This window comes from Verrucomicrobiia bacterium (genome assembly GCA_036405135.1).
In the GTDB taxonomy this organism is placed as follows: domain Bacteria; phylum Verrucomicrobiota; class Verrucomicrobiia; order Limisphaerales; family JAEYXS01; genus JAEYXS01.
Map to the genome: position 1 here is coordinate 1 of DASWYF010000004.1, position 46,354 is coordinate 46,354.

A 46,354-nucleotide genomic window follows, 5' to 3' on the forward strand; every position below is an offset into this window, starting at 1 on the left:
TACCCCCGCATTCGATGTTCGATGTTCGATGTTCGATGTTCGATGTTCGATGTTCGATGTTCGATGTTCGATGTTCGATGTTCGATGTTCGATGTTCGATGTTCGATGTTCGATGTTCGATGTTCGATGTTCGATGTTCGATGTTCGATGTTTCTCCACCGCTACGCAATGATCTCCTTCACCACATGTCCATGCACATCCGTGAGCCGGAAGTTCCGCCCATCATAACGGTACGTCAGCTTCTCATGATCGAGACCTAGCAGATGCAAGATCGTCGCGTGCAGATCGTGCATGTGCACCTTGTCCTGCACCGCGAAATGGCCGAACTCATCCGTCTCACCGTAGCTGAAGCCCGGCTTCACACCGCCACCTGCGAGCCAAACGGTGAACCCGTTCGCATTGTGATCGCGACCCGTGCCGTTCTTCTCCGCATACGGCGTACGACCAAACTCCGCGCCCCACCACACGATCGTATCTTCCAAGAGCCCGCGCTGCTTCAAATCCGCCAGCAAGCCCGCGATCGGCTTATCCACCGCGCGCGCGTGCTGCTCATGCTTCGGCAAATTCGAGTGCTGATCCCACGCCGGGTTCGCCGTGTTATCACCGTAAGTCACCTGGATGTAGCGCACGCCGGATTCCGCCATGCGCCGCGCCAACAGGCATTGCCGCCCGAAATTATCCGTATCCTTCTCACCGATGCCGTACAGCGCCAGCGTCGCCGGAGATTCATTCGCGATGTCGATCACGCCCGGTGCCGCACCCTGCATGCGCCACGCGAGTTCGTATGAGTTGATCACCGCTTCCAGCTCGCTGTTGCCCGGATGCTGCTTCAACTGCTCTGCATTCATCGCTTGCAACAAGTCAAACTGCCGCCGTTGCGACGCCATGTCGAACCCGCCATTCTTAAGATTCCGGATAGTAGCCTCAGCCGCAGGCGCACCCGCCTTGCCCAAGGCCGTGCCCTGATAAACCGGCGGCAGGAACGCCGTGCCAAAATTCCTCGGCCCACCATTGCCGCTCGACGGACTGATCGTCACAAAGCCCGGCATGTTATCATTCTCCGTGCCGAGACCATACGTGATCCATGACCCCATCGAAGGCCGGATGAAATTCGTTGCCCCCGTGTGCAAGAACAACGTCGCCGGACCATGCGCGATGCCTTCCGTCTGCATGGACTTGATGAAGCACAGATCATCCGAGTGCTTCGCCGTTTCCGGGAACAAGTCAGACGCCCAACGCCCGCACTGTCCGTATTGCTTGAAATTCCACAACGGCTTCTGGATGCGTTGGGACGATGCCGCCTTGGTGCCCGAGTTCGCGATCTTCCGCGAATCCATGAAATCCCGCATCTCGCCATCGCGCTCCGTGAGGATCGGCTTGTAATCGAACGTATCGACATGGCTCGGCCCGCCCTGCATGAAGATGAAGATGACGCGCTTGGCCTTCGGCTTGAAATGCGGCGTCTTCGCCGCGAGCGGACTCTGCGCCAGCGCGGCCCCCGCCTTGTTCGCCATGCCCGCAAGCGCGAGGTAACCGAACCCGCACGCGACTTTCTTCAGCGCGTTCCGCCGGGACTGCATGTAAGGCATCAGCATATTTCGTCCTTCTCTCGATCAATTCAAATACCGGAAATCCAAGCTCGCGAACAACACCTGGTAGAACTGCCCCCAGGCTTCCAACGCTTGCTTGCCATCACCCGCTTCCGTCACAAATTTCAACGCCACTTCGCGCTCGCCGGAAGTGGGTGAGCGCCCCAGCGCACTGCGATACGCCCGCTCGATCTTCGCGCGATCGTCGCCACCTTCCGTCAGCAGCTTCTTCGCCGCCAGTTGCGCCTGCTCCACCACGAACGGATGGTTCATCAGATAGAGCGCCTGCGGTGCCACCGTGCTCGTATTGCGCTTGCCCACCACCACGCTCGGGTCCGCGAAATCGAACACCTCGAAAATATCCGGCAACGAATTGCGCAATACCGGCATGTAAATGCTGCGCCGCGTCTCCTCGTGCTTGTAATTATAATCCGCGTTCGTGTTCGGCTTCATCGTCGGACCACCCTTCGCTTCCAAGTTCAACTGACCGCTCAAGCTGATGATCGTATCACGGATCTGCTCCGCTTCCAACCGGCGACGGTTCGCATGGCTCAGCAACTTGTTCTCCGGGTCCGCTTGCTTCGCCGCCTCGCTTGCCACCGAGGACATCTGGTAAGCACGTGACAACATCAGCTCCCGCACCAGCTTCTTCGTGGACCAACCCTCCTCCATGAATTTCACCGCCAGATGATCGAGCAGTTCCGGATGTGTCGGAACATCGCCCGTGGTGCCGAAATTATCGACCGAGCGCACCAGACCTTCACCGAAGAGCCAGTGCCAGGCGCGGTTCACATACACGCGAGCTGTGAGAGGGTTGTTATTGCTGGAGAGCCACTCACCGAATTCCAAACGCCCGCTCTGCTTCTCCGGGATCACCGGAGCCGGCCCATGCATCGCCACCTGCATGAAGCCGCGTGGCACCTTCTCGCCCAGCGTATGCACACTGCCACGGATATGGACAAACGTATCACCCGGCTCCTTCTCTTCTTCCACCGACATCACCTTGGGCCTTACCTCTGCGGATTCTGTCAGCCGCTTCATCTCCGCCTCCATGCGCTTCACTTCCGCGTTCATCGCCGCCAGCTCCGCATCCTTCTTCTTATCTTTCTCGCTGCCCGAACCCGTCGGGGCCGTCACGATGTTCGCGTTCGCCAAGTCCTCCACCGGGATGAACTGCACCGCATCCGCACCCACCACACCATCTGTGCCCTCATTCGATACCAGCACAAAACCCGCGCCGCTCTTCTCGAAGCGATGCCGCCCCAGCGAGACAAACCGTCCCATGATCGGCGGCACTTCTTTCTGGTTCACTTGCAAATAGACTTCGCCATCCGCCGTGAGAATCGTCACCGGTACGCTCGCCGAACGATTCACCGCATGCACATAAGCCAGGCGCACCTCGTAGTTGCCGTTCTTGCGGATGTCCGGCACGAAGGTCAGCGTCTTCTTGCCCTTGTCACTGTCGCCATCATGCAGATAACCGCTGCCCACGAACGATTTCGTATACACCGAATGAGTCCACTCACCCACTTTCTTCGCCTGCTCATCATCCACCACGATGCCCGGCAGATCTCCCGGCGCTAAAATCTTCGGCGTCTTCTCCGAACCCTTGTCGATATTCGCCGCCACCATTTTGTTCTGTTTCGCCTTCAGGTCCTTCAATTCCTTCTCCAGCGCCGCCACCGCCTTCTCATGCGCAACCGCTTTTGCCTCCAAATCCGCTGGCAAGGGCGCACCCACCTCCACCCAGCGCGAGACATTCGCCGTCTCCAGCGAACGCGTGCTGCGCAGGATGCCCGCCATCGCGTAATAATCTTTCGTCGGGATGGGATCGAACTTGTGGTCATGGCACCGCGCGCAACCAAGCGCCTGCCCCATAAACGCCTTGCCGATTGTATCCAATTGCTCATCCACCACATCCATCGCGAGCTGCTTCTTGTCCTGCTCCTCCAGCGTCGTATTGCCCATCGCCAGAAACGCCGTGCCCAAAATCTGACGCTGCCGCTGCTCGATGCTGCCCGTCATCAAGTCACCCGCCACATGCTCCTGCACGAGCTGATTGAACGGCACATCCAGATTGAACGAATCGATCACGTAATCCCGATACTTCCACGCTTCCTTGTAAACCAATCCGCGCAAGGTAACCGACTCCGCATAACGCACCACATCCAGCCAATGCCGCCCCCAACGCTCACCAAAGTGCGGCGACGCCAGCAACCCATCCACCAGCTTCTCATAGGCATTCGCGGATTTGTCATTCACGAACGCATCGATCTGCTCCGGCGTCGGCGGCAATCCGATGAGATCAAAGTAAACGCGCCGCACCAAAGTCTCCTTATTCGCATCCGCACTCGGCTTGAGATTCTTCGATTCCAACTTCGCGAGCAGAAACTTATCCACGTCCCCACGTGACCACGCCGCATCCTTCACTGATGGAACTGTTCCTTTTTGCGGCAGCTTGTAAGCCCAGAAATTTCTACCTTCCTCCACCGTCATCCCGCTCTTCGCCAGCGTCACCTTATGCGTGCGCGGGTCCGGCGCGCCCATCTTCACCCACTGCTCCAGCGCCGCGATCTCCGCTTGCGGCAGCTTGTTCTTCGGCGGCATCTGGAAGTCCGTGTCGTGATACTGCACCGCCTTGATCACCAAAGATTTTTCCAGGTCTCCCGGAATGATCGCCGGTCCCGTATCGCCACCCTTCTTCCACCCCTCCGCCGTATCCAGCAGCAAACCGCCCTTCACCTTTTTATCCGCCGCGTGACATTCATAACAACGCTCTGCCAAAATCGGACGGATTTTCTTTTCGAAAAAGTCCACGCCCGCAGCATCTTGCGCAGCCGCGTCCGAAACGGACAGCGCCGTAAGGCTTAGGCCAACGAGGGAAAATAGAACACGAAGCCGGTCAGAGAGACCGACAGCAGACCTAGGACTTTGGTCACACTGCAGGGGCATTTCACGAGTATAAGTCCTTGCGCTGGAAAAATGGACAAAAATTTTCAGGAAAGAGAACCGATGGGCTAGGCAGGTTCATTCCTTCCCCATGATATACTCACTCGGCGACATCCCCTCCAACTGCCGGAACGTCCGCGAGAACAACGCCAGACTGCTGAACCCGCACTGCGCCGCGATCGCCGTCAATGAGAGATTCGTATGCCGTAACAGATCCTTCGCGCGATTGATCTTCAACCGCCGCTGATACTCGCGCGGCGTCATCCCCTTCTGCTGTTTGAAGAGCCGCCCCAAATGCACCGGATGATACCCCGTCTTCTCCGTGAGTTCCTTTGAGCGCATCCGTTTCACCCGGTCTTCCGCCAATGAAATCTCCATGAACCGCACCGCCTCTGCCGCATCCGATTGCGGCGGATGCTGCGTGCCCTCCAGCAGATTTGCCAGCAGTTGCAGCAACAGTCCCGAAGACTCCAACCGCGAATAAACCGACTGTTGTTCAAACAACTCGATGATCCTCAATAACTGCTGCTTCGCCTCCCCAAACACTTTCGGATGCAACCGCCCCTTCAACGAAAAGCCCGCCTCCGCAAACACATCCCGCTGGATCCCCGGATGCCTGGCATCCAAGAATCCCGCTGGTGCCATCGGCAGATCCGCATAACGCGCATGGAACACCGCATCGAAATGCACATACGGCACCCGCATCTGCGGCGGCGCGAACCCCTCCAGCACATGCGGCACTCGCGGCGGCACACAATACCATCCACCAGCCTCCAACGGAACCGTCACTTCATCAAAGACCAGTTCACCGCGTCCGCTCTCCACCTGGAACAAAAGAAAATCTCGCAACACCCGCCGCTCCACCCGCCAGGCATCCCGCACCGGATTCGCCGCAAAGCGAACGAACGGACTTAACCCCTGAAGCAATTGCGCACGCGAAATCATTATATTTAAGCCACAGATTTACACAGAAGAAACACAGATAAGGGATTAAAGAAACAGCGTTTCGAAACAGCATTCTTTTTGTGCCTTCTGTGCCTTTTTGTGGCCAATCTCTATCCGTGTATATTCTGTGCTCAATCCGTGGTTAAGAAACCTCCTTCGCCGGAGGTATCGGCTGCTTCAAATACTCCAACTGACAAGGCCGACACAGATCATACTTCAACTCCACGTGCACATCCCGCATCGCCTCTGCTTCAGTCTGCTCAGAGGCCGCAGCCAGTGCTTCCCGCACTGCGGCCTGAGCATCCTCCCGCAACTCCTCCTCCGTGATCTCCAAAGGATCAGCCGCCGCCGTCACTTGGATGTTCACCACATAACGCGGCGACCCTTTCGGCAGCGGACGATAACACCGGTCACAGATATGCGTGATCATATTGGTCAGTTCCGCCTCGTCATCCCGCAAGCGGGACGGCTACGATTCAATAATCCAGCTCGATCGCCACCGGGCAATGATCCGAGCCCATGATGTGCGGCTTGATCCAAGCTTTTTTCAAACGCTTGCGCAGCTTTTGCGAGAGGCAGAAGTAGTCGATACGCCACCCGATGTTACGCTCGCGAATGCCCGGGCGATAGCTCCACCAGGAGTAATGACTCGGCCCTTTCTCGAATTCGCGGAAGGTATCCACATAACCGAGCGCGAGCGTTTCGTCGAAGCTGTTGCGCTCCTCGATGGTGAAGCCCGCATTGCGCACATTGGTCTTCGGATTCTTCAGATCAATCTCCTTATGCGCCACATTCAAGTCGCCGCAGAAAATGACCGGCTTGCTGAGTTCGAGTTTCTTGAGGTGATTGCGAAATGATTTGTCCCAGATGTTCGTGCGGTAATCGAGCCGTTCCAGTTCGCGCTGGGAATTCGGCGTGTAAACGCAGACGAGATGAAAATCCTTAAACTCGGCGTTCACGATGCGCCCCTCGGTATCCACCTCTTTCTGACCCATGCCGTAAGTGACGTTCTGCGGCTTTTCCTTCGTGAAGATGGCGGTGCCGGAATAACCCTTCTTCTCCGCCGAGTTCCAGAATTGGTGATAATCCTTCGGCCAAAGCATATCGACGACCTGACTTTGCTCCGCCTTCGTCTCTTGCAGGCACAGGATCTCCGGCTTCGAGCTGCCCATGAAATCCAGCAGACCTTTGCCGAGCGCCGAGCGCACACCGTTGACGTTCCAAGAGACGAGTTTCATGCGAAGGAAAATGCCAAGAGGCGCGGGCTTAAAGAAGAAGTTTTTTCAGACACAGATGGAACACGGAAAGACACGGATGAGAAACTGTCAATTAGCTTTCTCGCGCATGACAGCTGGCGCAAGATTTTATGGCTGCACGTCAGTCGCATACTTGCTCCACACCTGTTGAGATCGCTGGTAATCTTCGGTCAAAACCTGCTCCGCCGGGTCATAGCGGATGATGTTCTGTGCATAGCATTCATTCAGACCCGCCAAAAAATTTCGGAAGGATGTAAAATAGATGTAATGGCTGTCTTCCGCCATGTGATAGAAGAAATGCCCCGGCTTGGCCGTTTTGGCGGTATCCAGAAAATAGCCATCAGACGCACCATCTCCAAATATCGGCAGCCAACCGCGTTGATGGCCGAGGATGAATTCATCCAAAACACCTCTGGGCTGGGTCATTTTATTGATCATCACGGCGTCTTCCAAAGACTGAAAGTAATGTCCTGGGATGATCTCGTTGGTGCTGCCAGATGGCTGGCCATTTCGCCACTGATACAGTGCGCGGATATCAGGCGGCAGGGTTAAGCCATGCTTCCGTTCGATTTCCAGAATGGCTTCAGGTGAAAGACCAGGCTTCAGTTCCGCCAACCCTTGCGGGGCTTTGGTTTGGAGTTCTAATTCAAGTTGAGCCAACAGATTGGTGACATCAGTCTGTATCTCAGGCGGCAATGCGGGGGGAGAGGGGTAAAACATCATCCGCCCCGCCAGTCCCGGCCCAAATCGAAACACTGCCAGGAGCAACGCGAAGCCGAGCACAGATGTGATGCTTAATAATAGCAATACTCGACGTTTGGTTATGAATGAATCTGGCGACATACCCTTTGCTTTGCGTCACCAATTTAGCGATTGGTTTGTGAGATGCCAAGCAGGCAGAAATCATAAAATACCCAGTGCTGCGTCTTGCGTGAATAAGCGGTCATCTCTACGCTTCCAATCTCAGCCAAGTTCGTTATGAATACGCGCCCAATCGCCTGTTGGTTGCTCTCTATTCTAGCCCTGCCGCTGGCAGTTTGCGCGGCAGAGATCAAGCGCTCTCCTGCTATCGATACCAACTATCGCGCTGCTGCCATTCAAGTGCCTGAAGGTTACGTAGCGGAGTTGGTAGCAGGGCCGCCTTTGGTGCGGCATCCGATGATGGCGGGGTTTGATGATCGGGGGCGGCTCTTCATCTCCGAATCTGCCGGGCTGAATCTGAATAACAAGGAACTCGACGCGCAGACGCCGAATTACATCTCCATGCTGGAGGATACGGATGGCGATGGCTTCTTCGATAAATCCACGGTGTTCGCGGATAAGATGACGTTCCCGCAAGGCGCGCTCTGGTATCGGAATGCACTCTACGTCTGCTCGCCACCGGGACTGTGGAAGCTGGAGGATCTGGACAATGACGGGAAGGCGGAGAAGCGCACGTTGATTGTGGGTGGTTTTGAATACACGGGTAATGCGGCGGATGTGCATGGGCCGTTCCTTGGACCGACGGGGCGCCTCTATTGGTGTCACGGGCGCAAGGGGCATGAGGTCTACAACAAAGACGGCACGCTCGTCTCGAAGGGCAAAGGTGCGCGCATCTGGTCGTGCCTGCCGGATGGGAGCGATGTGCAGGTCTTCGCCGGTGGTGGCATGGATAACCCGGTGGAGCTCGTCTTCACCGAGGCGGGCGACATGCTCGGCACCGTGAATCTTTTCCACGGACGTCCGCGTGGCGATGTGCTGGTGCATTGGCAATACGGCGGCGTCTATCCACGCGATGACATCGGCGGTGTGCTAGATGAATTCGTGCGCACGGGCGATCTGCTGCCGGAGGTGCATAACTTCGGTCACATCGCCATCTCCGGTTTCAATCGCTATCGCTCGGAAGGTTTTGGGAAGAATTTTAAGGACAACCTCTTCGTCACCTTCTTCAACACGCACAAGGTGAAGCGCGTGGTGCTGGAGCGCAGCGGCTCCACTTACAAAGCCAGTGAGCACGATTTCCTCAGCTCCGACAGCCTCGATTTTCATCCCACGGATGTTTTGGAGGATGCCGATGGCAGCCTGTTGGTCATCGATACCGGCGGCTGGTTTCGCAATGGCTGTCCGACTTCCCAGATCGCCAAGCCCGATGTGCGCGGTGGCATCTATCGCATTCGCAAAGTGGATCAAGCCAAGGTGGCGGATGCGCGCGGGCAGAAGATTGATTGGAAGCAACAGACGTCCAAGCAATTGGTGAAGTTGTTGGATGATGCGCGGTTTGAGGTGCGAGATAAGGCGGTGGATGAGTTGGCGATGAAGTTGAAATCCGGCAATGAAGAAGATTTTACGGCTCTTTATCGTGGGTCCGAAGAGTCCGAAATGCGGTTGCTTGTGGGAACAGAACGTCAACAGATGAATATCGTGTGGGCGCTCAGCCGCAATCGCTTGTCGGAAGAATGGAAAGAGCTGTCACAGTGGTGGGTGCCGGGAGGTCCGGTTGGAAAACAGGCTTGGTACCATGCCTTGCGCGAAACGAGCACCAAGCCAACGGTTGATTGGCAGATATTAAAGGAGGAACCACCTTATGTGCGGCGCGAGGCATTCAGCGCTTTCGCCAAGAGCAGATCGTATCCGGTCAATTTCGTGTCAAACCCGGCACTGCCTGAGGTTTCAGGTCTGGCAACGGCGACTGGATCGACGGGATTCCTGTATGCTGACCGCTTGGAGGAGCATGCGGGCTTGTATGCACTCTATCGTGCCCGGCCCGTGGATGGCTTGAGTCGCCTTCTTTCCGATACTGCTTTAATCAAGAGGTTGCCGCAGATGCATCGTCGCGCCATGTTCATGCTCGATCAGATGGACACGAACGCCATCAGCGCAGAGTTGGTGATCAAGGCATTTGATTCCGATGATAATGACGTAGTTAAAACCGCCACGCAGATCGCTACGCGTCATCCCGAGTGGGCACCGATCTTTGCTGCGAAGTTGGAAGAATGGCTGGCCATTCCTCGCATCACGGATCGTCAGCTTCTGCCTTTGTTTGAGCTGACGCCGCGTTATTTGAAGAATGAGGCCATGGCTGTTGCATTGGGCAAGTTGTTGCAGGATGACAATCAGGCGACGCCTTTGCTCATCACGAAGGCGACGGGGGTGAAGTTGCATCCTTCATGGAAAGAGCCTTTGGCGCGGCGGTTGGGCAACACGAACAACAGCGTGGCGGAGAATGCCTTGGCGGCGATAGCAGCGGTCGGTGGGGCGGCGGAGTTCAAGCCGCAGCTCGAAGCCACGGCGACGAATGAGGCGATGCCGGTGGTGGTGCGATTGAAAGCGCTCTCGCTCTCCGCTCCGAAAGGCGCGGCGGTGAGCGATTCTGTTTTCACGCTGTTGAGCGGGCAGTTGCAGCCTGCGAAGCCTGCCGCCGTGCGGACAGAGGCGACGAAGCTGCTGGCTGGTGCTGCATTGAGCCAAGCGCAGTTGCTTGCGCTCGCGAAGCTGCTGCCGCAGTGCGGGCCGGTGGAGTTGCCTGTTCTCATCACCGCTTTTGCGCGGAGTCAGGATGTGGCGGTGGGACAAGGTTTGGTGGCGGGCTTACGTGATGCGAATGGGTTGAACAATGTGAAGCTGGCGGATCTGAACAAAGTATTGCGGGCGTATCCGGAGCCGGTCTTGAGTGAGGCGAACAAGTTGCTGGCTGATCTGGAAGCGCAGGCCAAGGAGCAGGCTGGACGGCTGGCGGAACTGGAGAAAACCATCAGTGGTGGCGATGCCGTGCGGGGGCAGGCGGTGTTCTATTCTGAGAAGGCTATGTGCGCTGTGTGTCATCGGGTGCAGCTCTACGGCGGACAGGTGGGGCCGGATCTCTCGCAGATCGGGCGCATCCGCACGGAGCGGGATTTGCTGGAGGCCATCTTGTATCCAAGCGCGAGCCTGGCGCGGGATTTTGAATCTTACACGGTGGCGATGAAGGATGGGGAGAGTGTTTCGGGTGTCATCCAGAAGGAGACTCCGGAGATGATTCAACTCGCAGGCACGACCGGTCAACCGACGATGATCCCACGCAATACGGTGGCGAGCGTGACGCCGAGTGCGCTCTCCATCATGCCGCAAGGGTTGGAGCAGGCGTTATCCGCGCAGGAGTTGAAGGATTTGGTGGCGTATCTGCGGAGTTTGAAGTGAGGGGGAGTTTGACGCGAATTTCGCTAATTATCGCGAATCAAAAATTAATCTGAACTATCATAGTCCATTTAGTTAAACGGCAGCGGTGTAGTCAGAAACCACCACAAGCAATACCAAACCCAATACCCGACGAATAGCAACCCGCAATTGCAGGCACGATTCCACGAGGGTTTCTGTGAAGTAAACAACCAACGGAAAACGAGCCAAAGTCCGATCACAAAACCGGCAACCATACTGACGGCTTTCGCTTGGGTTGGAATCGGATATTTCAATGCGACGGCAATCACGGGCCATACAGACAATCCGAGGATAAAGTATGAACTCGGCGAAAGCCCTGCTAGTTTGGCATTCACTTGGTTCATGATTAACATGTTGAACCACACTTTCTGTTAATCGGAAAGCTTAAAGCTACCAAAGCAATTCGCGCTAATTCGCGGAATTCGCGTCACCATCTCCTTCTCATTTCACTTGGCAGAGTGGCGCTTATCAGCGAAACACTTCGGCACATGAATACGTCCCTGCAGATCGGAAAATTTTCTTTGGGCATGGGTGACCGCTTCGCGCATCAGGCCAAGGCGCAATTGCGCGCGTGCCAGATGGCGGCGGAAAAAGGCGCGGTGATCGTGCCGGTGTGGAACAAATCGAATCGCGAACATCTCATCGTGGGCTCGGAACCTGCCAGCGTGCGCGCAGCGGCGGATGCGGCGGTGAAGGCGCTCGGCTGGACCACGGAGTATCGCGTGGATGCGGATCATATCCGCCTGAACACGGTGGACCGTTTCATCCCGCACTCGGATTTCTTCACGTTGGATGTCGCGGATTCCATCGGGCACGCGGCGAATCCGGCGGATGTGAAAGCGTTCGTGGCGCGGCATCCGGAGCTGGCGGGGAAGATCGAGATTCCGGGCATCGCGCAGCCGTTCCAGACGGATGCGGCGTATGTGGAGAAGATCGCGGCGAAGTATCTCCTCGCGGTACAGGATGCGGGGAAGATCTATCGCCACATCGTGAGCGTGAAGGGCGAAGGCAAGTTCATCACGGAAGTCTCCATGGATGAGACGGACGCGCCGCAGACGCCGCCGGAGTTGCTCATCATCCTCGCCGCGTTGGCAGATGAAAAGATTCCTGCGCAGACCATCGCGCCGAAGTTCACGGGTCGCTTCAACAAGGGCGTGGATTACGTGGGCGATGTGGTGCAGTTCGAGAAAGAGTTCAATGACGACCTGTGCGTGATCGCCTTCGCCATCAAGAAGTATGGCCTGCCCGCAAACTTGAAACTGAGCGTTCATTCCGGCAGCGACAAGTTCTCCATCTACGGGCCGATCCGCCGGGCGATCGCGAAGCATGGCGCGGGTTTGCACATCAAGACGGCGGGCACGACGTGGCTGGAAGAAGTCATCGGGCTCGCGGAAGCGGATGGTGAAGGTCTGGCGCTCGCGAAGGAGATCTATACGGAAGCGCTCGCGCATGTGGATGAACTCAGTGCGCCGTATGCGACGGTGATCGATATCGACAAGAGCAAGCTGCCTTCCGCCGAGACGGTGAATGGCTGGACCTCCGAGCAATACGTCTCGGCGCTGCGTCACGATCAGAAGAATCCGCAATTCAACATCCACCTGCGCCAATTGCTGCACGTGGGCTTCAAGGTCGCCGCGAAGATGGGTGACCGCTACCTGAACGCCTTGGTGAAGTTCGAGGAGTCCGTGTCACGCAATGTGACGACGAATCTGTATGAGCGGCATCTGAAGCCGTTGTTTGTGGCGTAAGGAATTATTCCTAACAGGAGAGAACGGAGGGAACAGAGCGGAGACGCTTTGTTCCCTTTTTTGACGTTGTCAGGCTAGGTCTGCTCGCGAAGCACGAGTGCGGTCCACCGACACACCTCGTTTTCCTTTTGACGCCACCTCTCCCAATCATCACCATTAATTCCCAAGAGCCCACATCCACCATGCACTACGCCGAATTCAAGGCCCCCGTCCAAAAGCATCTGAAACGGAATCGCAAAGGTGCCACGTGGAATGAACTGCGGGAAAAACTTTCCCTCCCCTACGACCGTCCTTGCCCCGAATGGACCCACCGCTTGGAAAACGAAATCGGCCTAACGCGCAACAAAAGTTCTGGTCGCGCTCTCATCTGGCAACTTTCGAACTCAATTCGTTAAATCAAAGTTTCATCCATCAAACACAATCATATGACCGCGAAGCAACCAGTGGTGCGAAAGAAAGCTCTATGGTATTACGCTTGTCTTGCTGTTGTTCTCACTGTGCTTTCCTTGTGGATGCTTCTTTGGATCTCACGTGAGCCCTTACATTGCCTACGCTGGCGCTTCACAACTCACGATGGAACCTCATTTCAAGAAGACATTTGGCTCACCCCTTTGACTGTCTATCCCTCCGAACCTTGGGCAAACAGGACAGCCAACTTGTCTGGTCAAATCGAAGTCAGTGTTCCTGTTTCTGCCGAACTTCCTTGGTACAAGTTACCCTTTCAAAGTTTTCGCCCCATCAAACGAATTCCTTTAAAAAACGGCCTGCCTCATGGTTCAGTTATCTCTCTCGACGAAACTGGTCATGAGTTCTCCATTCAGCAATATCGTGAGGGCAAAGAGCATGGCATCTACTGTTTCTTCAAGGTCGACGGTAGCTTTAGCCATCTTACCAGTTCAAGAGACGGCGTGATGGACGGCCCCCGCATCTCATGTTGGACCAATGGACTTCTCTCAGGGGCAGACATTTTTTCTAAAGGCAAGAAAACTGGACTGTCCAGAACATGGGATAGGACAGGTAAACTTATTGATGAAGGAACTTTTGACGGTTACCAACCAATCGGCACACACACTTTCTGGCTGCACCATAACAAAGCGAAATCACATGAGATTTTGTATACAACCAATGGAGTTCCCGAAGTAACTACAATTTGGGCATCAGACGGGAGCCAAATCGGCACTGGGACCTATAAGGAAGGCAAAATGTGGGATGGCCATTTCGCACACATTTTCAAAGGTTACGTTGAACTAGACTATTACAGTGAAGGCAAACGCTTGAAATCCAACCTAGAGTGGCTGAGCAAATCCACCAAGCAATGACGGCCTGAATTGCTGGACTGAACCCTACGACCAGTCCACCGAAACCAACTGGCTCCACTTCAAAATCACCGGCTCTTTCGAACGATAACCCTCTCCTTTGGACGTTGAAAGCTGGGTGTTTCTCCCTTGAAACTTCTCTGGAGCTTTGGATTTGGGATTTCCCCTCAATGGCTATGCTCTCTGCCCATCGCATGCTGCCATGAATGCAAGATGTGATCAATGATCTCATCCACACCCACGCCGTGCTTCACCTGCGCGAACACAAATGGCCCCTTGCCGCGCATCTTCTTCGCATCCCGATCCATCACGCCTAGGTCCGCACCGATCGCCGCTGCGAGATCCGTCTTGTTGATCACCAGCAGGTCGCTCTGCGTGATGCCCGGCCCGCCCTTGCGCGGAACCTTGTCACCACCCGCCACATCGATCACCTGGATCGTATAATCCGCCAGCTCCCGACTGAAACACGCCGCCAAGTTATCACCACCGGACTCGATCAACATCAGCTCCGGCTTAAATTTCTTATGCAATTCCTCCAGCGCCAGCAGGTTCGATGAGATGTCCTCGCGGATCGCCGCATGCGGACAACCACCCGTCTCCACCGCACGGATGCGATCTGGCGAAAGCGCCTCATTCTTCACCAGAAACTCGCCGTCCTCCTTCGTGAAAATATCATTCGTCACCGCCGCGATGTTCATCTTCTCGCGCAGCTTGCGACAAAGCTGAAGCATCAACGCCGTCTTGCCACTGCCCACCGGACCGCCCACGCCCACCGTGAACGCACGCTTGTTGAAATCCCGTTTCAACGGCATATCCCGTTCGTCATAGCGCCCCGGATGCTCCATGTTTTCATGCGTATGACCGCCCGGCCCGTGATGATGATTATGGCTCATGTAAAATTAAGATGTCGTGAGGGGTGTCCCCTAATTTCGTAATCGTTCTCGTCCTCGTCGTCCTCGCACTGCCTCGAAATACCAACAGATGCGAAAAGCAGGACAACGCTCCACCACCCTCGCCCCTTGGAGGGGAGAGGGCCGGGGTGAGGGGTGCCCCCATCGTCGTCGTCCCCAATCTCTTTATATTTCCCCGTGAAAAACTCATTTCAAGTTCTCGATCAACTCTGAAACAACCGCGAATACAACCGATCCTGCGCCCCCTGCCACAGATCCAGCAACGGTGCCGTCTGCGCCGCCTCTTCCACCGGTATCTCCGCGCACTCGCCGCTCACCACCTGCGCCTTCGCCGAGAGCCGGTGCTGCATGGACTGCGCCTCCATCGGCCCCACGATGCCCAACCGCACCGCACTTGCCACGATGCCGCGCAAGTAACAGAAAAAGAACAACTGGATGGCATCCTGCTTCTGCAAACCCAATGCCGCCGTCACCGCCCCGAACACCGGCGGCAGATGCCCGCAAAATCCTTCCGCCTCCATCCGCTCCCGCAACCCATCCAGCGCCACCGAAGGAAAACTCCGCTCCGCCGCCATCCAGAACGCCCGCCCCTGCAACCGGCTCGCGCGATTCGTCACATGATTCGTCGTGAACACATCGAACCGCGCATCCAATTCCACCAACCGCTCCGGCTCCTCCCACACCGCCCGCATAAACGGCAATGACGCATACCCAAGCTGCTGCAAACTCGTCTCCGCGAACGCCATCAGATCCGCGCGACTCCGTATCTCCCCATGCTGCCACGCCGCTTCCAGCCCGCCGGAATGCGCGAATCCACCCGTCGGAAACGCCGAATCCGCCAACTGCCAAATCAACCAATCATCATGAAGCCGCATGCTGCTAACCTTTGACACTGCGGTTGAGTGCCCGTGCTGCCGGATTCCAGCCGGCAGTAAGCTGCCTCACGCAACCAGCCGGTTTTAGAAATGATAGCGGGGCCATTGTGTGAGCAGTGTCACTTGCACTTCAAAACAACTGATACCTCTGCGCCAGCGGCAACACCGTCGCCGGCTCGCACTTCAGCAATTCCCCATCCGCCACCACATGATACGTCTCCGGATCCACCGTGATCTTCGGCGTCGCGTCATTCCACTTCATGCTCTTCTTGCTGATATCGCGACAACCCTTCACCGCCTCGATCCGCTTGCTCAACCCATAACCCGCCGCCACACCCTGCTCCGCGCAAAACCTGCTCACGAACGCCAGCGAAGACGATCCCGGTGCTGAACCAAACCCGCCGAACATCGGCCGCATATAAACCGGCTGCGGTGTCGGGATGGACGCATTTGGATCACCCATCTGCGCCCACGCGATAAACCCGCCTTTGATCACCATCTCCGGCTTCACGCCGAAGAACGCCGGACGCCACAAAACCAGATCAGCCAGCTTGCCCACCTCCACCGACCCGATGATATGCCCTACCCCATGTGTGATGGCCGGATTGATCGTGTACTTCGAGATGTAACGCTTGATGCGCACATTGTCATTGCTCCCCTGCTCCCCGCCGAGGCGACCGCGCTGCCGCTTCATCTTGTCCGCCGTCTGCCACGTGCGCGTGATGACCTCGCCGATGCGTCCCATCGCCTGCGAATCCGAGCTCATCATGCTGATCGCGCCCAAGTCATGCAGGATGTCCTCCGCCGCGATCGTCTCGCCACGGATACGGCTCTCCGCGAACGCCACGTCCTCCGGCAAGCTCGGGTCTAGATGATGACACACCATGAGCATGTCCAGATGCTCATCGATCGTGTTCACCGTGTAAGGCTTCGTTGGATTCGTGGAACTCGGCAGCACGTTCAACTCGCCGCAGATGCGGATGATGTCCGGCGCATGCCCGCCACCCGCGCCTTCAGAGTGATACGTATGGATCGTGCGCCCCTTGATCGCCCCGATCGTTGCCTCCACGAAACCCGATTCATTCAACGTATCCGTATGGATCGTCACCTGGATGTCTTCTTTATCCGCGACCGTGAGGCAACAATCGATCGCCGCCGGAGTCGTGCCCCAATCCTCATGCAGCTTGAGTCCGATAGCTCCACCCAAAATCTGATCCGACAATCCTGCGGCCAACGCCGTGTTTCCCTTGCCCGTGAAACCGAAGTTCAACGGCAACTGATCCACCGCGCGCAACATGTTGCGCAGATAGAACGCGCTCGGGGTACAAGTCGTCGCGCAAGTGCCCGTGGCTGGTCCCGTACCTCCACCGATCATCGTCGTCAACCCCGCCGCGATCGCTTCATGCGCCTGCTGTGGACAGATATAATGGATGTGAGTGTCCAGTCCACCCGCCGTCAAAATCAGCCCCTCACCCGCGATGACTTCCGTGGTCACACCCACAATCATGTTCTTCGTCACCCCAGCCATCACATCGGGATTGCCCGCCTTGCCGATACCCGCGATCAGCCCGTTCTTGATGCCGATATCCGCCTTGAAGATGCCGGTATAATCCACCACCAGCGCATTAGTGATGACACAATCCAGCGCCTCCGCCTGACTTACGCCTGCCGCCTGCCCCATGCCCTCGCGGATGACCTTGCCGCCGCCGAATTTGCATTCGTCACCATAGACGGTGTAATCCCGTTCCACCTGCAGCACGAGTGAGGTATCGCCCAGCGCGAGCTTGTCGCCGGTCGTGGGACCGAACATCTCCGCGTAATGGGACCGCTTCATCTTGTAAGGCATATCAGTCCTTCTCGTTCAAAAAGTTGCCCGCCTTCACCCGCTCCATCGTGGCCTTCAATCCTTCCGGCGAGACCGCTCCATTCGCCAGATTGTTGCCGCCACGGATCACCTTGTTCCCCGCGATGTCCACTAGCTTCACCGTCTTCGTCTCACCCGGTTCGAAGCGCACGGCCGTGCCTGCTGGAATATCGAGCCGTTTGCCGTAAGCCTTCGCGCGATCAAACTTCAGCAACGCATTCGTCTCCACGAAATGATAATGGCTGCCCACCTGCACCGGGCGATCACCCATGTTCGTGACGGCCACAACGACACTCTCGCGACCAGCATTCAACTCCACTTCACCCTCCTGCGCTTCGCATGTGCCTGGCTCGAAATCCATCTCGGAAACCACCGTGTGAAACACCTTCAAATCCGGCACCGGCAGGAAGCTGCCGTAAAGCGCCAGGGAAAGATCGCCGTCATCCGCTGCGATGGGATGATGCACCGTCACCAGCTTCGTGCCGTCTGGAAACGTTCCCTCCACCTGCACCTCCGCGATCATCGCCGGAATGCCGGACATCACTTGGTTGCGTCCGAGAAACTTGCGCCCAAGGTCCATCAGTTCCGACACACTGCGGCCATCGCGGATGAACTCCAGCAACTGCGTGGCGATGAGCGCGATGCTTTCCGGGTAGTTCAGCTTGAGGCCGCGCGCGAGCCGCTTCTGGGCAAGAAAGCCCGCGTTATGCAGCAGCAGCTTGTCGATTTCACGAGGAGAGAGATGCATAGGTCGTCACCATTTCCGGGCCCAAGGATCATCCTGCAAGAGCGGGTTCACAAAACTCAGCCGCCGCGCGATCTCGCGCCCGACCTGTTCCGTGCTCACGCCCGCCATGCGCAACAGCACGCCATCCGCGAGCGGACTCGCGCTGATGGCAAAATCACTTCGCTTCAGCACTGGCAACTCGGCCACATCCGCCAGCAGCGCCTGCGCGAAACCTTGCAGCTTCGGTCCCACCACCGCCACCGTCGCCAGGCAGTGGAACCGCCCCATCTGCTTCAGCAAATCTTCCGTGCCTGCTTCCGCCGTCAGCCGCAGCGCATCCAGCATCACGCGCTTGTCGGCTTGAAAGATTTCATTGCGGCTCAGGTACCGCGTGAACTCCCATCGTTCACCACGCGCTGCACGGCCCGAGTTCAACCAATCGACGAGCACCAACCCCGCATCACCCGCCAGATGAAATTCCTGTTTCTGTTCGTAGATCGCCTGCGCGAAACATTGCACCGGATCCGGCGCCAGCACGAGCAACCCGCCTTCACCCACCTCCGCCCGCATACGATGCTGGCAAGGTAACAACTTGGGATTGCGATAAACTTTGGTAGAAGCCTGCGTGCTGAGAAAACAAGTGGCTCCAGCCTCTATCTCCACCTCCAGGCTCGTCTCATCACCTGCCACCAGACCGCCACCGAAACTGCTGATGTAAGCCCAGACACTTGGCCCGCGAAACCTTGGCGCAAGCAGCTTGAGCGGACTCGCCGCCCAGCATTCCGTCACCGCACTCTCTCCGGCCACGTGGCTGACCCGCAATCCGGCGTGACCGGCCTGGCGTGGCCGTTGCGCGACCGGCTGGGAGGCCAGTGACAGCATCTCGTTACAGGCTCTTGCCCCAGAGCACCACGGCACCTACCAGCATGACGACGCCCACCGTGGACAGCACGCGCGCCGGGATGCGGCGTTGCACCTGCGTGCCCGCGATCCAAAAAGCCGCACCGCCCAAGGCCAGCATCATGATGTGATACGGGCTGGTGACGATGTGCGAGGCGCTCGCCTGCGAGAGGTCATGACCGGGATGGGCAGAGGCCACCATCGGCAGCAAGGCACCCGTGAACAAAGCGACAGAACCGGCGAAACGTTTTACCAGACTCGTGGTATTCATATCAGACAGTCAAGTATTGGCGAACGAGCTGGTCATTTAAGTCGGAGATTCCTCCGGCAGCTACGATCGATCCGCGGTCCATGATGCAAAAATTATCCGCCACCGCGAGGCAAAAATCGAGGTACTGTTCCACCAGCAAAATGCTGATCTTCCCCTCCTTCTTGATCATCTGCAGCGTATCGCCGATCTGATCAATGATATTGGGCTGAATCCCCTCCGTCGGTTCATCCAAAATGAGCACCTTCGGGTCCGTCAACACCGCCCGGGCGATCGCCAATTGTTGCTGCTGGCCACCGCTCAGCACGCCGCCCTTGCGCTTCAACATCTCTTTCAAGACCGGGAACAACTCAAAAATCCGGTCCACCTGCTCGCCCTCTTTCTTTCCATGGACCACGAGGCTGATCTTCAGATTCTCCCATACCGTCAGGTTCGGGAAGATGTCGCGGCCTTGCGGCACGTAGCCGATGCCCATGCGCGAACGTTGGTCTGGCTTGGTGCCGATCATCTCCTGCCCGTCCAGCTTCACGGAGCCTGCGTCCGGCTTGAGCAAGCCGACAATCGTTTTCAAGGTCGTGCTCTTGCCCACGCCATTGCGGCCCATCAGGCACAGCAGCTTGTTCTTGGGCAAAGTGAAATCCACGCCGCGCAAGATGCGCGAGCCGTCATAGGAGACGTAGACATTCGATACGGAAAGCATCTTAGTGTTTCTTTTTGCGGCCGAGATAAACTTCGATCACGCGCTCGTTGTTCTGCACTTCATCCACCGTTCCTTCACACAGCACATGCCCTTGATGCAGCACCGTCACCTTCCGGGCGATCTGCCGTACGAACACCATGTCATGCTCGATGACCACAATACTATGCTTGCCCGCGAGGCTCATGAGCAATTCACCCGTCTTGGCCGTCTCTTCATCCGTCATGCCAGCGGCGGGTTCATCCACGAGTAACAGCTTCGGGTTCTGCGAGAGCAACATGCCGATCTCCAACCACTGCTTCTGCCCGTGGGAAAGCGTCCCGGCTTTCACATTCGCCCGATCCGTCAGGCCGATGAGCTTCAACATCTCCTGGATGCGATCACGCTGTTCCGAGCCGATACGCGCGAACAACGTGGACCAAACACTCCGGCTGCCTTCCAGCGAAAGCCAGAGGTTTTCCAGCACCGTATGTTCGACGTAAACGGAAGGTGTCTGAAATTTACGACCGATGCCCAAGCGATTGATCTGATACTCGTTCAGCTTGGTGAGGTCCGTGGTTTTGCCGAATTCCACCTTGCCCGTATCCGGCTGCGTGCGACCCGTGATGATGTCCATCATCGTGCTCTTGCCGGCGCCATTCGGTCCGATGATGACGCGCAACTCGCCTTCATCCATGTAGAAGTTCAGGTCGTTGATGGCTTTGAAACCATCGAAGGTCTTGTTCACACCTTCCAGCGTCAGGACGAATTCTTTACTCATGCTGGGTTATTACTCTGAGGGTTTGACCGCGGCTCCATCGGGTGTGGCAGCAACCGGCTCTTCCGTCTTCTTGCGGTCAAAATAACGCTTCTTCAAATCCTTGAACTGTTGCGGCAGTCCCACGATGCCGTTCGGCATGAAGAGTACCGCCAAGATGAACATGCCACCCAACATGAAGAGCCATTGCTCGGCGAATGCGCGCGTCGCCCAGCTCTTCATCGCATTCACGCTGATGGCACCGATGATCGGTCCGATCAATGTGCTGCGTCCGCCTACCGCGCACCAAACGACAGCTTCGAGAGATTTCTCCGTGCCCATCTCGCTCGGATTGATGATACCGACCTGCGGCACATAGAGCGCACCGCCCACCGCACAGATGATCGCCGACAGCACGAACACGAACAGTTTGAAGTGCGCCGTGGCATAACCGGAAAACAGCACGCGGTTCTCCGAATCACGGATGGCGCGCTGGATGAGACCGAATTTTGTGGAGGTCAGCCAGCGACACAGCAGATACACGCTTAACAACAACACCCCGGAAGCGATATACAGCCATCGCTTCGTCTCTGCGGTATTGATATCCGCGCCGAAGATGAATTTGAAATCCGTCAGACCATTATTACCGCCGAACGTGAAATCATTGCGGAAGAACAGCAGACACGCCGCATACGTCAGCGCTTGGCTCAAGATGGAGAAGTAAACACCCTTGATGCGTGACCGGAAGGCAAGGAAGCCGAAGATGTAAGCCACGATCGCCGGGATGACTACCACCATCAGTATCGCAAAAAATGGACTGCGGAAGGGAATCCAGTGACGCGGCAAACCGCCTGTTTCGGGATACTTCGTTTCAAATTCCAAGAACACCATGAAGTCCGGGATGTCCTTCTGATATTGACCCAACTTGCCAATCATCAGCATCAGATACATGCCCAACGCATAACCACCGAGCGCGAAGAACAGGCATTGACCGAGGCTCAACAACCCCGTGTAACCCCAAAGCAGGTTCACACCCAGCGCCAGCACCGCGTAACAGAGATACTTGCCATACACGTTGATCGTGAAATCGCTGACGTGGAAGAAACTCTCCTTCGGCGCAAAGGCGTTCAGGGACGGCAACAGAATCAAAACGATAAAGGCCACCGCTGAGAGGATCAGCAGCTCCTTTTTGTTCATAAATCGTGTCATGAGAAGATACAGCTAACTGTTGCTAAAATTGATCAATCCAAGCTGCGGCTCTTGGTTGCGAACAGACCAGACGGACGCCATTGCAGGAACAGGATGATGCCGCCCAAGACCAAGATCTTGCCCAGCACTGCGCCCAACCACGGCTCGAGAATCTGATTCGTCACCCCCACGCCCATGGAAGCAGACACAGTGCCAGCTAGATTGCCCACGCCACCCAGCACCACGACCATGAAGCAATCCACGATGTAGTTCTGTCCAAGGCTCGGACCGACATTCGCGAGCTGCGACATACACGCACCCGCCATACCCGCCAGACCAGAGCCGAACGCAAACGTCATCATGTTCACGCGATCCGTGCGCACACCGATACAGGAAGCCATGTTGCGGTTCTGCATCACCGCCCGGATCTGCAAGCCCAGCGAAGTTTTGGTCAGCAACAGATACGTGCCGTAAACGATGGATACCGCGAACACGATCACGAAGATGCGGTTGTAAGCGAACAGGATGTCACTCACGACAAAGCTGCCGCTCAACCAACTCGGCGAACCCACCTGCACGTTCGCCGCACCGAACACACTGCGGAAGATTTGTTGCAGCACAAGGCTCACACCCCAGGTCGCCAGCAATGATTCCAACGGACGCTTGTAGAGAAACCGGATGATGCCGCGCTCAAGGATCAGTCCTACGATGGCTGCGGTGAAGAACGACATGATCAAGGCCACGATGAAGTAGGAATCGAACTTGCCACCCGTAGCTCCGAACCAGCTCTTGAACAGGTTCTGCGTGACAAAGGCCGTATAAGCACCCACCGCCATGATCTCTCCGTGTGCCATGTTGATGACACCCATCAAACCGAACGTGATGGCCAACCCCAACGCAGCGATCAGCAACACCGCCGCCGTGCTGAAACCACGGAAGGTTGTGCCGACAAAGTTACCGACGGCGATGTGATTCTTGATGCTATCAATCGTCGCCTCAGCCTGCCGGACTTCATCTGCCGTATATACCTTTCCATCCGCCTTCGCTTTCTTGAGGAACTCATCGAGAAAGTTCATCGAGTTGATCGATTGCAACGTCGCCAAATCCTTGAGTGCCGTGATACGGGTCTCTGACTTCTCTTCATTCAGCTTCGTCAGCGCGATCGCTTCTTTCAGCGCGCGAATCGTTTCTTTGTCCGTCTCCTTCGTCAGCTTGGCTTCGAAATTCGGGATATATTCCAAGTTCTGTTCCTGGCCGAGCTTGATCGTCGCATCACGACGCACCTTGGGGTTTTCATCGGCGAGGGAGAAGAAATCGAGCGTGGTCTTGATCGCCTTGCGGAGCTTGGAATTCGTATCCGCAGGCGTCAGCTCCGTCTGCACGAACCATATCTGTTTGCCTTCGGCATCTTTGATGAACTCACCGTCAGCGATCCGCGCTCCTTTGGCCGCGCCATCACTGTTCAACTGGGGATCGAGAAGAAAGGGAATTTTTTTATCATCCGCCTCATAGATAAAAACTTCGCTCAAACGCCAGGCGGTCAGGACTTGGGAAACTATCGGTTCGTTTGAATCGGCCAGCTTCTTGACCATCTCCATCTGCTGGCTGGCATCCTCGCTCAAGATCGCCTCCACCAGTGCAGTGCGGGGACTGGAGGCGGCTTGGGCGATGGAAAAGAACGGAAGAAAAGCAACTGCTGACAGGAGGAAAAATCTTAGGAATCGCATCTTATTCTTTTGGCAAGTTGGGGAGACGGGCCTGCACCAGCCCGCCTCCCCGAGGAACTAACTTACGACTTTTACTTCAGGAACTTCGCGCTGAAGGGTTCAGCGGCCACGCCGTTGAACGTCTTGATGATCTTGAACTGGCCGTTCGGCAGGGTCTCACCGATGAACACGTTGTTCACCAAGTGGTGGTTTTCCTGCATCGTCACATCACCAGCCGGTCCCTTGAACTTCTGGCCGATCAAAGCCGGACGCACTTTGTCCACTTCGAAGCTGTCCGCCTTCTCGACGGCTTGCTTCCAGAGGTAAACGCCCATGCGGGAGAGGTTCATCGGGCTGCAGGTGACGCGGCCCTTGGCATCGATGCCGGAGACCTTGTAGCTGGAGCCAGTGACTTTCGGATCCTTGATCCAGGCCATGAAGTCCTTCACGAACTTGGTGTTCTCCGGAGACTTGACGGACATGAAGTACGTCCAGCAGCCGAGGTGACCGGCCAATTCCTTGGCAGGCAGACCGCGGAATTCGTCTTCCGAGATGGAGAACGAAACCACCGGGCAGTTTTCAGAGGTCAGGCCAGCGTTGGCGAACTCTTTGAAGAACGGCACGTTCGTGTCACCATTCAAGGTGCTGATCACCGTGGCTTTGCCACCAGCGGCGAACTTCTTGATGGACGCCACGATGGTCTGATAGTCCGTGTGACCGAACGGCGTGTAGATCTCTTCGATATCCGAGTCAGGGATGCCCTTGAGCTTCAGATACTGCTTGAGGATCTTGTTCGTCGTGCGGGGATAGACGTAGTCAGAACCCAGGAGGTAGAACTTCTTTTTACCTTCACCGAGCATGTAATCAACAGCCGGGATGGCCTGCTGGTTCACAGCTTCAGCGGTGTAGAAGATGTTCTTGGAGAGTTCTTCGCCTTCATACTGCACCGGGTAGAAGAGCAGGCCGTTGGCCTGTTCGAACACGGGCAGCACGGACTTGCGGCTCACCGAGGTCCAGCAACCGAACACGACAGATACTTTGTCCTGCTCGAGGAGCTGCTTGGCTTTTTCGGCGAAGAGCGGCCAGTTGGAGGCGGGATCGACTACCACAGGCTCGATCATGTAGGGCTTGCCGCCCACTTTCACGCCACCAGCCTTGTTGATCTCGTCGAAGGTGAAGAGCAACACGTCTTTCAGAGACGTTTCACTGATCGCCATCGTGCCGGAGAGGGAGTGGAGGATGCCCACTTTCACCGTATCAGCCGCAGCGGCGCTGAACGCCATCATCGTGGCGGCTGCACCGCAGAGGAGTTTTCCAAACATCGATTTCATAATTGCGATTTCTAAGTTGGTATTAAGTTAAGGTTAGAACAGGTAAGAGATGCCCGCGCCCACGAGGAAGCGGCTGGAGGTCGTGCCGAACGCATTGCCGAGCGACGAGTTGTCGAAACGGACTTCAGGCTGAATCTTGATGTAAGGCACCGGTTTGATGTTCAACGTCACAGCGATGCTCTGAATCTCTTGGCCAGCGTTGGCCGCGAACGCGAAACCGGCAGGACCAACGCCCGCTGTACCAGCACCTTCGGAATCATTCAGATATTCCGCACGGACACCCAAACCCACTTTTTCAGTGAAGGCATAGGACATCCACAGACCCGCTGAGGTCAGCGTAGAACCGCCGACACCCGTGCCGTCGAAGTCGAAGTAATCGAGTTCCGTTCCGAAGCCGAGCTTGTCCGTGGCCTTGAAGCCAGCGAGCAAGGAACCGCCACGCACGGAGCCAGCACCTTCACGGCTGCTGAAACCGATCAGGCTGAACCAGAGCTTGTCCGTCGGCTTGATACCGATGGCACCCATGACAGCCTTGTTGATGTTGCCATCCACCGGACCGGCATACATGCCGTTCTGCACGCGGACCTTGAAGTCCACCTTCTCGGTGAACGCATAGCCGAGCTGCACGCCGGCTGAAGGACCGTTACCCGTGAAGAACCACTGGTAGCCCTGGGAGAAGTTGTCATTCACCGCACCACCATCACCCGACTCATAGTTGAGCAGGGAGATGAGTTGACCGGCTTTGACGTTCAAGCCCGTGCCGATCGGCACGTTCATTTCCACATAAGCCTCGCGCAGTTCATCGAAGCCCTGCACCGCACCGCCGGTATTCACCATGGGCGCATCCTCACCGAAGATGAGGGAGACTTTGTAACCGAAATCAAATTCATCACCGCTCGCCTCGACGGGCGCGCTGGCGAGGGTCAGCTTGACCTTGTTGATGGAGAAGGAACCGTTGTTATTGTTCCAGACGTTGCCCACCACGTTGCCCGCTTCGTTGTCAGCCGTATCCCAGAAGTAGGAGGCCGTCACGAAACCTGTCATGGTGATGTCACCCAGCGCCTTCACCGAACCCGCACCGTCACCCTTGGCAACCAAACCTTCTTTCACAGCGAGGTCTTCCAAGGCTTCGAGGCGTTTCTTCAGGATGTCATTTTCCTTTTCCAGCTTTTCCAGGCGTTTGCTGCCTTCAGGAGCCGATTCAGCTTTCACGCTGAGTGTAGGGATCAAGGCGAGAACCGCCGCCGCTAAACACGCATTGAGAGTAGAACTCTTTAGTCGCTTGTATTTCATAGGTTGGTTTTTACTTGGCGTAAATCAGTTCGTGACGCACGAACCAGTGAAGCGCTCTTTAGCGTGGGTGATGCCAACCCTTAAGAAATCCCCGCCTTTCAAATGAAAGAAATTCATCCGCACACACCAAGCGCTTCATAACCAACCTAAAAACCTCGAATTTATTGGGAAATTTTCACGCGCATTAAAACATTAAGGATTCTAACGCATGGGTTTCATACCTCTCTTGAGAATGTAACATGATTGTAACACCCCTTTCCCTACCAAACGCTGCGTACACTCCTTACCCAACGTGAGCAAAAATCTACAACCCCTTTTCAACAGCCATCGTTAATCAAAACCACTTCCAACTTTGTTAGGGAAATATAGTGCCGCAATCACCTACAAACCTTCACACAACTCGGGAAATGTCAGTCACCTACGGAGAAACCTTTAATACTCGATAAAACCGTCGTTCCGTCCCCGAAGCATCCATTACCGTGATTTCTTGAGTGCTCGCCAAAACAGGGGTGTCTAAATTTAACCACGCACTCGAATCCAACGCAGTTTTATACTGTAATTGATAGCGTTGCCCGATCACTCCACTCCATTTGATCTGCCTCACATTGACATTCGCTTCTACTCTAACAGTAAATGGCACAAACACTTGTCGGAGCGTTTGATTATAACTGTCCGATACCACCAGATTTCCCTTCGCATCGAAAGCCAGCCCGTAAGGATTGAAATACTTCCCCGCCCCATTCACGCCATCCATCAAACCCGCCTGCCGCCCCCATCCGCTCACGGTGCTGACCATCCCATCCCGCGTAATCTTTCGCAGCACATGGTTACGCGAATCCGCCACATACAGATTCCCTGCGTGATCAAATGCCAACCCGGCCGGATTCCAGAATCGCGCTTGAAAGCCTAGCCCATCCGTCCAATCAGCCACACCCGTCTGCCCAGCTAATGTCGTCACCATTCCATTCGTTCCCAAGCAACGGATGACGTGATTGAACCCATCCGAGATGAACACGCGTCCATCTGCCGCTACCGCGACATCCACCGGCCCATTGAACTTCGCGCTCGCCGCCGCTCCATCCACTGCCCCCCAAACATCAGGCGTGCCTGCAGCCAACTCTACGATCCCGGTTGAAGTGATCTTTCGAATCGTGTGACTCCCGCTATCCGCCACCCACACATTTCCCGCCGCATCCCGCTTCAATCCCAACGGCGAATGAAACCGCGCCTGCGATAGAGGCCCATTCGTATTTCCCGGCGTTCCTGCCAAACCTGCATATGTCGTGACCGCACCGTTCATCGCCACACGACGCAAGATATGATTCCCCGTATCCGCCACGAGCAGCGCACCATCCCCTGCAATCGTCAGTCCGAAGGGCGTATCAAACTTCACTCCTGATCCGCTGCCATTCGCAAAGCCTGCCTGTCCCACCGTCCCCGCTAACAACGACACAGTCCCATCCATCGCCACCTTGCGGATAACATGATTTCGCGAATCCGCCACGAACAGATTCCCCTGCGCATCAAACACCAACCCCGCCGGATCATTGAACTTCGCCGCCGATAAAGGCCCATTCACATACCCAGGAGAACCGTCACCCGGATTCAGAGTCGTCACGGCATCCTGTGCTTGCAGCGAAACAGCCATCAGCAGAATCAACAAACAAACGGCATACAGATTCCCGCACACCCACACGCGTGATTTAAGAACACGGCGTACAAATGTTACCCCTCTCCCCTCAACGGGGAGAGGGCCGGGGTGAGAGGTGAGCGCGCCCACCTCATCACAACCGCCATGTCGCATCCATCTCATCATTATAATTCACTCCACACCAATCACCGTCCTCGCCGCATCAAACGCTCCGCCATAGGCTTCATCATCACCGGCTCAGGCTGCCGTTCCGCTGCCAACGTCGGCTTCACCTCTGCACCTGCCTTAGTCACCAGCTTGCCTTCGCGCATGTAAACATCTTCCACATAGTAAGGCTCACCCGTGCTGCGCGCGCCACCATCCTTCGGCGCATGTCGCAGGAACTTCATCATCTCTTCGTAATTGAACGGACGTGAACCGCGCCGACCAAACACTACCGTCTGGTTGCCCGATTCATCCACTACGCGATCCCGATCCAACCCTCGCGACACCGCAATCGCCGGTTCATGCGTGTGATACGTGGCGATGAGTTTTGGATTCGGTTTTGGGCTGAAGCCCATGTGTTGCGGCACGTTTTCCGGCGAGATCAGCTGGATGACGCGCAACCCGTTCTTCCCATCCGCCACCAGCGCGAACATCGAGGCATTCACCGACCCGATCTGCACCGCGCGCACATCGTTCAACTGCCCTTCCGCCGTGTAAGCCATTTCCAAGCGTGGCTTCGTAGGGTTCTCGATATCGATGATCGCCAAGCCCTCCGCTCCATTCGGCACATAAGCGTACGTCCGCGCCACATAGAGTCGCCCGGCTGATTTCATCGGCACCTGTGCGCCTGTCACCAGACTCGGCGTCACCGGATTCGTGATGTCCACCACCTTCAATCCCTCCGCATCCGTGATAAACGCGTAACGGAACTGCACCGCGATGGCCTTCGGCGAATTCAAGCCCGCCGTCAATTCCCCCACGAGCTTCGGCGCGCTCGGCTTGCTCACATCCACCACGAACAATCCCTTCTCGCTGACGACATACAGGTTATGTCCTGCCATGAAGCTATGCATCGCACCTGTAAGTTTACCGTCAGGATTGAACTTCGTCACATCGCTCTCGCGGAAGAAGTTATTGGAAGGGTTTCCATCTACCAACGTGCCCACGAACACGACCACCAAACCCTCTTCTTTATCCGTCACATACACCGAGCCATAACTCAGGCTGATCGGTTGCTCCTCATTCTCCGGCAGGCGTTCTCGCAAGGGATCGATACCCAGCGTGCTAGGCAAGGTCACAGAGGTTGCATACTTCGTGCGCACATAGGTCTTCTGTCCCAGCGGCGAAACCGGTGACGTCACGATGCGTTCGGAGAATCCCTTGTGATCGATGTTCGCCACATCAAACACCCCAAACCCGCCCGGCCCATTCGCCGTGTAGAGATATTCCCCGCGCAAGGTCAGATCGAGTATCTCGTGCGCGTGATGGTGATGCGCTTCTTTCAACTCACCTTTGTTTTTCTCCGTATGCGCCTTGAAGTTATCCGGATATGCCAGCCGTTGCAGGTTGCTGCCGATGGCCGCTTGCGGTTCCTCTTGCTCCGTCCACACCACTGCGTGCAAGCCGTCCTTGCCCGCACCGACATACGCATAGCGACCGAAGAAATTCACCGTGCCCGTGCCGAAGCCGAGCAACTGCGTCATGATCGCGTTGTTGTCATTATCCTTCGCCACGTGACAGTCCGTGCAATTCTTCGTCGTGCCCACACCGCTCGTTGTGTGTGGGAAATGCGGATTGAATGCCTGCCCGCTGTAGCCTTCCGCCGACACGGTTTGCTGCTGCGAATAGATCCACTCACGATTCTGGTTCTGTGAACCGACGACCACCGCACTCGATGACCGTAACACGGCCATGCGATTGCTCTTCACCGTGCTGTCCACGCCCAGCATATACACATCATCCCGCACCACCTGTGGATTATAAGAGGTGTAATTGCGCGTGGTCATGCCCTCGAACTTGTTCAAGGCCACCTTCTGATTCGCCTTCATCGGCAAGTGGCAACCGAAGCAACTCGTGGCCCATGAGGTGTGGCACACTTGGCACGTGATCTTGCTGTTATCATGCGCGAGCTGATCCGGACAGGATTTCGGTTCCGGCACGCTGCCCCAGTTCTTACCGTCCAGGCGCAGTGTCTTGGCGAAAGCCGCTTTCGCGTTGTAACGCTCAGATTGAGGATCTACCACATCCGCCGTCTGCGGCACCTCCCAACGCACATCTGGCGAAAGACTGCTGCGTTGATACAGCTTCTTGCCTTCGCGGACAAAACGTGGGCCCCACGCTGTTGTGCTGTGGTTCAGATCAATCTTCCCGGCATTACCCGAAGTGATCAGCGTTGGTCGTTGGCTCACCGAGCCGTGGCAATCAATGCACTCGATGGTCGTCGCGGCACGCGGCTCTACATAGAGATTACCATTGCCGTGTACATCCGTCTCGAAATGACAGTCTACGCAGTGCATGCCCTTCGCCAAGTGGATGTCTTTCAAGTGAACTCCTTTGGAGAATTTATGCGGATCTTCAGGATCCACCACTTTATCATTCTCATCCAGCATGTTGCCTTTGCGGTCCTTCTTAAAAATCGCACGGAAGATCCAGCCGTGGCCGTGATAATCGGCAAACTGCGTGTGTTTCAGTTTCGGATTTAGTTCTGCCACCTTCTCCAAGAAATCCAGATCGCCCCACAAGCCGCGCGCAGCCGCTGCCTCGGGATTCTTCCGAACGGCATTCACCATTTCGGCATCCGTCGGATTCTTCTGCTTCTTCGGATACATGTGTTCGCCATCGCTCTCCTGATCCCACCAGGTGTAGCCAAGGTACGGGTTCACGAAGAGATTGCCCTGGTGCATGTGGCAATTCATGCACTGGCTCGTCGGGATGGCGCGTGTGAACTCGTGCTTGATCGGATGCCCGCGCTCATTCTTGCGGATGGATTCATCCCCGCTGAAGCTCAGCCCTTGGTGGCCATACTTGAAATACCAACTGGAATGCGTGGGTGAACGGTCATTCGCATACACCACATGACACGCTGTGCAACCGCTGGAACGGTAGTCACCGGGATGATTGTTCGAGCCCATGAAATCGAGCAACGGATCGTGCAAACGTGTCTTCTGCAAGTTGAGGAATACCGGGTCGATGCGGTTCAGCGTACCCAATCCGCGATCAGACAACCGGCGTAAAGGCTTGCCTGGTGGCTCTGTCACTGTCGGCACACCGAGTTGCAATTGCTTCTCTCCGCCCTTCTCGAAGATGCGCAGGATATTTCCCGGCTGGCTGAGCGCGAAACGCGGTAACGGATCGAGGAACGGCACGATGCCGTGATACTTCGTATCTTCCGGTGTCACGGGTGTGGGATTCACCAAGCGCAACGGCACTCCGTTCGGTCCATAGGCTTGGCCGTAATGATAATTCTTATTCGGTGTGCTGCCGTTGTTGTAGAGCGCCGCGCCCCAGAGCATCGCACCATGCCGCATCATGCTGTGGCCGACATCTTTCACTTCCTTCTGATGGCACAAACCGCACGCCTTGTCCGCTACGCGCAAGTCACCCGGATTCACGAACTGCACAAACTCCGGCGATTCCTGATTCAGCAACACGGAGGAATCATTCGGATTGGCTGACGTCACCCAGAGTTCTGGAAAGCGAGGTTCCACATGTGCCTTCCGCATCGTCAGTCCGGGAGCGGGATTGCCACCGTGACAGTCCGTGCAGCCGAGTACGACGTTGGGAGATTTATGCATCGTGTGATTGTCCGAGCCTTTATGGCATTCGATGCAACCACGACTCTTCAAGTGCGCCGCATCACGCGGTTGATCGACCCAGTTGATGGGCGGCAAGGCACGCGGCTCTTTCGGGAATTCAAGCGGCACGGAGATCGGCGGTCCGTAGCCTGTGCTCACTTCCACAGCCCACAACGATCCGGAGAAGGCGATCGCCATCACCAGCCATGCCAGAAGGAATCTCATCTGTTTCATGGTAAATTTAATAAGTCAAAGTCAGCGCCAGCACGGCGCTGTATAAAAAGCTGTCCACTTCACCGCGATTGCTCACGGAGCCAAAACCCGGCACCGGCTCCGGGTTCGTTTTGTAAATATCCTTATAGCCACGGCCCGGAATCAACACGCCAAAGCCTGTGGAGAGAATCACATTGTCTGTCAGGAACGGACGATACTGCACACCTACGCTCAAGTCCCAACCCAGTTCGTGATCGATCTTGTCCGTGAGCAAGGCTGTCTTGATCGTATCCATCGCCACAAACCGGATGTAATTCGCATTGCCGAACGCCTTCAACTTCGGTGTCACTTCCGCTTCCAAGCCAAGTCCTGCGATGAACACGCCGGGGTTCACAAAGTTCGCCTGTCCCTGCGTTTTGCTCGTGCGCAAGTTCGGCACCAGACTGTTGCGCTGTTTCAGGTTTACCAAGGTGCCGCCGAGATTGAAACCTTGGCGCACATAAAAGCTGAACGGACCGCCGATGAAGTTCGGATTGTCCACGATGGTATCGAAGCCATTCGCATTGCCATCATCCGCGTCATTGTCACCCGAGGCGTAGATCACCGAAGCTTTGTAGCGTAGCCAGTCGCGATCATAGGAGACTTCCAACGCGCCCATCCAAGCGGAGATGTCCGTCTGTTGTCCAGCGAGACCGTTGAACTCATCTTCACCGAAGGCGTAGTAAAGTGCGTGGGAAACATTCCAGCGACCAATATGACCATCCCCTGCCCAGCCGAGGTAATAGGCATTTACATCATGCGGGCGCACGGAACCAAGCGGAGCCGGACGCACGATGCCGCCATTGCGATCATAGTGGACGTCTGATTGGTCAAGGTTTGCGTGAAAGCTGAGTTGAGCCGTATAACCCTTGAACAAGAAATCCTGCCAATACACGTTGCCGATGACCACCTGCTGATTGCGCGCATCGAACGTGTTCAGGTCCGAGTTCGTGTCCTTCTCGCGCATGTCGAACCCGATGGCGTTATATTGGATGCGATTGTTCCATGCGTTGCCGAACAAACGAAAACCGAGATTCGTGTCATTGAATATCAGGCCGCGAAAATCGCTGATGAACGTCTGATTACCACCGCGGAACGCGATGAAATCGTAGTTATCCGTGAGGTCGGCAACGTGGATCTCAGCGAACGCTTCTTGTAGCGCCCAGTGATCACGAGTGCGCACGGTGTTCTTTTCACCGGTCAGATTGCCACCGTTCACCACCTGGCCATTCAGGATGGCATCGATGTCGCCGGGATTGACCACGCCACCATTGTTCGGTGGTGGCTGATTGTTCTCTGGTCCACCAGCCAAATGACCACGCGCATCAGGCGAGACCACGCCCACTTCCTTGGTATAGACGTGGTTAATGTTGAAGACCGGTTGCAGGCGCACCAGCCACTCCACGGGCTTGAATGCGGTTTCACCTTTGAACAGATCAATCGCGAACGAGATGTTGTTTTGGATGGAGAGCTGTTCACCGCGTCCAAAAAACTCCGCAGCTCCCGGCAAGGCCGCGCTGATGCCGCTGGGCACAGGAATGCGACGTGCTTCCACTTCAGTGAGTGTGGAAGCCGTCAAATTCATGAAGATGTCCTGACCGATGATGGGCGAATCACCCTTCAGATAACTTTGCCGATAAGGATGCCAGAGATACGGGCGCTCGTTCTGGTAAGGCGTCTCGATGTCACCGCTGGTGTAGCGTCGCCATGGGGTGAAAGGAACGCGCCAACGGTTTTCTTTTACGTCCGTGTTTGGCGGTACGACTGCGTTGGGATCATGACGCAAACCATTGCTCGAGAAATGCGGATGCGTTGGCAGAACGCGCCATAGATCGCCGCGAGGCAACTGCAGTTCTTTTGGCAATGGCTCATCGCCGTAAGGAATCGCCTTGCTTTCAATAGGCTCCAATGTCACCCGCCGGACGGACTCGCGTGGGAGCCGAAATGCTTCGGGCAAAGGTTCCCAACCGAAGATCGTCGGTGGAATGAACGGGAGCACTTCAAACAATCTCACCGGCTCACGCGGCAAAGCCAGATTACCCGGCAAAGGTTCTTCACCGAACATCGGCGGAACGCGGGGATCATCGCGGAAATAGGGTTCTGCCGGTGGTTTGTTCACCGCGCCGGGATCGGGATTGAATTGTGTGGGCGCTTGCGGTGCGGGTGAACCGGTTTCACGGATCACCGGGCGCAAAGGACCGTCCGATGGACGCAAAGGCAATTCGAGCGGTTCGGCGGCGGGATCGGGATTGAACTTCTCCGGCGACATCGGCACACCAAAGCTCAGATCAATGCGCGGAATAAATGCCGGTCGCTCACGGTACAGCGTGGCAGCCGGGAACGGAGCCACCCAAACCGGGTCTGGTGAAAACACATCAGATGACAACGCAGGTGGCGCCACGATCAGTTCGCGATAGGGCGAAACTTTGCCGGTGAACTGGTTCGTGGCGGATTGCGTCCAAGTCGCAGAGACAGGTTTATCCGCCGCCAAGGCGCTCGAAGCCGCAATCACTCCCGCCAGCGTCACACAAACGCGCGCGTTCGAACAAGATGAAGGGCGAAGGCTCATGCGAGGCACTCCCTCCAACGATGGTAGGGCCCGTCTGTCCTCAGCGGGCCGCCGCCGAAGCCATGAATGTAACGATTTTGTAAAGCGACTAGCTGACGACCGAAAACAGTCTCAAGCAATTCCTCAGTCGTATTTGCGTTCGTACCACGGCCCGCTGAGGACAGACGGGCCCTACCATCAATGGCGATTTTAGGTGTATAAATTTTCCAGCACACTTGCCGAATCTGCGAGTGGCAATTATTATGCTCTCGCCATACGGCACTCTCATGTTTCGAAAATTGCTCTTCCCAACAATATGCGGCTGCCTGGCGTTCGCGTTCACCAGCCAGGCCGCGATGACCGTGGGACAAGTGCAAACGGTGCTCGCGCAAGCCGTGACGCGCGCGGCGCAAGTCTCGCCGAACAGTGTGATCGCCGTGACCGATCGTGAAGGCTACGTGCTCGGCGTGTGGAGTGTGAACGGCACCACGCCTACCACGGCGGCGTTCACGAATCTTGTCGCTAATGCCATCGCAAAGGCGGGCACGGCGGCTTTTCTCAGCAGTGACCAGCACGCCTTCACCACGCGCACGGCAGGTTTCATCGTGCAGCAAAATTTCCCACCCGGTGTTTTGAACCGTCCACCCGGTCCACTGGTGGGAGTGAACTTTTCCAACCTGCCCTTCTCGGACATCAACCGTTTCAAAGATCCCGGAACCTTTGTGCCGGGTCCTCCCAGCGGCACGAATGGTGCCGTAGTACCCACGCCCGTCACGGGTGGTCTTGCGGGCACAGCGGGTGGCGTTCCATTGTATGCCGGTGGCTTGCTGATCGGCGGCGTCGGTGTAGCCGGTGATGGCGATGGCCCCACGGACATCACACCGCAAACGGTCCTCGCTGCGGATGTAGATGAAGATGTCGCGCTGGCCGGTCAGGTCGGTTTCGCACCCGCCAGCGAGATCCGTGGCTCGGGCGTGTTCATCGATGGAATCCGCATTCCTTACGTAGAATCCAGCACTAGCCTTGGGACGATCACTCCACTCGGAGGCATTGGGGTGAACTTCGCCGCTTACCCCGTCGTTGCCAGTCCGGCACTGGTTTTCCCCACGGCCAGCTTGGGAGGAACGACTGGTGAATTGCGCAACCCCATCATCGCTGATCCGTCCGCAGTCGCTCTGCCGAGTGGCGAAGCCCGGCTCACCGCTCCCGAAGTCACGGCCATTTTGGTCGCTGCCGCAGAGAAAGCCCGCACCACCCGCGCGGGCATCCGTTTGCCACGGGGCAGCCAGATGCAGTGCTTCATCTCCGTGGTGAACAATCCTAACTCGCCCGGCCAGCCGCCTGTGGTGCTCGGCAGTTACGGCACCTCGCCCGATGCCACGCGGTTCAGTTGGGATGTCTCGGTGCAGAAGGCCCGCACAGCGCTCTTCTTCTCCAGCGGCACGCGTGCTTACTCCACGCGCACGGTCGGTTTCATGGCACAAAGGCATTATCCGCCGGGCATCGATGGTACGACTGAAGGCATCTTTCGTTCTTTGCAGGAACGCTTCTCCCTCTTCCCGCAAAACGTCACCAATCCCCTGAATGGCGCAGTGGTCACCACCGATGCAGGCACTACACCCGGCGAACCCAACGGCAATCTGCCTAATGGCATCACGATCTTCGCGGGCGGTGTACCGCTCTATCGCAATGGCGTCTTGATCGGCGCCATCGGTGTGAGCGGTGATGGTATTGACCAAGACGATCTCGTAGCTGCTGCCGGTGCCGCTGCCCTTAATGGAATTTTTCTGCCGCCCGAGGCCATTCGCGCCGATCGCACGATTCATCGCGGGGCGCGATTGCCCTTTGTGAAATTCCCCCGCAACCCCGCGCTCTGATCTCCGCTGATGTTCGGCGCGGTTCATGGTTTCGCCGGGAAATTATGATAGCCGTGGCAGGTGACGCACGAGTTCGGCACGCCGCCTTTCGGACTATGGCAGGAGATGCAGTTGTCCTTGCGGGGCAGCAAAATATCTGACGTCAAACGGCTGCTCTGTGCTGGATGGCACTCTGTGCAGGCCATGTGCGCGTGCGGTTGATGATTGAACCGCGCATGCGTCATCCACCGGTCCGGAATGATGGGCTTCTGCATCATCGGCAAACCTGCTTCTGTCACGCTCGCCGTGTGGCAATACACGCAGCCGACGAAATGACCGCGTTGAGTTGTCGTCGCACCACCGGCCACATTATTACGGTCCCCTGTCAACAATACGGACTTCTCCAACTCTTCACCAGTCGGGAATAATTGGCGTAATGCCTTCAACTGCTCTTGGGAGAAATTGTTTTGGTCTTCCGTGCGCGTCATGCCTTTGCGGGCAGCCAAGTCAGCATATTGACGGGGCAGACTGCGCAGGAAAGCACGCACGCTCTCGGTATCTCCGTGTGGTAATTGAAGCTGTGGATTTTTCGGATCGAACTGGAGCGAATGGCAGCTCTGGCAATGCTGTTCAAAGTTGATAGGTGCAAATCGCATGCCCGAAGCATCCGGCTGATGGCAGCTGGCACAATCCAGATTGCGGCCGTTCAGCCTGGGTATATCCGTACCGAAATGCGCGGCATGATTGAAGCGCAATGAATTCGGGTCCTTCACCTTTTCCCGATGGATCTGAAACTCAGGATGATCCTTATGAAAATTACGGATGACCTGCGTGTAACCTTCCGGCGGACGTGGCGTGACGAAATTGGCCAGCAAACCTTGCTGATGGAATTTAAAGCGATCGGGCGGCAGATTCTTTCCCAGTTCACTCGCGGCCAGCATATCCTTGGCATCCCCGTGACAGGCGATGCAATGCGTATCCGCCGGGGGCGAGATACGCCCCTGACCACGATGCTCCACATGACAGGCGGAGCAGGAATAATCATGAGTCAGGTTCGGCTGGTGGAAGGTATGTTCGCGATGGCAGGTAGCACATGAGGCATCCACCTTGGTGAGCGACCGGTGGTCAAAGGTGACGGCATCCACCACATTCCAGGGTGATGGCGAAGCCTTGAAGGCGTGTTGCAACCAGCCTGGATTGTCGTTGCGCGCGGCTCCGTGACAGCCGGCACAACCGTTCTCGTTTTTGCCGAAATGTTCCCGCTCCATCCGCTTGAACGCCTCGCTCTGATGCGCGGTGGAGAGCTTGCCGGGGGAAAGGAATTTCCACCGCAATTTCGAACTCGTCCCCAGAACCAGCAAGATGCCAAAGCAGAACGTCACCGTCAGCCAGCAGAGCAAGGCACGCTTGGCACGCAGACTCCGCTTGGGCTCGCATTTGGGAATGGGGCGGCAGCATTTGCCATCCGGTGTGGGACCATGCTCACAAGGTCCGCCATGTTCAGATGGACGGGAACAACGCCAACGCCCTTTTTCCTCGCCCTCTTTGCGTTCCAAAACGGGACGGCATTCAAAGGTGGCACGGCATTCGCCCTTAGCGGACGGACCGACGCGGCACGCCCAGCCATCACACGTCCAGCCGCACTCCCATTTCTGGTTGGGGCGAACGTAGTTCTTATTGTCCTGGTTGGAATTTCCGCGATCCATCTTTTATCCCGCCGCGCTGCTAAAGGCATACACCAATGCGACGTGTAAGGCCGAAAACACGAGCAATCCGTAGGTCAAAGGAATGTGGATGAACAACCAAAGCTTGAGCGCGAGCTGCAAGCTGTAGTGATGATCCAAACGATGCTTGGCGTGCAAAAGCTGGATGATCTGCTCCATCTCTGCCCGACCGTTTTCCCCCAAGAAACGGTTTAACTCCACAGTGTGCCGTAAGAGACGGCTGAACTTGATATCCGAGCCAGCCAGATGCTCCAATAGATAACGCGGGCGGGTAAAAAAAGCGTCCAGTTCCGCAGTGTAGAAATCAGCAATGGTCGTCGCCTTTGTTTTCCCCACCGAGTCTACTGCGATTTTCCGCGCCTTTTCTTGCAAGGCGCGACGCTCAAAAGGTATCCGTTCGAAAATCACTTCCTGCCCGGTGCTGGTCAGCCGCTTGGGCAAGACCCGGCTCAACCACAACCCGCCAATGCCGCTCAACGTCACCAGCACGAACAGCAACGCCAGCCATGATTCAAAGACACCTGTGGGCAGGCGAAAACGCAGATGCACACCGAAGACCAGAGCGGCCAGCAATCCCGCATAGATGTGTATCTGCAGCCATGTCTCCGAACTGGCCATGGGCAGGAACGGCAATTTTTTACGACCGTTATACGCTGTGAGCAGCACCATCAGGAGCAACAATACCCAGCCGGAAACAAAGGTGATGCGCGGGAAACGGAATCCAAAAAAGTGATAGAAGAGCAACAACGCGATACCTGCGATGAGCAGGACCAGCGTGTTTGTCTGACGTCGCTTGATGAAACTGGTTACCGCCTTAGCCATTTGGCAAAAAGATCAAGGTCGTTCATGTTCATGCGGCGCAATGCCCCGTGAGGACAGGCGCGTTCACAGGCCGGGCCGGTCAACTGCTCGGAACAGAGGTCGCATTTGGTCGCTTTCAAGATCGGCTTCAATTCCTGATCCACCATGAAAGCGCCGGATTCATCGCGTATCTCCACCATGCGGATGGCTTCATAGGGGCAGTTATTCGCACAGGCATTGCAACCGATGCAGGTCGCCTGGTTGATGACCACTTCACCACCAATGTTCGTCCGGTGAATCGCTCCAGTGGGGCAGCCGATCATGCAGACCGGGTCCGCGCAGTGCATGCAGGCATTGGCCACCATCACATTGCCGCTAATCGGTCCATGGCGCAGAAACCGCGGATTGTTATCATGGGTGGCAGCACAGGCACGGACGCAATCATCGCAACGCGTGCAGCGATCCATCTCGATGACCATGGTGGCCGTGCCATTGAAATAACGGTTCTCCGTGAGGAATTCCATCAGCTCAGCACCCAGCTTGGCGCCGGCATCCGATGCTTTCACCGTCTCGCGCTGCCCGATCAATTCTTCCGCTTGATAAACCGGCGGCAGCTCCTCCTGCGGCACGCTGGGCAGAACCACCTTCTCCATCACGATGGTCGGTATGACGATAAGATGGGCGTAACCGATCACGCGCAGGCTGTGTTGCAAGGTGACCGGGTTTTCCTTGTTCCGCCAATTGTGCGCGATCTCACGCAAACCGTATTCACGACCGGCACCAAGATAATTCACTGTGCGATGACCGCTGCCGTAACGCTGGCTAAGCCGGGCAAAACCCGCACGCACCAGCACCACACCATTCGGATAATCACCTTCCTGCGCCACCACCGGCTCTTTCTCAGGTGACAAGGCGCCTGATTGCGCCATGCGCTTGTAATCACCGCTCCACTCATATTCGCCGTAGGTGGCGAATTGGGTTTGCGCGATGACTTCTTGCAGTCGCTCGTCCGGCAACTGCCGGAAGATCGGCATTTCCCGCAAGTGCGCCGCCAAGGTGCGTTCGCGATAATTCTTCTCGATATGCTCGCGCAACGCGCTGTCGAAACGCATCAAGTCACGCAAGCCTTGCCAGCGTATCTCCAGCAATTCCGTGCCATCGTGTTCGGCAAAAACGGAACTCGTGCGCGGCATGCGGCTCAGGGCGGCGATCTCACCAAAAATATCTCCAGCCAGTAAAGATGCGGTGCGATGCTCGTCCAGAATAGCGGGGACATCTTGCAAAAAGATGCGTACCTGCTGATCACGGCCCGTGCGGGCTCCCACACGATGATCGCGTGCCAGCTGGGCTTTGCGCCGCACCTCCGGATCGCGCGGGTTTTGCCAAAGTTGAGCCAAGGCATCCCACCAGCTTTTCCGCTCCTCAGTCCGGCGGCCCAAAATCTCAGCGGGCAGATCGGGTGAGATGACCACTTTTAAAGAGCGCTTAAGAACGAGAAACGCCGACGTGCCGTAATCACCTTCACGCACGACGATCTCACCGCGGGAAAACCGCCGGATGCGACAATCGTTCTTCAAGATCTGACGCAATGGCACCCGGCGCGGAAAGGCTTCCGGGTTCATGCGATTGAAAGGTGCCACGGCCAGCAGCCGGTCGACATCCTCGTTGGTGATATCGGGATCGAACGCAGCGTCCCAACGCTGCGGCCGGTCTACGACGAAATGGGAGGTATCAAGCATCAGGCGTCAATGACGAGGTCACCTTGCGGACGGCAAATGCAAGTAAGGCAACTGCCCTGCTCTACACTTGAATCCGCCGTTTTCAAATACTCCACCGCCCCGGACTGGATCGCCACGAGACAACTGCCACAACTGCCTGCGCAGCAACCAGAGTCCAGACGAATGCCCTTATCTCTCGCAAAATCCAGAAGATTCAGGGAAGCCGGTTCCCACGCGAACGATTTTCCTGACTTCGCGAAGGTGACCTGCGGTTGCGGCGCACCGAGCATCACTGCTACAGGCGCAGGAGCGGCCTTCTTCTTCACAGAAGCCGGACCGAACGCTTCAAAATGGATCGCAGCCTCAGGAACACCCCATGCCTCCAGACCTTCCGTCAGGTTTTGCATGAAGGCGCCATTGCCGCACAGGTAGAATTGGTAGTTGTTCGACGGCAGCAGTTGTTTCAGCAAATCGATCGTAAGGCGTCCGTTATGCTGGAAGTTAAGACCTTGCACATCTTCTGCCGTAGGCTGGCTGTAACAGATGTGGATGTGGATATTATCATGCTGCCCGGCGATCTCCATGAGATAGGAGCGCTGGATATGCTCCATGCGATTGCGCGCACCGTGGAAGAACCACACCTCGCGCTTGGAACCACTTTCGATAATGGCATTCATCATGCTCAACATCGGCGTGATACCCACACCGCCTGACAGCAGGACGATCGGTTGCGGCTGGTTCATCTCCAGATAGAAATGACCTGCGGGCGCTTTGACATCCAGAATGTCCCCCTCGCGCAGTTTGTCCACGAAGTAACTGGAAGCGAGACCCGCCGGCACGCCGGGCTTGTCCCTAGGCGCTGGCTCGCGCTTGATGGTAACGCGGTAGTAATTGTTATGAAAGGGCGAGTCCGAGATCGAATAACAACGCACTACCGGCTTGTCGTGGCCGGGGATATTGAGCTGAAAAGTCAGATACTGTCCCGGTTTGAACGGGGGCAACGGTTTGCCATCGTGCGGCACCAGGAAGAACGAAAAAACACCCGCGCATTCAAACTGCTTTTGTGCGACCTTGAATTTCCGGAAGCCGTTCCAGGCAGCGATGTTCTTCTGCGCCTCGACGTATTGTGCGCTCGCAGACTTGATCTCCCAGCGAAGTTTCTCACGAGCCAGCGCTTCCTGCTCGCGTTGCCAGTTGAGGCTCCTCAACTTGGCGATGACTTGCAGGATCAGATGCAATCCCAAGCCGCCGAGAAACAACCATCCGACGGCGCTTGCGAACCCGGCTTGCAGTGTATTTTCGATTTCAGCGGGATTCATTTGCAATCAACAGGCACATGCTTTAACAACTGCATTCAACGCAAGTAAATGCTTATGTTGCGTTCCATTCACATATTTACAAACCTTTACAATCACAGCAGAAGAGATGCCGTTTCTAATCTTCTCACGAATGGGATTTTAGCAGGCAGCTTCCTACTGATGACGCCTGCCTTGAGGGCCGCAGAGAATGTGCCTGCCAGGTTTGCAGGAGCAGAGATTTGCAGCACAGCAGGATGCCACGGCGGTGCCGATCCGAAACGCTTTCAGTTTCAATATTGGAAGCACGCCGATCCGCATTCGAAAGCATTTTCCACTTTAACCACAGCCCGTTCCGCACGCATGGCTGAGGATCTCAAGCTGGGTGATGCGACGAAAAACTTGCAGTGCACTTCCTGTCACGCGCCTTTTCACGCACTGCCCGCGAACCTTGTCGAAACACCGCTTTCAGCGATGGAGAGCGTCTCTTGTGAGTCTTGCCATGGCGCGGCCAGCAATTGGAAACTATCTCATACGCGACCGGATTATTCCCACGCTCAGCGGGTCAGCACAGGTATGCGCGACCTGCAAAACCTTTACGTTCGCGCGAACAGCTGTGTCGCCTGCCACCAGAGTATCTCGTCTGATTTGTTGAAAGCCGGTCACCCGGAATTGATTTTCGAACTCGATGGCCAGACCCAATCGCAACCCCGCCATTGGCAAGAGAAGCCCGATTACCATCGCGGTCAGGCATGGCTCACCGGCCAGGCTGTCGCCCTGCGTGAGATGACCGCACAGTTGTTACGCGAGAAAACTCCCAACCCAACTCTCGTGCTTCGCTGGCAAGCTGTTAAGTGGCTCGTGCAACAAAGCCGCGTGGTCTCACAGACCGCTGACCATCTCGTGACGCTTTCCGATGACACCAGCCGCTCCAATCTGGAAACGATCCATCGCATCGCCGACCAGCTTGCCAAGGAAACTTCTGATGCCGAGTGGAACGAGACACAAACGCGCCAGCTCTTGAAACGCCTCGCATCTCTCAAGGCTGACTTCTCTGGCAAAACCTCCCAGCCACTCGCTGCCCGCCGCGCTGAACGGCTTGTCCTCGCGCTCGATCGCCTCAGTGCTGCGTTGCCCGAGAATGTTGCCAAGAGCTTGGATGATTCGCTCAAGAAGCTGTTCGCTTCCGCCCAAGTTCTCGAAGATTTCAAGGCCGAGAACTTTGCCAAAGAGCTCGACGCTCTAGCCGCCAAACTCTGATCCCACCCTAAACCACCACTGGACGTCTCACCGTTCAGCCTCTACCGTTCACTCGTGTTTCGGCCTTGTATTGATTTACACGATGGGAAAGTGAAGCAGATCGTCGGCGGCTCGCTCTCTGACAGCGGCGCTGGCTTGCGTACGAATTTCGTTTCCGAACGTCCCAGTTCTTTTTACGCGGAACTCTATAAACGCGACAATCTCAAGGGCGGTCACGTCATCATGCTCGGCACGGGCAACGAAGCCGCCGCCAAGGAAGCCCTCGCTGCCTATCCTGGTGGACTCCACGTCGGTGGTGGCATCAACGCCACCAACGCCCGCAGCTACCTCGATGCCGGGGCCTCCCACGTCATCGTCACGTCCTGGGTCTTTCGCGATGGCCGCCTTGATGAAGCCCGTCTCGCCGAACTCATCCAGATCGTCGGAAAGTCCCGCCTCGTCCTCGATTTAAGCTGCCGCATCCGTGCGGGCGAATACTTCGTCGTAACCGATCGTTGGCAGAAGTTCACCGATTTGCGCGTCACTAAGGAGACATTGCAAACCCTCGCCCAATCGTGCGATGAGTTCCTCATCCACGCCGTCGATGTCGAGGGCCTCTGCCAAGGTGTCGATCTGGAACTCGTGAAACGCCTTGGACAATGGACGCCCATTCCCACCACCTACGCTGGTGGCGCAAGATCTCTCGAAGACCTGCAACAAGTCGCTCAAGCCAGTAACGGTCGCGTGGACCTCACCATCGGTTCCGCGCTCGATATCTTTGGTGGCAACGGCGTGCGTTACGCTGACTGCGTCGCCTTCAATCATCAACAGGCCGCGAAAACTTCCTGACCCATGCGCGAGTGGCTCAAACGGCATTCGCTCAAGCTTCTCGCCATTCGCGACACACCGAACGCCATCGCTGGCGGCATCGCCATCGGATTCTTCTTCGGCTTCACACCGTTGATCGGCTTAAAGACCCTGCTCGCTATCGGCCTCGCGTGGTTGTGTCGGGCGAACATCCTCGCCACCGTCATCGCCGTCACTCTGCATGATGTCTTGCTACCATTCATGCCCTTCCTCTTCCGCTTGGAATACAATATCGGCTACTGGCTGCTGTCGAATCCGCACGTCTTTCCACCTGATATGAATACCAACGACCTGAGCCCGCATGAGTGGTTAAGCTGGACAACGATATTGAAAGTTGGCGAACCGCTCTTGCTCGGCTCCATTGTCTTCTCCCTGCCCATCTCCACCATCACTTTCTTCATCACCAAAGCGATCATCAGCAGCTACCGCAAACGCCATCCCCTGGAAGAACCCTACTCTGTCTCGTAGCCGTCCCGCATGCGGGATAACGAGGCGGAACTAACCTCCAATTTCTGCGTACCCATGCTCGGATTAGCCTCTTCAGCCCCATAAAACCTATTCCCCCTTCAATCTCTGAACGTTAAAAGTAGAGCGTTGGACGTTGAACGTTTCCCTTCTCTATCAATGTTCGATCCCCCCCATCATTGGCCCGCCGGTGCAACCGGCTTTTGTGGCCATTAGACCACAAACTTCTCCCACCCCACTCCCTCATACTTCGCCTCGAACTGATCCGGATGCAGCAGCTCCGCCAATATCTCCAGCGAATCCACCAAGCGCGGTCCCGGCCGGTTGAAGTAACTGTTTCCATCGATCATGAACACCTTGCCCTTCTGCACCGCCTGCAGATCGTTCCAGTGCGGTTGCTTGATCAATGAATTCACCTCCGCCCGCGTCCGCTCCAGATCGAAACCGCACGGCATCACCAGAATGATTTCTGGATCATGCTCCTGCACCACGCTCCAGTTGATCCACGGCGAATGCTTCCCCGCCTCACCGAACAGCGAGACACCGCCAGCCAGCTCGATCATCTCCGGCACCCAGTTTCCCGCCGCCATCAATGGATCCAGCCACTCGATGCATGCCACCTTCGGACGCGTCTTCACCAGGCACGCCTTCTCGATCACCTCCACACACCGCATCTTGTATTCCTTGATGATCGGCTTCGCGTCCTCCATCGCATTGAACGCATTCGCCACCTGCGCCATATCCGTCCACAAGTCCGCGAACCGTTTTGGTGACAGCGAGATGACCTTCGGTTGCGACGGCATCAAACTCTGCGCCGCCTCCTCCACCTCATCCACCGTCACCGCACACACCTCGCACTGCGCCTGCGTGATGATATGCGTCGGCTTAAGCTCCTTCAACTTGTCCAGATCGATGCCGTAGAGTGACAACCCCTTTTCCAAGAGTGACTTCACCTCCGTATCGATCGCCGCGCTATTCGCCCCTGTATTCACATTCGCCCGCGAACACACCGGCAAGTCCTCGACCGATTCTGGGTAATCACACTCATGCGACCTCCCCACCAGATACGAACCCAAGCCCAGCGCCGCCACGATCTCCGTGGCGCTTGGCAGCAACGAAACTATACGAGGCCGAGACACGACCACACTTTCGCCCATTTCTTAAAATGAACAAGACAGAATCCATCCGCCACCGACACCGTCTCGTATGCTGGATAACGCGACAGAATTAACGCACACTTGGTAAGGATGGCTTCCACGCCGTCCCAAACTAAACCTTCAGGCAAACGCGCACCAAGAGCAGGAATATGGAAACACTTAGACTCGTAAATCGTCCTTCCTAAATCGTAAATTAGTTTGTTCCCCGAAGTCGCCTTCCCATCTCGTCCGTTCAGTGTGACACTCCGCGATAGCATCCTGTCCTGCGGCACTCTAGCCACCAGTCCACACCAACCAGATCCGACCCTCGCCAGCCACTCCAATAGCCTAATCGTCGTCATTCTCGTCCTTCGTCGTCGTCCTCGATTTTTCAAATCAAGGACAGACGCCAGACTTGGACAAAAGCAGAGTCATCGGTCTTCGCGCGCCCCAGTTCGCCTCCCGGTGCAACCGGGCTGAAAACTGAACACTGAAAACTTTCCAACTCCATCGTCCGACGATGGCTCAAGGAACTATGTCAAAGAGCAATG

General features: G+C 56.3%; 33 protein-coding genes. 7 read left to right on the top strand and 26 right to left on the bottom strand.

What is annotated here, in order from left to right:
- Positions 1-161: 161 nt before the first annotated feature.
- The 6 genes from VGH19_02040 to VGH19_02065 all read right to left on the bottom strand — a co-directional run bounded on the left by VGH19_02040 (position 162) and on the right by VGH19_02065 (position 7,582).
- On the bottom strand, positions 162-1,595 hold the full coding sequence (locus VGH19_02040) for a DUF1501 domain-containing protein (GenBank protein HEY1170125.1): 1,434 nt from the start codon (positions 1,593-1,595) through the stop codon (positions 162-164).
- Positions 1,596-1,613: 18 nt separating this feature from the next.
- Positions 1,614-4,406 (bottom strand): DUF1553 domain-containing protein, encoded by a 2,793-nt coding sequence (locus tag VGH19_02045; protein HEY1170126.1) that lies wholly within the window; start codon positions 4,404-4,406, stop codon positions 1,614-1,616.
- A 210-nt stretch (positions 4,407-4,616) separates the two neighbouring features.
- Positions 4,617-5,483 (bottom strand): AraC family transcriptional regulator, encoded by an 867-nt coding sequence (locus VGH19_02050; GenBank protein HEY1170127.1) that lies wholly within the window; start codon positions 5,481-5,483, stop codon positions 4,617-4,619.
- Between the two features lie 142 nt (positions 5,484-5,625).
- Positions 5,626-5,913 (bottom strand): hypothetical protein, encoded by a 288-nt coding sequence (locus VGH19_02055; protein HEY1170128.1) that lies wholly within the window; start codon positions 5,911-5,913, stop codon positions 5,626-5,628.
- A 46-nt stretch (positions 5,914-5,959) separates the two neighbouring features.
- Positions 5,960-6,721: an exodeoxyribonuclease III gene (locus tag VGH19_02060; GenBank protein ID HEY1170129.1), complete on the bottom strand. Its 762-nt coding sequence runs from the start codon at positions 6,719-6,721 to the stop codon at positions 5,960-5,962.
- A gap of 126 nt (positions 6,722-6,847) precedes the next feature.
- On the bottom strand, positions 6,848-7,582 hold the full coding sequence (locus VGH19_02065; protein HEY1170130.1) for an SMI1/KNR4 family protein: 735 nt from the start codon (positions 7,580-7,582) through the stop codon (positions 6,848-6,850).
- Positions 7,583-7,717: 135 nt separating this feature from the next.
- On the opposite strand from VGH19_02065, the gene VGH19_02070 reads away from it, so the two are divergent.
- The 3 genes from VGH19_02070 to VGH19_02080 all read left to right on the top strand — a co-directional run bounded on the left by VGH19_02070 (position 7,718) and on the right by VGH19_02080 (position 13,979).
- Complete coding sequence (locus VGH19_02070) at positions 7,718-10,894, top strand: PVC-type heme-binding CxxCH protein (protein ID HEY1170131.1); 3,177 nt, start codon at positions 7,718-7,720, stop codon at positions 10,892-10,894.
- 485 nt (positions 10,895-11,379) lie between these two features.
- On the top strand, positions 11,380-12,660 hold the full coding sequence (locus VGH19_02075) for a tagaturonate epimerase family protein (GenBank protein ID HEY1170132.1): 1,281 nt from the start codon (positions 11,380-11,382) through the stop codon (positions 12,658-12,660).
- 425 nt (positions 12,661-13,085) lie between these two features.
- Positions 13,086-13,979 carry a hypothetical protein gene (locus VGH19_02080; GenBank protein HEY1170133.1) on the top strand — a complete coding sequence of 298 codons (894 nt, stop codon included), beginning with the start codon at positions 13,086-13,088 and terminating at the stop codon, positions 13,977-13,979.
- A 164-nt stretch (positions 13,980-14,143) separates the two neighbouring features.
- Here the strand turns inward: VGH19_02080 and ureG are convergent, their stop codons facing one another.
- From ureG to VGH19_02155, 15 genes are all read right to left on the bottom strand, one after another.
- Positions 14,144-14,869 carry an urease accessory protein UreG gene (ureG, locus tag VGH19_02085; protein ID HEY1170134.1) on the bottom strand — a complete coding sequence of 242 codons (726 nt, stop codon included), beginning with the start codon at positions 14,867-14,869 and terminating at the stop codon, positions 14,144-14,146.
- A gap of 221 nt (positions 14,870-15,090) precedes the next feature.
- Positions 15,091-15,762 carry an urease accessory UreF family protein gene (locus tag VGH19_02090; GenBank protein HEY1170135.1) on the bottom strand — a complete coding sequence of 224 codons (672 nt, stop codon included), beginning with the start codon at positions 15,760-15,762 and terminating at the stop codon, positions 15,091-15,093.
- A gap of 130 nt (positions 15,763-15,892) precedes the next feature.
- Positions 15,893-17,608 (bottom strand): urease subunit alpha, encoded by a 1,716-nt coding sequence (gene ureC / locus VGH19_02095; GenBank protein HEY1170136.1) that lies wholly within the window; start codon positions 17,606-17,608, stop codon positions 15,893-15,895.
- A gap of 1 nt (position 17,609) precedes the next feature.
- A complete protein-coding gene (ureB, locus tag VGH19_02100; GenBank protein HEY1170137.1) occupies positions 17,610-18,374 on the bottom strand; it encodes an urease subunit beta in 765 nt (254 codons plus the stop codon).
- 6 nt (positions 18,375-18,380) lie between these two features.
- Positions 18,381-19,235 (bottom strand): urease accessory protein UreD, encoded by an 855-nt coding sequence (locus VGH19_02105; protein HEY1170138.1) that lies wholly within the window; start codon positions 19,233-19,235, stop codon positions 18,381-18,383.
- A 4-nt stretch (positions 19,236-19,239) separates the two neighbouring features.
- Complete coding sequence (locus VGH19_02110) at positions 19,240-19,524, bottom strand: hypothetical protein (protein ID HEY1170139.1); 285 nt, start codon at positions 19,522-19,524, stop codon at positions 19,240-19,242.
- Between the two features lies 1 nt (position 19,525).
- Positions 19,526-20,221, bottom strand: a complete 696-nt coding sequence (urtE, locus tag VGH19_02115; protein ID HEY1170140.1) for an urea ABC transporter ATP-binding subunit UrtE — start codon at positions 20,219-20,221, stop codon at positions 19,526-19,528.
- A gap of 1 nt (position 20,222) precedes the next feature.
- On the bottom strand, positions 20,223-20,978 hold the full coding sequence (urtD, locus tag VGH19_02120) for an urea ABC transporter ATP-binding protein UrtD (GenBank protein HEY1170141.1): 756 nt from the start codon (positions 20,976-20,978) through the stop codon (positions 20,223-20,225).
- A 9-nt stretch (positions 20,979-20,987) separates the two neighbouring features.
- On the bottom strand, positions 20,988-22,151 hold the full coding sequence (gene urtC, locus VGH19_02125) for an urea ABC transporter permease subunit UrtC (GenBank protein ID HEY1170142.1): 1,164 nt from the start codon (positions 22,149-22,151) through the stop codon (positions 20,988-20,990).
- Positions 22,152-22,195: 44 nt separating this feature from the next.
- Positions 22,196-23,869 (bottom strand): urea ABC transporter permease subunit UrtB, encoded by a 1,674-nt coding sequence (urtB, locus tag VGH19_02130; GenBank protein HEY1170143.1) that lies wholly within the window; start codon positions 23,867-23,869, stop codon positions 22,196-22,198.
- A gap of 71 nt (positions 23,870-23,940) precedes the next feature.
- A complete protein-coding gene (urtA, locus tag VGH19_02135; protein ID HEY1170144.1) occupies positions 23,941-25,170 on the bottom strand; it encodes an urea ABC transporter substrate-binding protein in 1,230 nt (409 codons plus the stop codon).
- Between the two features lie 42 nt (positions 25,171-25,212).
- Positions 25,213-26,472 carry an outer membrane beta-barrel protein gene (locus VGH19_02140; GenBank protein HEY1170145.1) on the bottom strand — a complete coding sequence of 420 codons (1,260 nt, stop codon included), beginning with the start codon at positions 26,470-26,472 and terminating at the stop codon, positions 25,213-25,215.
- Positions 26,473-26,890: 418 nt separating this feature from the next.
- Positions 26,891-28,120, bottom strand: coding sequence for an NHL repeat-containing protein (locus VGH19_02145; GenBank protein ID HEY1170146.1), 1,230 nt, complete (start codon positions 28,118-28,120; stop codon positions 26,891-26,893).
- A 188-nt stretch (positions 28,121-28,308) separates the two neighbouring features.
- Entirely contained in the window at positions 28,309-32,136 is a 3,828-nt protein-coding gene (locus VGH19_02150; GenBank protein HEY1170147.1) for a hypothetical protein, read from the bottom strand.
- Between the two features lie 7 nt (positions 32,137-32,143).
- Positions 32,144-34,723, bottom strand: coding sequence for a hypothetical protein (locus VGH19_02155; GenBank protein HEY1170148.1), 2,580 nt, complete (start codon positions 34,721-34,723; stop codon positions 32,144-32,146).
- A gap of 266 nt (positions 34,724-34,989) precedes the next feature.
- Here VGH19_02155 and VGH19_02160 point away from each other — a divergent pair, with 266 nt between their 5' ends.
- Positions 34,990-36,579, top strand: coding sequence for a heme-binding protein (locus VGH19_02160; GenBank protein HEY1170149.1), 1,590 nt, complete (start codon positions 34,990-34,992; stop codon positions 36,577-36,579).
- Positions 36,580-36,602: 23 nt separating this feature from the next.
- On the opposite strand, the gene VGH19_02165 is transcribed toward VGH19_02160, so the two are convergent.
- Genes VGH19_02165 through VGH19_02180 form a run of 4 tightly spaced genes read right to left on the bottom strand, consistent with a single transcriptional unit; the run spans position 36,603 to position 42,120 of the window.
- Positions 36,603-38,264, bottom strand: coding sequence for a hypothetical protein (locus VGH19_02165; GenBank protein HEY1170150.1), 1,662 nt, complete (start codon positions 38,262-38,264; stop codon positions 36,603-36,605).
- Positions 38,265-38,267: 3 nt separating this feature from the next.
- Positions 38,268-39,104 carry a hypothetical protein gene (locus VGH19_02170; GenBank protein HEY1170151.1) on the bottom strand — a complete coding sequence of 279 codons (837 nt, stop codon included), beginning with the start codon at positions 39,102-39,104 and terminating at the stop codon, positions 38,268-38,270.
- Positions 39,089-40,822 carry a 4Fe-4S dicluster domain-containing protein gene (locus VGH19_02175; GenBank protein ID HEY1170152.1) on the bottom strand — a complete coding sequence of 578 codons (1,734 nt, stop codon included), beginning with the start codon at positions 40,820-40,822 and terminating at the stop codon, positions 39,089-39,091. The genes VGH19_02170 and VGH19_02175 overlap by 16 nt, the downstream gene beginning before the upstream one ends.
- Complete coding sequence (locus tag VGH19_02180) at positions 40,822-42,120, bottom strand: 2Fe-2S iron-sulfur cluster-binding protein (GenBank protein ID HEY1170153.1); 1,299 nt, start codon at positions 42,118-42,120, stop codon at positions 40,822-40,824. The genes VGH19_02175 and VGH19_02180 overlap by 1 nt, the downstream gene beginning before the upstream one ends.
- A gap of 159 nt (positions 42,121-42,279) precedes the next feature.
- On the opposite strand from VGH19_02180, the gene VGH19_02185 reads away from it, so the two are divergent.
- Genes VGH19_02185 through VGH19_02195 form a run of 3 tightly spaced genes read left to right on the top strand, consistent with a single transcriptional unit; the run spans position 42,280 to position 44,670 of the window.
- A complete protein-coding gene (locus tag VGH19_02185) occupies positions 42,280-43,356 on the top strand; it encodes a multiheme c-type cytochrome (protein HEY1170154.1) in 1,077 nt (358 codons plus the stop codon).
- 54 nt (positions 43,357-43,410) lie between these two features.
- Entirely contained in the window at positions 43,411-44,184 is a 774-nt protein-coding gene (hisA, locus tag VGH19_02190) for a phosphoribosylformimino-5-aminoimidazole carboxamide ribotide isomerase (GenBank protein ID HEY1170155.1), read from the top strand.
- Positions 44,185-44,187: 3 nt separating this feature from the next.
- Positions 44,188-44,670: a DUF2062 domain-containing protein gene (locus VGH19_02195; protein ID HEY1170156.1), complete on the top strand. Its 483-nt coding sequence runs from the start codon at positions 44,188-44,190 to the stop codon at positions 44,668-44,670.
- 209 nt (positions 44,671-44,879) lie between these two features.
- Here the strand turns inward: VGH19_02195 and VGH19_02200 are convergent, their stop codons facing one another.
- Positions 44,880-45,806 (bottom strand): cobalamin-binding protein, encoded by a 927-nt coding sequence (locus VGH19_02200; protein HEY1170157.1) that lies wholly within the window; start codon positions 45,804-45,806, stop codon positions 44,880-44,882.
- Positions 45,807-46,354: the final 548 nt, after the last annotated feature.

Excerpts from the sequence above, each read along its gene's own strand:
- VGH19_02040 (HEY1170125.1), bottom strand. The coding sequence starts at position 1,595 with ATGCTGATGCCTTACATGCAGTCCCGGCGGAACGCGCTGAAGAAAGTC.
- VGH19_02050 (HEY1170127.1), bottom strand. The coding sequence starts at position 5,483 with ATGATTTCGCGTGCGCAATTGCTTCAGGGGTTAAGTCCGTTCGTTCGC.
- VGH19_02055 (HEY1170128.1), bottom strand. The coding sequence starts at position 5,913 with ATGATCACGCATATCTGTGACCGGTGTTATCGTCCGCTGCCGAAAGGG.
- VGH19_02060 (HEY1170129.1), bottom strand. The coding sequence starts at position 6,721 with ATGAAACTCGTCTCTTGGAACGTCAACGGTGTGCGCTCGGCGCTCGGC.
- VGH19_02065 (HEY1170130.1), bottom strand. The coding sequence starts at position 7,582 with ATGTCGCCAGATTCATTCATAACCAAACGTCGAGTATTGCTATTATTA.
- VGH19_02070 (HEY1170131.1), top strand. The coding sequence starts at position 7,718 with ATGAATACGCGCCCAATCGCCTGTTGGTTGCTCTCTATTCTAGCCCTG.
- VGH19_02080 (HEY1170133.1), top strand. The coding sequence starts at position 13,086 with ATGACCGCGAAGCAACCAGTGGTGCGAAAGAAAGCTCTATGGTATTAC.
- ureG (HEY1170134.1), bottom strand. The coding sequence starts at position 14,869 with ATGAGCCATAATCATCATCACGGGCCGGGCGGTCATACGCATGAAAAC.
- VGH19_02090 (HEY1170135.1), bottom strand. The coding sequence starts at position 15,762 with ATGCGGCTTCATGATGATTGGTTGATTTGGCAGTTGGCGGATTCGGCG.
- ureC (HEY1170136.1), bottom strand. The coding sequence starts at position 17,608 with ATGCCTTACAAGATGAAGCGGTCCCATTACGCGGAGATGTTCGGTCCC.
- ureB (HEY1170137.1), bottom strand. The coding sequence starts at position 18,374 with ATGCATCTCTCTCCTCGTGAAATCGACAAGCTGCTGCTGCATAACGCG.
- VGH19_02105 (HEY1170138.1), bottom strand. The coding sequence starts at position 19,235 with ATGCTGTCACTGGCCTCCCAGCCGGTCGCGCAACGGCCACGCCAGGCC.
- VGH19_02110 (HEY1170139.1), bottom strand. The coding sequence starts at position 19,524 with ATGAATACCACGAGTCTGGTAAAACGTTTCGCCGGTTCTGTCGCTTTG.
- urtE (HEY1170140.1), bottom strand. The coding sequence starts at position 20,221 with ATGCTTTCCGTATCGAATGTCTACGTCTCCTATGACGGCTCGCGCATC.
- urtD (HEY1170141.1), bottom strand. The coding sequence starts at position 20,978 with ATGAGTAAAGAATTCGTCCTGACGCTGGAAGGTGTGAACAAGACCTTC.
- urtC (HEY1170142.1), bottom strand. The coding sequence starts at position 22,151 with ATGAACAAAAAGGAGCTGCTGATCCTCTCAGCGGTGGCCTTTATCGTT.
- urtB (HEY1170143.1), bottom strand. The coding sequence starts at position 23,869 with ATGCGATTCCTAAGATTTTTCCTCCTGTCAGCAGTTGCTTTTCTTCCG.
- urtA (HEY1170144.1), bottom strand. The coding sequence starts at position 25,170 with ATGTTTGGAAAACTCCTCTGCGGTGCAGCCGCCACGATGATGGCGTTC.
- VGH19_02140 (HEY1170145.1), bottom strand. The coding sequence starts at position 26,472 with ATGAAATACAAGCGACTAAAGAGTTCTACTCTCAATGCGTGTTTAGCG.
- VGH19_02145 (HEY1170146.1), bottom strand. The coding sequence starts at position 28,120 with ATGGCTGTTTCGCTGCAAGCACAGGATGCCGTGACGACTCTGAATCCG.
- VGH19_02150 (HEY1170147.1), bottom strand. The coding sequence starts at position 32,136 with ATGAAACAGATGAGATTCCTTCTGGCATGGCTGGTGATGGCGATCGCC.
- VGH19_02155 (HEY1170148.1), bottom strand. The coding sequence starts at position 34,723 with ATGAGCCTTCGCCCTTCATCTTGTTCGAACGCGCGCGTTTGTGTGACG.
- VGH19_02160 (HEY1170149.1), top strand. The coding sequence starts at position 34,990 with ATGTTTCGAAAATTGCTCTTCCCAACAATATGCGGCTGCCTGGCGTTC.
- VGH19_02165 (HEY1170150.1), bottom strand. The coding sequence starts at position 38,264 with ATGGATCGCGGAAATTCCAACCAGGACAATAAGAACTACGTTCGCCCC.
- VGH19_02170 (HEY1170151.1), bottom strand. The coding sequence starts at position 39,104 with ATGGCTAAGGCGGTAACCAGTTTCATCAAGCGACGTCAGACAAACACG.
- VGH19_02175 (HEY1170152.1), bottom strand. The coding sequence starts at position 40,822 with ATGCTTGATACCTCCCATTTCGTCGTAGACCGGCCGCAGCGTTGGGAC.
- VGH19_02180 (HEY1170153.1), bottom strand. The coding sequence starts at position 42,120 with ATGAATCCCGCTGAAATCGAAAATACACTGCAAGCCGGGTTCGCAAGC.
- VGH19_02185 (HEY1170154.1), top strand. The coding sequence starts at position 42,280 with ATGACGCCTGCCTTGAGGGCCGCAGAGAATGTGCCTGCCAGGTTTGCA.
- VGH19_02195 (HEY1170156.1), top strand. The coding sequence starts at position 44,188 with ATGCGCGAGTGGCTCAAACGGCATTCGCTCAAGCTTCTCGCCATTCGC.